Genomic DNA, 53,742 nt, shown 5'->3' with positions numbered 1-53,742 from the left:
CCAGCTCCCCTAGGGTCATCTCGCCGCGGACCACCATCCTCCCCCCCACCCACAAGACGGTGAGGAAGGCGAAGCCCATGAGGAAGCCCAGGAGGGCCTCCATGGGGCCTTCCACCCGGGCGAGGGCCAGGCTCTTTTCCACGTAAACCCGGTTGAGCTCCTGGAAGCGGGAGAGCATCCGGCCCTCCAGGGCGTACCCCTTCACCACCCGGATGCCGCTGAAGGCCTCCTGGGCCAGGGTGCTGATGCGGTCAAAGGCCTCCTGGGCCTCGCGGTAGCGGCGGTCCACCAGCCGGAGGAGGTAGAACATGAAGAGGGCGATCACCGGCAGGATCAGGGTGAGGTAGAAGGCCAGGCGGGGGTCCACGGCGTACATGGAGCCGAAGGCCAGGAGGACGAGAAAGGAGAGGCGGCTTCCCATCATGATCCCCGGGCCCACCATCTCCCGCACCGCGGAGAGGTCGGTGTTCAGGCGGTTCATGAGGTCCCCCACCCGGGTCTTCTGGTAGAAGCTCCGGTCCAGGCGGAGGAGGTGGTGGAAGAGGTCCCGCCTTAGGTCGTACTCCACCTGGCGGCTCGCCACCACCGCCAGGCGGCGCATGGCGTAGGAGAGGAGGGCCGAGATGGCGGCGGCGAGGAGAAGGTAGAGGGCGTACCGCCCGTAAGGCCCCCCGTGGCCCACGGCGTCCACGCTCAGGCGGAGGAAGTAGGGCCCCAGGACGAAGAAGAAGATGGAGGCCAGGCCCGCCAAGACCCCCAGGAGGTAGCGGCCTCGGTAGGGGTAGAGGTAGGGGAGGAGGCGGAAGAGGAGGGCTGACCGCTCGGTCATGCCCTTAAGTCTACCCCAGAGGGCTTCGGGCTCAAGGAAGGAGGCCACAGAAGGCCTTAGCCTTCCATCTCCCGCTTGAGGGCCTTTAGCTCCCCTTCCCAGTCCTCCCCCAGGGTGAGGAGGCGGTGGGGCTTGGTGAGCCTCCGGGCCGCCTTCCGGAGGAGGCCCGGGATGGGGGGGCAGGCGTAGGAGACCACCAGGAGAAGGGCCTTCACCCGGCCCAGGCGGTGGAGGTAGTGCACCATGCCCAAAAGCTCCCGGTCCGTGGGGAGGTCCACGGGAAGAAGCCTCGCCCCTTCCTCCCGGAGGCGCTCGGGGGGCTGGTCGGGGAAGTAGGGGAAGAGGTCCACCCGGGCCAAGGCCTCCGCCACCCCTTGGCGGAAGCCCTCGTCCTCCAGGAGGTAGGGCTGGGCCACCACCCCCACGTTCCCCGGGGGGGTCTTGAGGGGCGGAGGGGGCTTGAGGAGGCTCTTGGTCCGGTCCAGGGCCCGGCCCACCAGCATGGGGTTTTGGGTGAGGATCTGGCCGATCTCCCCCGCCCGGCCCAAGGCCTTTTCGGAAAGCTCCGCGGGCACCTTGAGCACCGGGGGAAGCCCGGGGAAGTAGCGGAGGAGGGCGGCCTCGAGGTCCAGAAGCCAGGGGCACTGCCCCCCACCCCGCTCCGACTCCACCCCCCCTTGGAGGTCGGGGAGGAGGAGGTAGTCCACCCCCCGTTCCTTCAAGGCCTCCACCTGGGCCAGAAGCCCCTGCACGGGCAGGCAGTAGGGCAGGCGGGGATCGGGGTCCGCGGGGGCCCGCACCACCTCCACCCCCAAGGCGCCGAGGTAAGCCTCCCAGAAGGCCAGGTACCGGCGGGAAAGGAAGCCCTGAAGGACGCCCACGCGCATAGGGTCTATCCTACGCCCAGGGCCCGGAGAAAGGAAAGGAGCACCCGCCGCCCCTCGTGGAGGCTTTGGGGGAGGACCCACTCCTCCTCGGTGTGGGCCCCGCCTCCCCGGTAGACCCCCAGGGCCAGGGCGGGGATGCCCCGCTCCACGGCGGCGCTGGCGTCGGTGGAGCCCGCCTGGAAGAGGGGGGTTTCCCCGATGGTCCGCAAGGCCTCCCTCGCCGCCCGCCTCAGGTCCTCCGTGGCCGTGGCCCCGGCGGGCCTTTCCCCCAGGACCTCGAGGCCCCACTCCACCCGGTGCCCCCGGGCCACCTCCTGGAGCACCGCCTTGGCCTGGGCGAAGCGCCGGGCGAGCTCCTCCTTGGCCTCGGCCCGGATCTCCAGGAGGGCCGAGGCCTCCTTGGGCAGGGCGTTCACCGCCTGCCCCCCCTGGAGGGCGCTGGCGTTCAGGCTTAGGCCCTTCTCCCCCCCAAAGAGCCCGTGGAGGCGGTGAAGCGCCTCCGCCAGGGCGAAGACGGGGTTGGGCCTTCCCCGGTCCCCCCAGGCGTGCCCCCCGGGGCCCAGGAAGCGGACCCGGAAGCGCACCGAGCCCAGGGCCCGGTCCACCACCCCCGGGAGGTAGCCGTCCACGGCCACCACCAGCTTAGGGCGGAGGGCCGCCACCAGGGCCCGGGCCCCCTTGAGGTTCCCAAGGCCCTCCTCCCCCACGGTGAAGCCCCGCACCACCCCGGGAAGCTCGGGGAGGGAGAGGAGGACCGCCACCCCGGCGGTGTTGTCCCCGATCCCGGGGGCGTAAAGCCTCTCCCCCGCCCGCCGGGGAGGGGCCGGGGGGAGGACGGTGTCCAGGTGGGCGAGGAGGAGCACCTCCCCTTCCCCGGCCCAGACGTTCCCCAGGCCGTCCCGGCGGGCCTGGGGCAGGTGGCTTGCCACGTAGGCCCCCCTGGCCTCCTCGCCTCCCAAGGGGGCGAGCTCCAGGAGGTGGCGCACCGGGTCCACTACTCTTCCGGCTCGGGCTGGGCCAGACCCTCGCGGATGGCGTAGAGGGCGGCCTGGGTGCGGTTGTTCAGGTGGAGCTTCTGGAAGATCTCGGAGAGGCGGTTGCGCACCGTCTTCTCCGAGAGGCCGAGCTCGGCGGCGATCTCCAGGTTGGTGTAGCCCTGGGCCACCAGCTTCAGGATCTGCACCTCGCGCTCGGAGAGCTCGGCGTGCAAAGGGGCCTGCCCCTCCTTCTTGGCCCGGAAGTCCTGGATGATGTGCCCGGCGAGCTCGGCGTCCAAAAGCACCTCCCCCGCGTGCACCCGGCGGATGGCCTCAATGAGCTCCCGGGCGTCGGTGTCCTTGAGGAGGTAGCCCCGGGCCCCCGCCTTCACCGCCTCAAAGACGTAGGCGTCCTGGCGGTACATGGTGAGGATGATGACCCTGGCCTGGGGCCATTCCTTGAGGATGGCCTGGGTGGCCTGCACCCCGTCCAGGCCCGGCATCTGGATGTCCATGAGGATCACGTCGGGCTTGACCTCGAGGGCGTGGCGCATGGCCTCCCAGCCGTCCTTGGCCTCCCCCACCACCCGGAAGTCCCCCTCGGCCTCCAGCAGGCTTTTGAGCCCCTGACGGAAGAGGGCGTGGTCGTCGGCCAGAAGAACCCGGATCACCCTTCCATCATAGCGCCAAAGGGGCTAGGGTAGAGGCGTGCTCACCTTCCGCGTGGAGAAACTGGTGCCCGGGGGGTACGGCCTGGCCCGCACCCCGGAAGGGGTGGTTCTGGTGAAGGGGGCCCTTCCTGGGGAGGTGGTGCGGGGGGAGCCCAAGCGGAAAAAGGGCGCCCTCTTCCTGGAGGCCCCGGAGATCCTCGAGCCCCACCCCGAACGCTACCCCAAGCCCCTCCCCCCCTCGGCCGACCTCCCCCTCGTCTACGAGGCCCAGCTCCCCCTCAAGGAGGCCCTGGTGAAGGACGCCTTGGAGCGGATCGCCAGGCTGGAGGCCCCCTTGGCCCCCATCCGGCCTTCCCCTAAGGCCCTCGCCTACCGCACCGCCGCCCAGTATGCCCGCCACCCCCTGGGAGGGCTCGCCTACCGCCTGCCGGAAAGCCACGAGCTCTACCCCCTGGAGGAAGACCCCCTGGTGGCCGAGCCCCTGGCCTGGGCCCTGGGGGTGCTCAGGCTTTGGCCCCTCCCCACGGAGGAGGTGGCCCTTAGGGGAAGCCTCCTAGAGGGCAAGGTCCTCCTGGGGCTCATCGGGGGAAGCCCGGAAGCCCTCAAGCGGCCCGCCAAGGCCCTTGTGCGGGAGGGCTTCGCCGGGGTGGTCTGGGCCGAGCCCTCCCCCAAGGGGCGCTTCCGGGGCCGGGTCACGCCCCTCGCCGGGGAGCGCACCCTCCTCGAGGCCTTCGGACCCCTCACCGCCACGGTGAGCGTGGAGAGCTTCGCCCAGGTGAACCCCCCGGCCATGGGGCTTCTCCTGAAGGAGGCAAGGGGGCTGGTCCTCGGGGGGAAGAGGGCCCTGGAGCTCTACGCGGGCTCCGGCCTCCTCTCCCTCCTCCTCTCCCCCCGCTACCAGGAGGTGGTGGCGGTGGAGATCAGCAAGGAGGCGGTGCGCCGCGGGGAGATGGACCGGAAGCGGCTTGGGGTGGAAAACCTCCGCTTCCACCGGGGGGACGTCCGGGAGGCGGCGGGGCTTGGGGCCTTTGACCTCGTGGTGGTGGACCCGCCCCGGGCGGGGCTTTCCCCCGAGGTGCGGGCCTACCTCAAGGAGACCCGCCCCCGGGAGGTCCTCTACGTGGCCTGCGACCCCTCCACCTGGGCCCGGGACGTGGGGGAGCTCGCCCGGGAGGGCTACCGCCTCGCCTTCGCCCGGCCCTACGACTTCTTCCCCTTCACCCACCACGTGGAGGTCCTCTCCCTCCTCCGCCTAGGGGAGGGGTAGGCCAACGAAGAAGGGACCCGGGTCCACGGGCACCCCGAAGAGGCGCACCTCCAGGTGCAGGTGGGGCCCCGTGGAAAGCCCCGTGCTCCCCGAAAGCCCCAGCACCTGCCCGGCCCGCACCCTATCCCCTGGGCGCACCTTCCGCGCCTCCAGGTGCCAGTACCCCGTGCAAAGCCCCGCCCCGTGGGCCACCACCACCGCCTCGCCCCGCACCTTGAGCCTCTCCGAGAGGACCACCACCCCGTCCGCCACCGCCCTCACCGGGGTACCGGGGGAGACGGCGTAGTCCAGGCCCTCGTGGTAGGAGGTGAAGAGGCCCCCATAGCGCCTCCGCACGCCGAAGGGGCTGGTGGTCCGCCCCGAGAGGGGGGGCCGGAAGGCGAGGCCGAGGGGCATGGGGCCCTCCCGGGGGCAGGCCGCCACCACCTTCTCCCGCTCGGCCTTCAGGGCGGGGTCCTGGAGGAGGGCCTTGAGGCCCGGGGAAAGGGCCAGGGCCTCCTGGCCGTACCCCCCGGGGGCGACGGGAAGGGAGAGGGGGACCTCCTCCCCCTCCAGGAGAAGGCGCAAGGGGGAGGCCTTGGGCTCCGCCAGGGCGGGCACCGGGAGGAGGCCCCAAAGGACACCCCCCTGGGAAAAGAGGGGCGCCCTTACCCCCAGGAACTCGGCGTACCCTTCCCGGTAGCCCTCCACCCTGAGGCCGAAGGCCTTTCCCTGGACGGGAGGGGCCACGAGGGCCTTCCCCCGGGGCAGGGGGAACTCCAGGAAGGGGCGGACCCAAAGCCTCTGCCCCACCCGGATGCGGTTCGGGTCCTTAAGCCCGTTGGTCCGGGCGAGGACCTCCACCGTGGTGCCATAGCGCTTGGCGATGGCGAAGAGGGTCTCCCCCGGGGCCACCACGTGGACCTGGGCCCAGGCGAGGGCCAGGAAGAGCACCAACCCCCAAAGGCGTCCCATGGGCTTATCCTAGGGGGAAAGGAGCCCCTATGGTCCTCATCCTGAACGGACCCAACCTGAACCTCCTGGGCAGGCGGGAGCCCGAGGTCTACGGCCGCACCACCCTGGAGGAGCTCGAGGCCCTCTGCGAGGCCTGGGGGGCGGAGCTCGGCCTTGGCGTGGCCTTCCGCCAGACGAACTACGAGGGCCAGCTCATTGAGTGGGTGCAGCAGGCCCACCAGGAGGGGTTTTTGGCCATCGTCCTGAACCCCGGGGCCCTCACCCACTACTCCTACGCCCTCCTGGACGCCATCCGCGCCCAGCCCCTCCCCGTGGTGGAGGTCCACCTCACGAACCTCCACGCCCGGGAGCCCTTCCGCCAGCACTCCGTCACCGCCTCGGCCTGCCGGGGCGTGGTCTCCGGTTTCGGGCCCCTCTCCTACAAGCTGGCCCTGGTCTACCTGGCGGAGGTCCTCGAGGTGGGGGGTTAGGCGTGGAACTCCACCGCAAACGCCCCACGGAAAGAGGAAGCCCTGAGTGGTTCCCGGGGGAGGTCCTACTGGAAACCCTCCTTTCCGCAAAGGAGGGGGAAAGCCTCCTCCTCGTACGCTTCGCCCCTAAGGCCCCCACCGCCTGGCACACCCACCCCAAGGGCTGGAGGGAATGGGCCTGAGGAGGCCTACCTCGAGGCCGCCCGGGAGGCTTTAGAAAGATCGGGGATTTTCTAAGGTTTAGCCCCGAAGAAAGCCCGCGTGCTATAATGGGAAGTGGCGTCTAAACGCCTTCTAGGAGCGCTATGGCCCAGGTACTGCCTGTAGAGATCACCGAGGAACTCAAGCAGAGCTTCATCAACTACGCCATGTCCGTCATCGTGGACCGGGCCCTGCCCGACGTGCGGGACGGGCTCAAGCCGGTCCAGCGGCGGATCCTCTTCGGGGCCTACCAGGAGGGGGTGCTCCCGAACCGCAAGCACGTGAAGAGCGCCAAGATCGTGGGCGAGGTCATGGGCAAGTACCACCCCCACGGGGACGCCGCCATCTACGAGGCCCTGGTGCGCATGGCCCAGCCCTGGAACCTGCGCTACCCCCTCATGGACGGCCAGGGGAACTTCGGCTCCATAGACGGCGACCCCCCGGCGGCCCAGCGCTACACCGAGGCGAGGCTCTCCCCCATCGGGGCGGAGATGCTTTTGGACATAGACAAGGAGACGGTGGACTTCCGCCCCAACTACGACGGCTCCCTCAAGGAGCCCGAGGTCCTGCCCTCGGCCATTCCCAACCTCCTGGTGAACGGGGCGAGCGGCATCGCCGTGGGCATGGCCACGAGCCTCCCACCCCACAACCTCAAGGAGGTGGTGGACGCCCTGGTGGCCATGATTGAGAACCCGGGGATCACCCTGGAAGAGGTCATGCGCCACCTCCCCGGCCCCGACTTCCCCACCGGGGGGAGGCTTTCCCAAAGGGGCATCAAGGAGGCCTACGCCACGGGGCGGGGAAGCCTCAAGGTGCGGGCCAAGGTGCGGGTGGAGGAGAAGGGCCAGCGCCCCATGCTGGTGGTCACGGAGATCCCCTACCAGGTGAACAAGGCGAGCCTCATCGCCCAGATCGCCGCCCTGGTCAAGGCCAAGAAGCTGGAGGACATCGTGGCCCTCCGGGACGAGTCCGACCGCCAGGGCCTGAGGATCGCCATTGAGCTCAAACGGGGGGCCAACCCCCAGGTGGTCCTGAACCAGCTCTACAAGCACACCGCCCTCCAGACCTCCTTCACGGTGAACCTCCTGGCCATCGTGAACGGGGAGCCCAAGGTCCTCTCCCTCCTGGAGCTCATGCGCCACTACCTGGACCACCGCAAGGAGGTCCTAAGGCGCAAGAGCCTCTTTGAGCTAAGGAAAGCGGAGGAAAGGGCCCACATCCTGGAAGGGCTCCTCATCGCCCTGGACCACATTGACGAAGTCATCGCCTTGATCCGGGCCTCCGAGGACGCGGCCCAGGCCCGGGCCGGCCTCCAGGAGCGCTTTGGCCTAAGCGAGGCCCAGGCCCAGGCCATCCTGGACATGCGCCTCCAGCGCCTGGTGGCCCTGGAGCGGGAGAAGCTTTTGGAGGAGTACCGGGAGCTCATGGAGGAGATCGCCCGCCTGAAGGCGATCCTCGAGGACGAGTCCCGCCTCCTCGCCGAGGTCAAGGCCGACCTCCTCCGAGTCAAGGAGAAGTACGGGGACGAACGGCGCACCCTCATCACCGAGTTTGAGGAGACCTTCAACCCCGAGGACCTCATTGAGGACGAGCCCATGGTCATCACCCTCACCGCCCAAGGGTTCCTGAAGCGCCTCCCCCTGGAGAGCTACCGGGCCCAGGGCCGGGGGGGGAAGGGGCTTCTGGCGGGCAGGACCAAGGAGGAGGACGAGGCCACCCAGGTCTTCGTGGCCGACGCCCACGACGACCTCCTCCTCTTCACCAACCGGGGCCGGGTCTACCGCCTCAAGGTCTACGAGCTCCCCGAGATGGGCCGCCAGGCCCGGGGCGTCCACGTGAAAAGCCTCCTTCCCCTAAGCGAGGACGAGGAGGTGGCGGCCCTCCTCTCCGTGCGGGGCCTGGACCAGGAAGGGTACCTGGTCTTCGCCACGGAGCGGGGGCTCATTAAGCGCACCGCCCTCAAGGAGTACCAAAACCTGGGCCAGGCGGGCCTCATCGCCATAAGGCTCCAGGAGGGGGACCGCCTGGTGGGGGTCGCCCTCTCCGACCTCGAGGACGAGGCCATCCTGGCCACCCACGAGGGCCAGGCCATTCGCTTCCCCCTGGAGGAGGTGCGGGCCACGGGCCGGGACAGCCAGGGGGTGACCGGCATCCGCTTCAAGAAGCCCCAGGACCGGGTGGTCTCCCTGGTGACGGTGAAGCCCGGGGAGATGGTGGACCTCCTCTCCGTGAGCACCCGGGGCTACGGCAAGCGCACCCCCCTCGCCGAGTACCCCTTGCAGGGCCGGGGCGGGATGGGGGTCATCACCTACGCCGCCTCCCCCAAGGTGGGCCGCCTCGCCGCCCTCCTCAAGGTGCGGGGCACGGAGGACCTCCTGGTGCTCTCCAAGAGGGGCCTCGCCATCCGCACCCCCGTGGCCGAGATCCGGCAGTACTCCCGGGCCACCGCCGGGGTCAAGGTGATGAACCTCCCCGAGGAGGACGAGGTGGCGAGCGCCTTCGTGGTGGAGGAGGAGAAGTGATGGAAGAGGTGGTGCTCATCACGGTGCCGAGCGAGGAGGTGGCGAGGAGCATCGCCAAGGCCCTGGTGGAGGAGCGCCTCGCCGCCTGCGTGAACATCGTCCCCGGCCTCACCTCCATCTACCGCTGGCAGGGGGAGGTGGTGGAGGACCGGGAGCTTCTCCTCCTCGTCAAGACCACCACCCACGCCTTCCCCAGGCTCAAGGAGCGCGTGCTCGCCCTCCACCCCTACACCGTGCCCGAGATCATCGCCCTGCCCATCGCCGAGGGGCACGGCCCCTACCTGGACTGGCTCCGGGAGAACACGGGATGACCCCGGACATGCTGGACTTCCTCCGGGCCCTGCACCAAGAGGGGGCCCGGTTCCTGGTCATCGGCGGGTACGCCCTGGCCTTCTTTGGGCGGCCCCGCTTCACCAAGGACCTGGACCTCTGGGTGGACGCGGAGGAAGCCCCCGGGGTCCTCGCCGCCATCCGCCGCTTCTTCGGAGGGGATGACCTGGGCCTCACCGTGGAGGACCTGGCAAGCCCCGGCGTGGTCCAGCTGGGCTACGCCCCCAACCGCGTTGACCTGGTGATCCTGGAGACGCCCCCCTTTGACGAGGCCTTCGCCCGGGCCCTGAAGCACGAGGTGGAAGGGGTCCAAGTCTACGTGGTCCACCCCGAGGACTTTAAGGCCCTCAAGCGGGCCTTCGGGCGGCCCGTGGACCTCAGGGACTTGGAGGAGCTGGAATGAGGGAGATCCGGCCCGTGGCCCGCAGGTTCCCCCTGGACGCCCCCCCCGACGACCGGGCGGAGTGGCGGGAGGTGCCCCTGGAGGAAAGGCTTCGCGCCGTGTGGGAGATGGCCCTTTTCTGGGCGCGGCTTAGGCTCGCCGAGGCGGAAGGGCGGGGGGAGAGGGCGGAGATCGCCACCCACCGCCTCCTCCCCGTGGCGAAGAAGCGCCCCCTGGCCTCTTCCGGGAAGGGGAAAGGGTAGCCGGGGCCAGATTTTTGCAACCTTAAGGTTTACAAAATCCCCCGGGGCGTGCTAGCCTGGGGGCAAGGAGGGCATGCCATGACCCAGGCTCGCGAAACGGTGACCTTCAAGCCCGGCGAGGTGATCCTCTACCCCGGGGTGCCGGGGCCCAGGGAACGGGCCTACCGGGTCCTAAAGGGCCTGGTGCGCCTCGAGGCGGTGGACGAAGAAGGCAACGCCCTCACCCTGCGCCTCGTCCGCCCCGGGGGCTTCTTCGGGGAGGAGGCCCTCTTCGGCCTGGAGCGGGGCTACTTCGCCGAGGCGGTGACGGAGGTGGTCCTGGAGGCTTTGCCCCAGGAGCCCTCCCCAGAGGTCTTCAAGGAGCTGGCCCAGCACCTGGCCCAGGCTCTGGCGGGGTCCTACCGCCGCATTGAGCGCCTGGCCACCCAAAGGCTCAAGAACCGCATGGCCGCGGCCCTCCTGGAGCTCGCGGAAACCCCCCTGGCCCAGGAGGAGGAGGGCGGGATCGTCCTCCACGCCACCCACGACGAGCTGGCCGCCGCCGTGGGGAGCGTGCGGGAAACCGTCACCAAGGTCATCGGGGAGCTCGCCCGGGAGGGGTACATCCGCTCGGGCTACGGCAAGATCCTCCTCAAGGACCTTAAAGGCCTCAAGGAGCTGGCCCAGGCCCGGGGGGAGGGCCGCTAAACGCACCCCTCGAGGCCACCCCGTGCCGGGCCCCCGCACGGGGTGGGGCAAGGGGGTCTTCCCGTAAACTGAAGGCCATGCGGCTCCGGCCACGCCTCCTCACCGGCCTCATCACCCTCCTGCCCCTTCTGGTCACCCTCTACTTCCTGGGCTGGGTCTACACCTACTCCGGAAGCTACATCCAAGCCTTTCTCCGCCTCCTGAACCTGGAGGTCCCCCAGGCCCTCGCGCCCTTCCTCCCCTTCGTGGGCCTCCTCCTGGCGGTGGCCCTCATCTACCTGGTGGGCACCCTGGCCGAGAACTACCTGGGCAGGAGGCTCCTCGCCTCCCTGGAGCGCTCCTTGCTCCTCTTCCCCATCGTGCGGGACATCTACAAGGCGGTGCAGCAGATCGCCCACACCCTCTTCGGCCACCAGGAGGTGAAGTTCAGCCGGGCGGCGGTGATTGAGTACCCCAGGCGTGGGCTTTACACCCTCTGCTTCGTGGTCCAGCCCGTGGGAAACCGCCTTCCCCCCCTGCCCGAGGGGTACACCGCCGTCCTCGTGCCCACGAGCCCCGTGCCCGCAAGCGGCATGGTGGTCCTGGTGCCCTCGGAGGAGGTCATCCCCCTGGACATCAGCGTGGAGGAGGCCTTGAAGTACGTGGTCTCCGCGGGCTTCCTCCTCCCGGAAAAAGGCCAAGGCGCCTTAACCTCCCTCCCACGAAAGGCCGAAAGGCCCTCCTAAAATGAGGGAAAGATGCGGCGCTTTCTTTCCCTCGCCCTCCTCCTCGCCCTGGCCCTGGCCGCCCTGCCCCCCCTCCTGGGGCCAAGCCTGCCCCCGGGCACGGAGCTCAGGCTCCTCTCCCCCGACCTCAAGACCCTCTACGGGGCCTGGCGGGTGGAGGGGAAACGGCTCCTCGCCCTTTCCCCCCCGGTGGCGCCCAAGGCGGGGCAGGAGGTCCAGCTCCTCGTGGCCCTGCCCGGGGAGAAGCCCCGGGCCTTCCCCGGGGTGGCCGAGCGGGGGGACGTGCTCCTGCCTTGGGAGAAGGAGCGGCTGAGCCTCCTCAGGCTCCTCAAGGAGGTCTACGGGCTCAACCCTCCGGAAAGGCTTTGGCCATGAAGCGCATCCTGCTCATAGAGGACGACCCCGAGGTGGCCCGGCTGGTGGAGCTGGAGCTGAAGGAGGCGGGCTTCCAGGTGGACTGGGCGGGAAGCGGCATGGAGGGCCTGGTGAAGCACCGGGAGAAGAAGCCCGACCTCGTGGTCCTGGACCTGGGCCTTCCGGACCTGGACGGGGCCGAGGTGGCCCGGAGGATCCGCGCCACCGACGACACCCCCATCCTGGTCCTCACGGCCCAAGACGCCGTGGACCGCAAGGTCTCCCTCCTCTCCGAGGGGGCGGACGACTACCTGGTGAAGCCCTTCCACCCCGCGGAGCTTTTGGCCCGCATCCAGGTGCAGCTTAGGCATAAGGAGGGGAGCGAGGTCCTCAGCGTGGGGAAGCTGGAGCTTTACCCTAAGCGGCGCCAGGTCTTCTTCGCCGAGCAGGAGGTGCGGCTTTCCCCCAAGGAGTTTGAGCTCCTCCAGCTCCTCATGAGCCGCCCGGGCCGGGTCTTCCCCCGGGAGGAGATTGAGGAGAGGATCTGGGGCAGGCCCCTGGGCCGGGAGTCCAACGTGCTGGACGTGCACGTGGCCAACCTCCGGGCCAAGCTGCGGGAGGCGGGGGCCTACGGCTACCTGCGCACGGTGCGGGGCCTGGGGTACGCGGTGCGCCCCGGCAAGCGGGAGGAAGAGGCCTAGGGCCCATGCCTCCCCTCTCCTTCCGCCTGAGGCTTTTCCTCTCCTTCGCCCTCCTCTGGCTCCTCTTCCTGGTGGGGGCCCTGTACCTGGCAGGCCGGGGGGTGGCGGGGGCCTTGCGGGGCCACCTCGAGGCCACCCTCCTCGAGGACGCTAAGAAGGCGGCGGAGGCCTACCGCAAGGGCCAGGCGGGCACCCTCCTCCCCACGGGAGGGGTCTACCTCCACCTCTATGCCGAAGACGGGGAGGCTTTGGTCCTCACCCGGGCCGACCACCGCCTACCGGAGGCGGCCTTGCGGGAGGCCAAGGAGACCCCCAAGGTGCTCTGGCAAAAAGGCTTCGCCGCCGCCCTGGTGCGCACCCCCCTGGGCCTCCTCGCCCTCACCCAGGACACCGCCCCCATTGACCTGGCCCTGGCCGCCCTGAGGCGGGCCCTCCTGGAGGCCTTCTTCCTCCTCTTCCCCTTGGGGACGGGGCTCGTCTACCTCACCGCCCGCCTGGCGGCGCGGCCCCTGGAGGAGGCGGCCAAGGCCGTCGCCGCCCGGAGCCCCGAGCGCCTGGACCCCATCCCCCTCACCCTCCCCCAGGACGAGTTCGGGCGCATGGTGGAGGCGGTGAACGCCCTCCTCCAGGCCCTCAAGGAGGCCAAGGAGCGGGAGAGGGCCTTCCTGGCGGAGGTGAGCCACGAGCTCAGGACCCCCCTCACGGTGCTCCTCGGCCACCTGGACCGCCTGCGGCGGAACCCCCAAGACCTCGAGGCCCTCGCCGCCGCCCAGAGGACCGCGGAGAGGATGCGCCGCCTGGTGGAGGACCTCCTGGCCCTGGCCCAGGGGGAGGCGGGCTTCCGCTTCAGCCCCCATATCGTGGACCTAGAGGCCCTGGGAAAAGAGGCCGCCCGGGAGTACGGGGTGGCCTTCCAGGGGGAGGCCTTGGAGGCGCTTGGGGACCCCGACCGCCTCTTGCAGATGCTGAGGAACCTCATCGCCAACGGGGTGCGGGCCGCAGGGAAGGAGGGGGTGCGGGTGAACCTCCGGCGGGAGGGAAACCACGCCCTCCTGGAGGTGGAGGACTCGGGGCCCGGCATCCCCCAAGACCTCCTCCCCCACCTCTTCCAGCGCTTCGCCCGGGGGCCCGGGGGGGGCACGGGGCTTGGGCTGGCCATCGCCCAGGCCATCGCCAAGGCCCACGGCGGGGAGATCCAGGTGGAAAGCCGCCCCGGGCGCACGGTCTTCAGGGTGCGGCTGCCCCTTCTGGAAGAGGAGGCCTAGCCCTCGAGGGCCAGGTACGCCCGAAGCAGCGCCCGGAAGAGGCGGCCGTGGTTTGGGACCTTGAGGTGCAGAAGCTCGTGCACGATCACCTCCCGGCGGAAGGCCGCGGGCTGGCGCAAAAGAGCGGCGCTAAAGGTGAGGCGCCCCCGGGAAGAGCAGCTCGCCCACTTGCGCCTCATGGGGCGGACGTGGATCTCCCGGATGCGGTCCTCCACCCCCATCCGGCGGGCCCAGGCCCAGACCTCGGCCACTAGGACGTCCCTAGCCACGGCTTCCCCTAAGGGGGCAAGGACGCCGGCGGCCTCCCTCATTCCGCCACCCTCCGAAGCAGGGCCAGAAGCTCGTTGACCCAACCCACCACCTCCCCCGCCGAGGCCTTCCCCAGGACCTTGTAAAGCTCCCGGCGCAGCTCGCGCTCCTGGGCGCCGCTATGCGCCCAGTGGGGGAAGGTCCGAAAGGGGGCCTCCACCTTGGCCGCCAGGTCCCGGGCCTCCTCAGGCGAAAGCCCCTTCTGCACCCGGAGCCACCAGGCCACGGCGAAGGCCTCCTTGGAGAGGGGGCTTTCCCGGCGCTCCTCCTCCGCCTCCTTAAGCTGGCGCACCAGCTCCTCCAGCTCGGCCAGGGCCTGCTGGCTGGAAAGCTGCCGCTCCTCAAACCGTCGGCGGATGGCCTCGGCCCGCTCGCCGATGGGAACGAGGTGCGGCTCCTCCTTGCCCTTGGCCTCCACCAGGCGGTAAAGCGCCGTCAGGAGGTTGAAGACCTTGACCGTGTCCGGCTTCTCCGCCCCCACCAGGGCCCAAAGGGTCTGCGCGTTGATCTCGTAGGTGGCCTCGGGCTCCCGCACCGCCCCGCCCGCCGTGTGCTTTTGCACGATCTCGGCGGTCTTGCGCAAAAAGGACTTGTCCACGGGCACATGGGGCTCGTAGGCGCTCCGCAACAGGCGGTACATCTCCAGGAGGCGCTGGTAATCCTCGAGGAACGGCCGCAAGAAGGGGTCGGGGGAAAGGATCTCGTACACCTCTTCCAGCTCGCGGATGTAGGCGTAAAAGGCCTCGCGCCGCCCTTTTTCCCGGAAGTGCTCCAAAACCGCCTCCACGGCCTTGTCCCCGCTTCTTTCGGCCAGCACCGGCAGAAACTCCTTCCGCGCCTTGGCCATCAGGTCCTCAAAACGCCTTTTGAGGACGTCTAGGTCTTCCACCACCCCTTCCACGTCCTGGGAGTCAAAGGCCAAGGCGCGCTCCAGGTGGTCAAAGATGCCCACGAAGTCCACGATGAGGCCGCTCGTCTTGCGGCGGCCCTCCTGGTCTTCGTAGGGGCGGTTCACCCGGGCGATGGCCTGCAGGAGGACGTGGTCGCGCATGGGCTTGTCCAGGTACATGGCGTAGAGGATGGGGGCGTCGTAGCCCGTGAGGAGCTTTTCCGTGACGATGAGGATCTTTGGGTTCTCGTCGGGCTTGCGGAAGGCCTTGCGCACCTGGGCCTCCTCCTCGTCGCTCAGGTGGTAGCGGCGCACGTGGGGCGGGTCGTTGTAGCCCCGGCTGATGACCACCTGGCTCATCTCCGGGGGAAGATGGCGGTCCAGGGCCTCCTTGTAGAGGCCGCAGGCTTCCCGGTCCACGGCCACCAGGAAGGCCTTGTAGCCCATGGGTTGCACGTACTTCTGGAAGTGCTCGGCCACGAAGGCGGCGATGCGCTGGACCCGCTCGGGGCTTTTGAGCATGTTCTTGAGGGTGACGGCCCGGTCCAGAACCCGGTTGATCTCCTCCACGTCGGCTACCCCCTCCAGCTCGGCCACGGCCCAGAACTCCCGCTCCATGGCCTCCCGGTCCACCAAAAGCTCGTTTGGGGCCATCTGGTAGTGGAGGGGCACGGTGGTGCCGTCCTCAATGGACTCCCGGATGGAGTACTTGTCCAGGTAGCCGCCGGGGTCGCCCCCGCCGAAGACCTTAAAGGTTCCCTTGCCGTGGGCGCTTTTATCAATGGGCGTTCCGGTGAAGCCGATGAAGGTGGCGTTGGGCAAGGCCCCCATCAGGTAGTTGCCCAGGTCGCCCCCCGTGGAGCGGTGGGCCTCGTCTATGAGGACGAAGATGTTTTCCCGGGTGTTGAGGCCTGCGTCCGCCTGGTCAAACTTGTGGATCATGGAGACGATCAGGCCCCGGGCGTCCTGCCTGAGAAGCCTCCGCAGGTCCTCTTTGCTTTGGGCCACGCGCACGCGGCTTAGGCCCACGGCCTCGAGGTTCTGGAAAAGCTGCTGCTGGAGCTCGTTGCGGTCCACGATCATGAGCACCGTGGGGTTCTGAAAACGGGGGTCCTCCAGGAGCTTCTTGGCCACGGTGATCATGGTGTAGGTCTTGCCCGAGCCCTGGGTGTGCCAGACGAGCCCCCGGCGCTTTTGCGGGTCCTGGGCGCGGGCCAAAACCTTGTCCACGGCCCGCATCTGGTGGGGCCTCAGCACCGCCTTGGAAAGCTCGCCGTCCTTGCGCACGAAGAGGATGTAATCGGTGAGGAGCCGCAGAACCCGCCGCGGCGCCACAAAGGCCTTGACCAGGGTCTCGTAGTCCCCCGCCTGCTCGTCCCGCCAGTTGAAGAGCATCTTGCGGGAGAGGTTCCAGGTGGGCCCGTAGAAGAACCGCACCAGGTGGGTGAGGGCGTGGAGCTGGGCCTGGGCCATGAGCTCGGGGGCCTCCTCGTGGTAGCGGCGAATCTGGTCCAGGGCCTCGGCGATGCCCTCTTCCCGGGTGGCCGCCTTGGTCTCCACCACGATCACCGGGAGGCCGTTCACCAGAAGGACCACGTCGGCGCGGATGCGGAAGCGGCCGTTGGAAAACTCAAACTCGTCGGTGACGTGGAAGGCGTTTTTCTCCGGGTGCTCCGGGTCCAAAAGCTTTAGGTTGCGTTCGCGCCTTTCCGCCTCCACGAAGACCGTCTTGAGGCCCTTGAGGTACTCCCAGGCCTCGAGGTTCCCCTCAATGTTGGGGCGCACGCCGAGAAGCCGGGCCATGACCTCCTCGGCCTTGGCCACCGAGTCCACCACCCCGGGGTTGAGGCGCTGCAACTGCTCCACCAGCACCCGCCGCAAAAAGGGCGAGCCCTCCCCACCCCTTAGGCGCAAGGCCTCCTCCCGGGGCAGGTAGGTCCAGCCCGCTTCCACCGCGTAGCGGATAAAGGGGTTTTGCACGCTCCCGCGCTCGCCGCCCAGGGACATGGCTCATCCTCCTTCCGCGAGTAGCGACCAGATGCTCCGCGCCAGCGGGTCATGTCCGGTGCGGTCAGGGTTGTACCTGTCCAGATGCCAGCGCAAAGGGTTTTCCAGAATATAGCGGCGAATGGCGTCCAAGGCACGCTCATTGCGAACGATGTGCTCGTAATAATTACGTTGCCAGACGGGTGCGCCAGGGGTGCCGCGCAGGGCGTTGATGCGCCGGGCGACCATGGATTTGAACGAACGAACGATGGCCCCCAAAGACCCCGGCGCCACGTTGTTGGGCGTGACCCCACCGGGCATGGTGCGCATGGTGGGCATGGTGCGCATGGTGGGCATGGTGCGCATGGTGGGCATGGTGCGCATGGTAGGGGCGCAGCGCCGCTGCGCCCCTACCACCCCGATCACCCCGACATCGGCCACACCCGTTTCCGTAATCCGCAGGATGCCGTGCACGTGGTTGGGCATGACCACAAATTCGTCCGCGTACAATTCCACGTACGGCCTCACCTGGGCGGTGCGAAACCATTCTTCCCACACAACCCGCCCAAACGCGTTCAGCCGCATTTCCCCGTCCTTCACCACGCCGAAAAGGTGCGCCCGTTCGTGGGTGACGATGGTGACGAAATACGCCCCCGGTTGGGTGTAATCGTACCCCTTCAGGCGAATGGAACGGCGATGGTGGCGCGTAGGGTCGTAGGGGGTCATGGCGTCCCTCCGGAGAGAGGTTCGGCAAACCGGGCCACGAACTCCGCCGGAAGCCGCCGCTTGGCGGTCATGAGGTCGTGCAGCAGCGTTTTAAAGAGCACCTCCAGCGCCGCCTTGCGCCCCTTCTCGGCGCGGATTTTCTCGTCCACCGCCTGCAGAATGCGGGTGATTTCGCGCTGCTCGGGGAGGGGTGGGAGGGGGATTTTTTCTTCAAGCACATCCCTATCGGTAACTGCTGGATAGCTGGAACCCCGCTGGTGTTCGGTTATGCGCGCAACAAATGGCTCATAGGAAACAGCATAAAAAAGGAAATCGTTATCAATTTGATGCTTACGAGGGCGGAGGACACAAAAGGCTGTAGAGCAAACTTGCTTATCAAACTCGGAAGTGATTTTTGCAATTCGCTTCAAATATGGGCGAACGGTCGCAAATATAACATCTCCAATCTCAACTTCCTTGCGTGCCCGGCTTGGTGCTTCTTTTCCATAGATGACCTGATAACCTACAATTGCCAATTGTTCATTACTCACTGACGATACATCAATGTATTTGAAGCGCTGATCAGGTGTCTTTCGCAGATCGATTTGCCGTGTTTTGTGCACCACCTCCCCCAACCGCACCACCCGCCAGTGCGCCGGGAGGGGGCCGATTTCGGTCTCCCGCACGGGCACGCGGTCGGCCTGGCCCGGGGGCACGGGGCCGTAGGTGAAAAGGTGGCGCATCAGGCTCTTCTTCAGCTCCCGCGCGGCGGCGATGACCCCCTCCGTGGCCTCCTTCGCCCGCTGCACCGCCCGCAAGACGTGGGCGATGGCCCGCTGTTCGGGAAGGGGCGGGAGGGGAATGGGAAACGCAGCCAGGCGTGTGCGAGATAGGTTAGGAATTGTGGTTTTGTTGCCCGTACCACCATACAGCCCAAGCAAAGTTAACGCAGCCTGAAACCAATACATGTAAAAATGCGGCTCAACGTTCTCAGCCTTTCGGCGCAATCGGTGGAGATGATTTTGGTAATAAATTTCCGAAGACTGGCATTCCCAAATAGCAGTGCGTCCTATTTCACCCCCTTCACACACCAGCAAATCGCCCTGCTGAAGGGCATATTTCTCTTCCTCCTCAGGTGTGAAGTCCATGTAATCAAGTGTGCTCAAGTCAATGTGCCCCCAGAGCACATTAGCTGTTCGTAAGAAGGGCCGAGGTCGGATGCCCTTATCCTTTTTCCTGGACAGGGCCTTTCCTTGTTGGATGTCAAACACCTTCCCCAGCCGCACCACCCGCCACTCCTCAGGCAGGGGGCCGAGCTCGGTCATGCGGTAGCCCTCGGGAAGCGCTTCGGAAAGCGTCAGGGCCTCGCTCATGCTCGGGGGGCCTCCAACCCCAAAGCGCGCAAGACCTCGGCCAGGGCCCGGTCGGCCTGGGCCCGCTCCTCCTCGGCCTCGCACAGGCGCACCACGGCCTCCTCCAGGGGTAGCACCTCCTCCTGGTGGTTGCCGGCCACGTAGCGGCTTGGGGAAAGGTTGTAGTCGTTGCGGGCGGCTTCTTCGTTGGTGATGACCGCCGAAAGCCCCTCCTCGGCCCGCCAGTCGCGGTAGAGGCGGGCGATGGTCTCCACGTGCTCCTCGGTCAGGTAGTTCTTGGGGCGGCCCTTGGCGAAAAGCCTAGAGGCGTTCACGAGCAGGATTTGCCCCGGGTGGCGCTTGCGGCGATTGACCACCAGGATGATGCCCGGGGCGGTGGTGTTGTAGAAGAGGTTTTCCGGGAGGAGCACCACCGCCTCAATGAGGTCCGCCTCCACGAAGGCCTTGCGGATGTCCCGCTCGCGGCTTGCGCCCTGGGCGCCGCTTCCCCGGCTCACGGCCCCCGTGTCCAGCACCACCGCCATGCGGCCGGTGTCGTTCAGGGAGGCCAGCATGTGCTGGAGCCAGCCCCAATCGGCGCTGGAGGAGGGAGGGACGCCGAAGCGGAAGCGGTCGTAGGGGTCGTTCTCGTAGACCTCGGCGGGGAAGCTCTGGTTCCACATGGGATTGGCGGTCACCAGGTCAAAGCGCAGAAGCCGCCCGGCGGCGTCGCGGAAGGCGGGGTTGCGCATGGTGTCCCCCAGGCGGATGTCGGCCTCCATGTCGTGGATGACGGCGTTCATGCGGGCCATGGCGAAGGTGGCAGGGTTGATCTCCTGGCCGAAAAGCCGCAAGGGGGCGTACTGGGAGGGCAGGCGCAGGTGGCCGTTCTCCCGCACCCCGTGGGTCTCCAGAAGGCGCAGGTGGCACTTGATGAGAAGCCCCCCGGAGCCGCAGGCGGGGTCGTAGACGGTCATGCCGGGCTCGGGCTCCAGAAGACGCGCCATCAGCACCGCCACCTCGCGGGGGGTGTAGAACTCGCCCGCGCTCTGCCCTTGGCCCTCGGCGAACTTGCGGAGGAGGTACTCGTAGGCCCGGCCCAGGATGTCGGGCTCCACGTCCTCGAGGCCAAGCCGATGGCGCGAAAGAACGTCCACCAGCCTGGCCAGGTACTCGTCGGGCACGATGCGCTGCCCGGCGGCGGTGGCGTTGAAGTCCACCATGTCAATCACGCCCTGCAGGCGGGGGTTTTCCCGGGCCACCGCCCGCACCGCCTCCGTCAGGTACTGGCCGAGGCCCGTGGCCCGTTGGCGGACGGCGGGCCAGCGGGCCTCCGGAGGGATGTAAAAGCGCACCACCCCCTTCCCCTGGCGGATGACCCCCTCCGCCCGCTCCGCCTCCACGATGGCCTCGGCGGCGGCCGGGCTTCCGTACTCCTCGGCAAGCCGGGATAGCTCGTCTTCAAAGACGTCGGAAAGCCGCTTGAGGAAGATGAGGGGCAGGATGTAGTCCTTGTACTTGGGCGCGTCCACGGGGCCACGGATGGCGCAGGCGGCGTCCCAAAGCCAGGCCTCCAGGGTCTGAATGTCCAGGCGTTCTCCCATCCTCACCCCGCTTGCGCTTTCGGGGGAAAACCCCCTCTGTTCGCTAGCCTCCATGATAGCAGGCGGCCTGGGGTATGCTGGGCACAAATGCGCGTGGCCCTCTTCATCACCTGCCTGGCGGACCAGTTCTACGCCGAGGCCGGGGTGGCGGCGGTGAGGCTCCTAAGGGCCCTCGGGGTGGAGGTGGACTTCCCCGAGGGCCAGACCTGCTGCGGCCAGCCCGCCTTCAACGCCGGGCACTGGGACGAGGCGAGGCCCCTCGCCAAAAGGACCCTGGAGGTCTTTGAGGAGGCGGAGTACGTGGTCCTGCCCTCGGGAAGCTGCGCCAGCATGGTGAAGAACCACTACCCCGAGCTCCTTCCCGGAAACCGGGAGGCTTTGGCCATGGCGGAGAAGACCTACGAGCTCTCCCAGTTCCTGGTGCGGGTCCTCGGGGTGGAAAAGCTCGGAGAGGGGCTTAAAGGGAGGAAGGTGGCCTACCACCACGGCTGCCACGCCTTAAGGGAACTCGGGGTGCGGGAGGAGCCCCTTCTCCTCCTGCAAAACGCCGGGGCCGAGGTCCTCCCCTGGGAGGCCTGGGAGGAGTGCTGCGGCTTCGGGGGGCTTTTCTCGGTGAAGCTCCCCGAGGTCTCCTTGGCCATGGCGGACCGGAAGCTCGCCACCTTGCCCGAGGCCGAGGTCCTCACCTCCACGGACGCAGGCTGCCTCCTCCACCTCTCGGGGCGCATGGGCAAGAAGGGCTTGGGGCTCAGGGTGGCGCCCCTCGCCACCCTGCTTTGGGAGGCGTATGCGGGCTAAGGCGAAGCTCTACCCCAAGGAGGCGGCAAGGCTTTTAAGGGAAAAGCCCGGGGTGCGGGAGGCGGTCACCGGGGCCACCCTCCACTTTGAAAGGAACCGCCTCAAGGCCTACGCCGAGGTCCCCATTGAGGAGTGGCGGGAAAGGGCCAAGGCGGTGAAGGACCACGTCCTCACCCACCTGGACCACTACCTGGAGCTCGCGGAAAGGCGCCTTCGGGAAAACGGGGTGCAGGTGCACTGGGCCGAAACCCCGGAGGACGCCCACCGGGTGCTCAGGGAGGTGGTGCATAGGCGCGGGGTGAAGCGGGCGGTGAAGGCCAAGAGCATGCTCACCGAGGAGCTCGGGGTGAACCCCCTCCTGGAGTCCCTAGGGGTGGAGGTCTACGAGACGGACCTCGGGGAGTACCTGATCCAGCTTTTAGGCGAGCCCCCGAGCCACATCGTGGGCCCCGCCATCCACCTCTCCCTGGGAGAAATCCAAAAGCTCTTCCACGCCCGCTTCGGCACCCCCCTGGACGCCTCCCCGGAGGCCCTGGCCCAGGTGGCCCGAAGGGTGCTGAGGGAAGCCTTCCTTTCCGCCGAGCTCGGCCTAAGCGGGGCGAACTTCCTGGTGGCGGAGACGGGCACCCTGGCCCTGATGGAGAACGAGGGGAACATAAGGCTTTCCACCTCCTTGCCCAAGGTGCACGTGGCCTTCGTGGGGATAGAGAAGCTCCTTCCCCGTTTTGCCGACCTCGCCCTCTTCCTCCCCTTAACCGCCCGGGCGGCCACGGGGCAGCGCCTTGCCACCTTCGTCTCCCTCATCCAGGGCCCCGCCAGGGAGGGGGAGGAAGGCCCCGAGGAGGTCCACGTGGTCCTGGTGGACCACGGGCGCACCGCCCTCCTCCATGACCTCGAGGCCTGGGAGACCCTGAGGTGCCTCCGCTGCGGGGCCTGCCTCAACGCCTGCCCCGTCTACCGCCAGACCGGGGGGCACCCCTACGGCTACGTCTACTCCGGCCCCATCGGGGCGGTCCTGGACCCAGGGCTCCTCACCCTGGAGGAGGCCTACCCCCTCCCCTACGCCTCCACCCTCTGCGGGGCCTGTTATGAAGCCTGCCCGGTGAAGATCCCCATCCCCAGGCTCCTCCTCACCTGGCGGCACCGGGCGGCGGAAGAGGGCCTCACCCCCTCGTGGGAACACGGGGCCATGCGGGCCTTCCGCAAGGTCATGGAAAGCCCCGCCCTCTACCGCCTCTTCTCCAAGGGCTTAAGGGGCCTTCCCCTCCCCCAGGACCTCCTCCCCCTCCTCAAGGCCTGGACGGAGGGAAGGGGCCCCTTAAGGCCAAGCCCCAAGCCCTTCCACGAGCTCTGGAAGGAGGTGGCGGATGGACGCTAGAACCCGCATCCTGGCCCGGGTGCGGCGGGCCCTGAGGGAGCGCCCCAAGGCCCTCCTCCCCGAGCACCCCCACCTCCTTCCCAAAGAGGACCCCTTGGCCCTCTTCTTAGATCGTCTCCGGGAAAACGGGGCCGAGGGGCACCTCCTGGACGAGGAAGGGGCCAGGGCCCTCCTCCAAGGGTTCCCCGGGGCGGCCTTCGGCCGGGGGGTGCCCGAGGCCTTCCGCCTCCTCCCCGAGCTTCCCCCGGAGGAGGCCCCCTTGGGGGTCTCCTGGGCCCTCTTCGCCGTGGCGGAGACGGGAAGCGTGGCCCTCTCGGGCGAGGACGGACGCAAGGCCCAGCTCCTCCCCCCCACCCACCTGGTCCTGGTGGAGGCGAAGAGGGTCTACGGGACCCTTCTGGAGGCCCTCCAGGACCTAAACGGGCTTCCCAGCGCCCTCGGCCTCCACTCCGGCCCCTCCAAGAGCGCGGACATCGGCCAGGTGATGGTGAAGGGGGTCCACGGCCCCGGGCGGCTCATCGTGGCGGTCCTACTCTAGCCGGTAGACCTCAGGGGGGGAAAGCCTGCGGAGGTTGAGGCGAAGCCCCCCCTCGTCCCGCACGAAAATCGGCCACCAGACGAAGCTCGCCCGCCCGGCGATGGCCTCCTTCGGCACGGGGCCGAAGGTGCGGGAGTCCTCCGAACCCCCTAAGGTGCGGTTATCCCCCATGACGAAGTAGTAGCCCTCCTTGAGCTTGATGCGGCCCACCTCGCAGGCCTCCTCGAGGCGGCTTCGCTCCAGCACCTCCTTGGAAGGGGGCAGGAGCATCTCCCTTAGGGGCCTCAGGTAGGCGGGCAAAAGCTCCACGGGAAAGTCCCCCTGCTGGGTGATGATCCGGGTCATGCGCCCGTCCTTGTAGCAGACCCCGGGGAAGGAGTCGGGCCAGGGGGCGAGGTGCTGGGTGATGTGGGTCTCCGGGAGGGGCACGCCGTTCACGTGCACCACGCCCCGCTCCACGTAGACCTCATCCCCCGGCACCGCCACGATGCGCTTGATGAAGAAGGCCCGGAAGGAAAACCCCAAGACGGGAAAGCGGGCCGTGGCGTAGGGGGTGCCCTCGGGGGGCTTGAGGATAGCGATCTCCCCCCGGCGCCACTCCTTGAGGCCAAAGCGTACCAGCCAGGTCTCCCACTTGGGCACCAGGACCCTTTCCCCGTTCCTCAAGGTGGGGAACATGCTCTGCCCCACCACCCCCACGGTGGTGAAGACGAAGGTGGTGACCAAGAAGGCCACCAAAAGGGCCTCCCCCACCTGGCGAAACCACTCCTTGAACAGGTATTCCCAAAAGGCCTTCATACCCCTCCCACTTTAGCAAGGGCCGCCCGCGCCGCCTGGCGGCCCGCCTCCACGATCTCCTCGAGGCGGCGGAAGTCCTCTATGCCCACCCCGGAGAGCCCAGGCCGCACGTACACCTCGGGGGCGTAAAGGGTGAGGCGCACCGCGGTGAGCTGGGCCTGCATCAGGTCCACCGCCCGCCGGGCCAGGGCGAGAAGCCCCCTTGGCGAAGCCTCCACGCCCCTTTCCGGGGTCACGTCCACGGCGTAGACCTCCTGGGCCCCAAGGAGCCGGGCCGCGTCCACGGGGAGGTTATCCAGGACCCCCCCGTCAAAGAAAAGCCGCCCCTCCCGCTCCACCGGGGCGAGGAGGCCCGGGTAGGCGGCGGAGGCCAGCACGGCGCTCGGCAGGTCCCCTTGGGTGAGGAAGGCGAGCTTCCCGGAGACCACGTCCACGGCGGTCACCGCGAGGGGCCGCTTGAGCTCGGCGAAGGTGGCGGGCAGGTGCTCGGCCAGGAAGTCCTTGAGCTTGCGCCGGGAGAAGATCCCCTCCCGGGGAGAGAGGCCCAAAAGGCCGAGCCAAGGGGTCTTGCGGGCGAGGTCCAGGATCTCCCCGGGGGCCTTCCCCGCGGCGAAAAGGGCCCCCACGATGGCCCCCATGCTGGTCCCCGCCACCACCTGGAAGTCCAGGCCCGCATCGAGGAAGACCTCCAAGGCCCCGATGTGGGCGAGGCCCCTCGCCCCGCCGCCGGAAAGCGCCAACCCGCGCACGGGAAAATCCTACCGGCTCCCGGGTGAAAGGGATGAGGGGGCCGGTATAGTGAGGGGGGTGAGCCTGGCGGGGAAGACCCTCCTTGAGCGCTACCGGGTGGTGCGCCCTTTGGGCCAGGGGGCCTTGGCCACGGTCTACCTGGCCTTTGACCCCTTCGGCACCCCCTACGCCCTCAAGCTCTTCCCCAAGGGGGCCGAGGCCCGGCGGGACCGGGAGCTTTGGGTGGGGAAAAGGCTTTCCCACCCCAACCTGAACCCGGTGCTGGAGGCTTTGGACCTGGAGGAAGGCCCCGCCCTCCTCCTGGCCTACGCCCCCGGGGAGGAGATGGGCCGCTGGATGCTCCGCCGCCCGGAGCGCCCCCAGGCCCTTTTCGTCTTCCGCCAGCTCCTTTCCGCCCTGGCCCACATGCACGAAAAGGGCCTGGTCCACCGGGACGTGAAGCCGGAAAACCTCATCGTGGCGGGGACCCTCGAGGCCCGCCTCGTGGACTTTGACCTCTCGGGGCCCGCCCTGGAGGCCTTCAAAAAGCCCCTCCGGGTGGGCACCCTCCCCTACCTGGCCCCCGAGCAGGTGCTGGGGCAAAGCCCAGGCCCGGAGGCCGATGTCTACGCCGCGGGGGTCATCCTCTACTGGGTCCTCTCCGGGGAGCACCCCTTCGTGGGGGCGCCGGAGGAGGTCCTCCTGGGCCACCTGCGGGAAGCGGTCCCCCCCTTGCCGGGCCTCGGCCAGGCGGAGCGGGCCTACCTGGAAAGGCTTCTGGCCAAGCGGCCGGAGGAACGCTTCCCCACGGCGAAGGAGGCCCTTAAGGCCTTCCCCTTCTAGCGGGCATAGGCCCCGTTGGCGAGGAAGGCCAGGATGCCTGCAAGAAGCCCCTGGGCCACCTTCTCCCGGTAGGCCGCCTCCGCCAGGCGCCTTCCCTCCGCCGGGTGGTCCCCGAAGCCGATCTCCACCAGGACCGCGGGCACCTTGGCGTAGCGGAGGACGAAGAGGTCCCCGGGAAAGCTTCCCCGGTAGGGGCTTCCCGTGGCCTGGGAGAGCTTCCGGCCCAGGGTCTCCGCCAGGCGCTGGCTGTAGCGCTGGTTGGCCTGGGCCACGATGTCCGTGAGGATGCGCTCCGCCACGCCCTTGGCCTCCTCCGTGAGGCGCTTGCCCACCTCCCCGCCGCCGTTTTCCCAGATCACCTGGGCGAGGACCCTGGGGTCTTGGCTGCGGCCGAAGTAAAAGGCCTCCACCCCCTGGGCGGTGCGGGTGGGGGAGGCGTTCACGTGGATGGAGATGAAAAGGTTCACCCGGGAGCTGTCCGCCATGGCCGCCCGCCGGGAGAGGTCCTCCCGTTTGTCGGGGGAGAGGTGGGCGTCCTTGTCCCGGGTGAGGCGGACCTCAATCCCCTCCCCCTCAAGGAGGCGCTTCAGGCGGAGGGCCACGTCCAGGACCACCTCCTTCTCCACCACGTAGCCCACCATCCCGGGGTCCACCCCCCCGTGCCCCGGGTCCAGGAGGACCACGGGCTTCGGGGGCTTGGGGGGCCGGCTTTGGGGGGGCGAGGGGGAGGAAGGGGGCGGAGGGGGCTTGGCCCCTTTGGGGCTCAGGTCCAGCACCAGGCGCTCGGGGTCGGGGTAGCGCTGGGCCTTCACCTCCACGGGGACCTTAAGGCGCACCAGGACCCGGGTCCCCCCCTTCTCGGGCACCACCTGCACCGAGGCCACCTCGGGGGAGTTCACCAGGAGGTCCTTGGCAGGAAGGGCGAGGCCCGGGAAGAAGAGAGCGAGGAGGCCTTCCCCTTCCTCGAGGCGGTAGGCCGCCCCGGGGGAGGGCAGGTCAAAGACCAGGCGGGTGAAGCCCTCGTGGACCCCCACCCGGGGGGAGGCCAGGGCCAGGCTCCACAGGCATAGGAGGCTCCAAAGCCAGCGCACCTAAGCCCCATTCTAGCGGCCCAGGTGAGGGCTTGGTAAAATCCGGCTCATGACGAAGAAGGTCGTGGTCCACCAGATCGTGGGGCATCGCTTCCTGGGCGTGAACGAAAAGGGGGACAAGGTGATGATTGACGGGGACGAGCCCTCCACCGGGCCCCGCCCCATGGAGCTCCTCCTCATGGCCCTCGGGGCCTGCACCGCCTACGACGTGGTGGACATCATGCGCAAGAAGAAGCAGCCCCTCGCCCGCTACCGGGTGGAGGTGGAGGGGGTGCGGGCCGAGACCCACCCCAAGCGCTACACCCACATCACCGTCACCCACATCGCCTCGGGGCCGGGGGTGACCCTCGAGGCCCTGGAAAGGGCCGTCCACCTCTCCCACACCAAGTACTGCTCCGTCTCCGCCAACCTCAACGCCGAGATCACCACCCGGGTCGTCCTGGAACCCTGGGAGGGGGAAGGCTAGATGCTCCTCGCGGTGGACATCGGCAACACCTCCACCGCCCTCGGCCTCTTCTCGGGGGAGCGCCTGGTGGCCCACTTCCGCATCCACACCGACCGGATGCGGATGGAAAGCGAGTACCGGGTGATCCTGAACAACCTCTTCGCCCTGGAAGGCCTCCCGCCTCCTAAGGCCGCCCTCCTCTCCAGCGTGGTCCCCCCGGTGGAGCGGGAGATGAAGCGGGCCATTGAAAGGCTCTTCGGGGTGGAGGCCCGGGTGGTGGAGGCGGCGGACACGGGCCTCGAGGTCCTCATAGACAACCCCAAGGAGGCCGGGGCCGACCGCCTGGTGAACGCCGTGGGGGCCCTGGCCTACCCTAGCCCCACGGGGCGCTACATCGTGGTGGACTTCGGCACCGCCACCACCTTTGACCTGGTGGAGGCGCCTAACCGCTACCTGGGCGGAGCCATCACCATCGGCCCCCAGACCGCGGCGGACGCCCTGGCCCAACGGACCGCCAAGCTTCCCCGCATAGACCTCACCCCGCCCAAGGGCGTGGTGGGCAAGAACACCCTCGAGGCCCTCCGCTCGGGCCTCGTCCTGGGGTACGCCGCCCTGGTGGAGGGGATGGTGCGCCGCTTCAAGGAGGAGGCCGGGGAGGCCCTGGTCATCGCCACTGGGGGCTTCGCCGAGACCTTAAAGCCCATCTGCCCCTCCTTTGACGTGGTGGACGAGGACCTCACCCTCAAGGGGCTTCTTCGCATCCACCTGGGGCGAGGGTGAACCAGTAGACCCACCGCCCCTCCTCCTCCAAGAGGGCGTACCGCCACCCCTCCACCCGGTAGCACCCCAGGTCGCGCCAGCGCCCCGGGGCCTCCCTGAGGAAAACCCGCAAGGGGGTGCCCTCCCGGTGCGCCAGGAGGAGCCTGAGGTTCCCCCCCACGGGCTCCTGGTGGCCCCGCCTCCCCTCCCCCATGTAGAGGATGCGCCCCTCTGGAAGGAAGAGGTTCCGGTACCCCGACTCCCCCCGGTCCACCAGGAGGCTTTGCCGCCCGATCCCCTTCCGGGTCCGGTGGTAGGCGAAGACCTCGCTCCAGGTCAAGCTTGACACCCGCCCTTCCCCCGGCTATCATCCTAGTTGCCCGGTCGGACGCCCCCGACCCGGCCTAAACCCAAGGCCCCGTGGTGTAGTTGGTTAACACACCCGCCTGTCACGTGGGAGATCGCGGGTTCGAGTCCCGTCGGGGCCGCCACGCCGAGGTAGCTCAGTTGGTAGAGCATGCGACTGAAAATCGCAGTGTCGGCGGTTCGATTCCGCCCCTCGGCACCAAGCCTGAAGGCTAAACTGCCCCCCACGCTTCCGTGGGGGGAAGTCCTTTTTACAGCCTAGAACCAGGCCTTCGGTTGCTTTCTGAAGGAAGCTCCCGTAAGGTCCGGGGCAAAAAGGTGACAGCAGAAGGGGTATACTGAAGGCGTGCTCCGAACCCTAGGGGGGCTGTTCTTGGAGAGCACCCCGTTCAGAAAGAAGAGGCCTCTTTTGCTCCTCGCCTATCTGGCCCTCGAGGGCCCCAAGGGACGCCGCCACCTGCAAGAACTCTTTTGGCCCCAAGCCCAAGACGCCGCCAACAGCCTCTCTGTGGCCCTCTCCCAGCTCAAGGGGGCGGGCGTGGAGGTTCAAGGAAAAGAGGTGCTGAGCACCGAGGTGGAGTGCGATGCCGTGCTTTTGAAGCGGGCCCTGGGGAAGGGGCACCTGGAGGAGGCCCGGGCCCTCTACCGGGGGCGGTTTTTGGAAGGGGCCGACGACGGGCTAGGAGAGGAGCTGGAAGAGTGGGTCTGGTCCACCCGGGAGGCCCTGGCGGAAGCCCTGCTGCGGGCTTACCGCAAGGAGGCAGAAAAGCACCAGGCCTTGGGTCTTGTGGAAGAAGGAGAAGCGCTTTGGCGATCCGCCCTCGCCCTCCCTGGGGTGGCCGAGGCGGCCAGCGAGGAACCCCCTCTAGGGGCGGAGCTTCTCCCAGAGAAGGTGCGCAAGGCCTTCTACGCCGTGGTTTGGACCGGTCCTGCCCAGGCAGCGGAGCTTTTGGGCGTGGAACCCTCCGATCTTGAGCTCCTTTGGCAAAAGGGCCTTCTGAACGCCCAGGGGCAACCCACCCTGAAGCCCCCCTTGACCCTCGAGGCCCGCAAGGTGGCCCTGGAGCTGGCGCGAAAGCTCCCGCTCCCCGAGGCGGTGGCCCTGTACCGGGCGGCCCTGCCCCTTTGGGAGCCCGAGGACCAATCAAGAGGGCGCAAGGCCTTGTTGGGCCAAGCCCGCCTCCAGATGGAGGACCAGCCGCAGGAAGCCCTGGAGTGGCTGGAAGCCTTGAGCCCCGACCCCGAGGTGCTTCTCCTGCGAGCCCGGGGCCTGGAACGGCTCGGGCGCTACCGGGAGGCCCGCGATCTCCTAGAGCAAGTGCCCGACAGCCCGGAAGCCAGCGCCTTAAGAGGCATCTTGTGCTTCCGCATGGGAGAGCGGGAAGAGGCCAGGCGGTACGCGGAAAAGGCCCTCTCAGGGGAAGCCTACAGCCAAGGGGAGGGATGGAACCTCCTGGGCCTTCTCCTCATGGGCGAAGGCCGCTTCCTGGAAGCCGCCGAGGCCTTTAGCCGCGCAGCGGTGCGCTTCCTGGTGGCTGGGGAAAGGACCCGCCACCTTGGGGCCCTGGGCAACCGGGCCGTGGCCTTGGCGGAACTGGGGAAGGGGGAGGAGGCGCTCCAAGAGGTCATGCGGGAAGCGGAAAGCTACCCTTTGCTCCAAGCCCGCCTCCTCTTGAACCTCGGGGTGGCCAAGGAGCGAAAAGGCCTCTTGGCGGAGGCGGAATCCCTTTACCAGGAAGCTTTGGGCCTGGCGCAAGGGATGGGGAACCTGGAGGCCGCGGGCCGGGCCCTCAACAACCTAGGGGCCCTTTACCACCGGCAAGGGCTGCGGGCGCTGGCGGAGGAAGCCTACCAAAAGGCCCTGGACCTGGCCCAAGCCGCTAGGGAACACCTTCTCTTGGCCACCGTCTTGGCCAACCGGGCGGAGCTTCTCGGAGACCGGGCCTCTTTAGAGGAGGCCGTCCGGGTGCTGGAGGAGGCGGGACACCACTTTCTGGCCGCCCGGTACCGCGCCCGGCTCCAAGGCTAACCCTGTTTTCGCAACATGGGACACCCCGGCTAGGAGGGAGGCTTTTGGAGGCTTCCGCCCTGGCTAAAGCCAGAGGAGGATACTTGGCGTTCAGGGTCCGTTCACCCCTTCCGGACTAACCTGTTCCCATGCCCCTTAGCCTGTGGGATCTTGACGGCTACTCCTTCCCCGCGGAGGTGCAAGTATGAAAAAGCTTCTTTGGCTCGCCCTTGGCTTGCTAGCGGCGTGTGGCCCTGGGCCCGCCAGCGTGGGGCTATCCCCCCAACGGGCCCTGGTGGGGGAAGAGGTCACCGCCACCCTAAGGGGGGTGGGCCCGGAGGGGACCCGGGTGGAGGTGGAAGGCGTTCGGGCGGAGGTGGTGCGGGTCCAGGGAAGTGCCCTGGTCTTCCGGGTCCCCCCCGTGCCGGGCGGGCCTCGGAAGGTGCGCTTCTTCACCTCCCGCGGGATGCTGGAGTCCAACCTGGGGGTCCTGGGCCAGGTGGACCTAAGCCGTGTTCTCCTCCGCCTGCCCCTCGGCCAAAGGCCCACGCTTCCCCCGGGCTTCACCCTTCTCGCCCTCGAGGACCTCTCGGGGTGCGGCTTCGCCCTGGCGGAGCTGGGATTCGGCGGCGAGGCCTTGGGCCGCGCCCTGGAAGAGCTGGAAGCCCTAGACCCCTCCTACAAGGCCGATCCGGAAAGCCTCTGGAGCTTTGACAGCTGGGGAGGGGAGGCCATAGGCGCCCAGGCCGCCCGGGAACGGGGGCACTCCGGTAGGGGGGTCCAGGTGGCCGTGCTGGACACGGGGGTGGACGCCGCCCTTCCCCAGCTTCCCGGCTACGACTTCGTGGAAAACGACCCCATACCCCAAGACGCCTTTCCCGGCGGCCACGGCACCGGGGTCGCGGGCCTGGTGAAGGAGGTGGCTCCGGAGGCCGGGATCGTCCCGGTGCGGGTCTGCGACGAGAACGGGGTCTGCCGGGCGAGCCGGGTGGTGCGGGGGGTGTGCTGGGTGGTGCAACACCGCCAGGGGCCCACCGTGCTCAACCTGAGCCTGGGGGGCGACACCCCGGTGGAGGCCTTGAAGCTCGCCCTGCAAGCCGCCCTGGGCCAGGGCATCCCCGTGGCCGCCGCCGCGGGCAACCAGGGAAACCAGGGAAGCCCGGCCCACTACCCCGCCGCCTTTGACCTCCCGGGGCTGGTGGCGGTGGGCGCCTTAGACCGAAGCCTAAGCCCCGCCCCTTACAGCACCCGCGGGGCCTATGTGGACCTGGCCGCCCCGGGCACCGCCTTGGAGTGCGTGACCCCGGGGGGCGGGCAGGGCCAGTGCACCGGCACCTCCTTCGCCGCCCCCCTGGTGGCCGGGGCCATGGCCCTTTGGCTTTCCGCCCAGCCGGGCCTCACCCCCGCCCAGCTCCAGGGAAACCTAGAGCAGTACGCGAGGCCCCTGCCCTTTGCCCCCCAGGAGGTGGGTAAGGGGATGGTGGACCTTTCCCAGAAGCCCTGAGGGCCCCTCCCTTCTTCCACCCCCGCCCGGTGCGGGGGTGTTCCGGTTCAGGGGGCGTTCAGGGAGAATTAATCCCCCCTTTGCTACCCTGCCGCTCGAGGTCCCCGAAGAAGACCTCAAAGGAGGACGAAGATGCGCAAGCCCTGGCTTTTGGGAACCCTCGGCCTTCTGGTGGCCCTGCTGGCGGGCTGCGGCGGGCAGACCGGGTCCACTCCTCTAGAGGGAATGCCCCAGGCCGAGGACAACCTCCGCATGGCGGTGCTGCCCTTGGCCGAGGAAAGTGAGGCACTTTTTAGCGATCTGATGCCTGCTAGCCTGACTCCCCAAGCCGAGCTTACCCGGGCCATCACCGTGGTCCAGGATACCGAGGGCCTCAGCCTGATCGTCTCGCCCAAGGGGTGGCACCCCTCACAAGACCCAAGTAGCCTTACCAACCGCCCGTTGGCCATAACCATCCGGTGTACCAGCGACGGTCACTGCCGGGTCTGGCTGGGAGGGCTCAGTGGCGACGAGCAGCAGGGGTACCGGATGACCTGGTACGGGGGCAAGGACGGAAACGGGCGGCGGCTTTCCCGTTCGGTCACCGCAGATGTAGGGTGGGGTGGCCCATACATACAACCCCCACCGGATGGGTTCTTGTATAGCTGGAAACGGGTGAATGGGATGATCTTCATTTGGGATTTACTAATGCTTAACAGCCCGCCATTTTACCTCACCCACATCACCGCCGCTTTCCCCTCCGACCTGGACGGAGAAGCCTTGAACGGCACCCTGGACACCACTCCTTTCGCGGAGCGCCTTCGTCAGGCCTGTTGCGCCCTGCCCAAGCCCTTTGAAGTGGAATGGCCCCCGGCCATCCTGCTCCGGGAGGACGTGGCCGTAGCCTTCCTGCCCTACCAGAACCCCAAACTCCGAGAAGCCCGCTCCATTGAAGAGTTGGTGGGGGAGCCCCTAGGCATCGCCTACTGGCGCCAGGCAGATAGTGGGGCCAAGCTGACCAAGGCCGACGCCGCCCGGATCATGGAAGTCAAGCTCGTACGGGAGGAACCGGACTGGGTTCTGGTGGCCACTAACCTCAGCAACCCCGCAGACGTGGTCCGCTTCCGCGTGGGAGAGGTGGGATGGTGTGACGGTTGCTTCGGGCAGGATCCCCCTCCAGGGCGGCCCATCCCCCGTTACCTGGGCATAGAGGACCGGCTCCAGGCCCCTCCGGTGCTGCACTTGCAGGTGGGGCCTTTGGAGCTGCGAGGCATTGAAAAGAAGATCCGCTGAGGTGCCCCATGGTTCGCTATACCCTCTGGCTCATTCCGGCTCTAGCCCTTTTCCTGGCCTCCTGCAGCGGCCCCAATCTGGTCTGCACCACGCCCACCTGCCCGGTGGCCCACTGGCCCCTGAACGAGGCTCCCGGGGCCACCCAGGTCCAGGACGTGGTGGCCAGCCCCGTCTTCAACACCGGGACGCCCAAGCCCGGGCCTGTGGCAGCCTGGCCCGGCTTCTCCGGGCCCAGCACGGTTAATGGGCAATCCGGCGGGGCCTTCTACTTCCCGGGCAACGGGGCCACCTGGGTGGAGGTGCCCTCCACCCCCGACCTCAACCTCTCCTACGGGAGCCTCTACCTGGAGGCCTACGTGGCCCCGGTGCAGTGTGGGGCCGGGGCCTACTACCCCGTCCTGGACAAGTGGGACCAAGTGGGCGCGAACGGGTACACCCTCTACCTGGAGGGCGTGGGCCCGGGGCAGGTGCGGGCGGCCTTGAGGCTCGGCGGGGGGACCTTTGCCTCCACCCAGACCTTCCCGGCCAACTTCCAGCCTCCCTCCACGGGCACCTGGACCAAGGTGGCGGTCAAGGTGGACGGGACGAGCGGCGCCTTCTACATAAACGGGAACCTCGCGGGCACCTTCACCGCCCCCTCCGGGAGCACCAGCAACGCCCTATCCCTCTGGATCGGGGCCCTGCACACCGCCCCCACGGGCCTTTACCACTGCGAGATCGCCCTGGACGAGCTGAAGGTGGGGAAGGTGAACCCCAACTTCAGCACCCAGTGAGGAGGAAAGCACGATGCGCCCTTGGCCTTTTCTGCCCCTTCTCGCCCTCCTCGCCGCGTGCGGGGGCAGCGGCATCCAGACCCTGAACGTGACCCTGGTGGACGGAATCGGAGAACCCCTTCAGCCCCTGGCCGCAGCCTGGCGGATGGGCCCTCCCCCCTCCTCTTCGGGCATGCCCTGGAACGCCCTGCCCACGGGCCAGTCCAGCTGGTCCCTCCCCATCCCCGCGGGGGCCCGCTTCCAGGTGGCCTTCCGCTGCCCCAGCGTCGGCGGTGCCGATTTCTACGTGAGCCTGGACCTGATGCGGAGCGAGCTGGGAAGCAACCTGATGGTGCGCTGCCCCGTAGCCCACGCCAGCCCCACCACAACGGTGAGTGGGAGCGTCTCCCAGGCTCTCACCCCGGGGACCGCCTTCTCGGCCTGGGGGACGGCGGGCTTCGCAGGAGGGAGCTTCGCCGGGCTCACCGCACCCACAGGGCCAGGGCGGGAGGTAGCGGTCTTCGGGGATAGCGGGGGCACCCCCTACTTCGGCCGCACGGGCCCCGTCAGCATCCCGCCCACCGCGGTTTCCGTCCCCGTAAGCCCCACGAACACCCTCAGCCTCACCACCCCGGCGGGCTTCTCCTCCTACGCCGGCCTCGTTCTCTCCACCTTCGTCCCGGTGGACCTGGTGAACTGGACGGGAACGGGAAGCCCCCAGCCCGTGGCCCGGCCCAGTTCCCTATTCGGCGGGGACCTCTTCCAGTTCTGGACCTGTAACGGCTCTAGCTGCGCCATCCTGCGCAAGGACGCGAGCGACCCCTCGGTGGCTCCGTCAGCCTCCCTCAACCTTTCCGTGCCTCCCTTAAGCCTCTCCGGCACCCAGAGCCACACCGCAAGCGCCCTGCCCACCTTCAGCAACATCGCCTCGGGAGGGTTTAGCCCAGGCCTCAGCTTCCTGGGCTACGCCCTCTTCCTGGGGGAACCTGGGGTGCGCTACTGGCGGCACTTCCTGAGCGCCGGGGCCCTGGGAAGCGCCACGGGCTACTACGTGGACGTGGAGCAGGCCCCGGGCTTCGCTGGCGTGGTGCCCACGCCGGGAAGCAGCGTCCAGCTCCGGGCCACCGCCTTCGCCGGGGACCAGCCCCTAAGCGCCCTCCTCGCCGCCCGGCCCATCCCAACGGAGACCTTCGCCGCGCACAGCCTCTTCCTGGACCGGATGTGGCCCGTGCACCTCGAGGCTGCCCTCCTCCAGAGCACCTTTACCTGGTAGCGGGGGATTAACGACCAAGCCCTCGGGGCTTACCCGAGGGCTTGGGGGTTTTAGGGGTGGTGGGCGGCGTAGGACTTGAACCTACGACCTCTCGCGTGTGAGGCAAGCCCAGAACCCCCGTCATCTTCCGTTTTTCCCCTTCCAGACGCGGTTTTCTCCAATAGCACTCCCTGGAATTTACTCCGATAACCGGCCATTTCCGGGGTGATAGACCGGCTGATAAACCGGCTGGCCGTAGAGTCGTTCTAGGAAACATTGAGGAGGCCGGGCGGCCTCGAGGTGGCCCCTCTCCGGGGGCTCCACGGCCACCCTATGCCCCTCTGTACCCGTAAAACCCCGCACAAGGGCGTATCATGGAGGCATGGACCATTCCGAGGCTTGGCGTAGGTGGAACGCCTGGCGCTATGTTCTCCGCGCCGTGGAGCAAATAGCGCCGGAAGCCTTGGAGGACCTGGCCAGGCTGGTGCCCTTATACCGCGAAGCCGCCCCTCACATGGACCGCCCCGGCTGGTACATCTACGACTGGGAATCCCTGGAGGAGGCCATAGAAACTCTGGAGGGCATACCCGGCTATGAAGAAGACTTCTTAGCGAAACTCAGGGACTTACGGGAAGCGCTTCTCACTTGGGGCCATAAGTGGAGCTTGCTACACCCTGAGCCCCTGGGGTGGGCCACGGAAAACCTTCGGTTGTGGGCCAAGGTCCCCGACTTTGCGGGCAAACCGATGGTCTACACCGGCCCAATGGTGGACATTCCACCGCTACCCCCCTTCCGCCCACCGGAGTTTTCGCCCCCGGTATACGGGGCTGAGAAATCCTCCTGGCCCGAGATAGAGAAGGGCCTTCGCCAAGCCTTTGAGTCCTGGCTGGGCGAGTGCCGGGCCCTCTATGAGGAATGGGCCCTTCCCCACCGTGAACTGCAAAAGCATGCCCGGTGGTGGGTAGCCCACCGGGTGAAGGGGTGGAGCCTTCGCACCCTGACCAAGAGGGCGCGGCTGGAAGGACTGGTGGACAGGGAGGGGCGCGTCCTTCTTGAGGAAGCCGCCCCGAGCGCGATTGCCAAGGCCATTGCAAACCTGGATAGGACGCTGGGACTGGTGCCGGACTGAGCTTGTGCCATCCGGCACTTATGTTCACCTGAGCCACCCCGTTTTTAGGTGAACAACCTTTCCGCCACCCTGGGGGCATGAACGCTCCTGGAAGGGCAAGACTGCTCACGGTGGCGGAACTTAGGGAGGCCCTGGGACCTGACAAGGTGGGGCGGGATTTGGCCTATGCGATTGCCCGCCGGTACGGGGTGCGACTTGGCAAGAGGCTCCTCGTGCCCTCCCGTGTGGTGGAGGCCATTCTGGAGGGGCGGCTGGAGGAGCTTGAAACCCCCGGGATGGGGCCCCGGGGGCGGTAGGGGGTGGCGTGGATGGTGCGTCTGAGCCCATCTTACCGCGCCGCCAAGGACTACGCCGCCCAAGGCTACAGCGTTTTACCTTTGGCCCCCGGGGAGAAGAGGCCCCACCCCCGGCTGGTGCCCCACGGCCTCAAGGAGGCCTCCCGGGACCCGGCCACCCTCGAGGCCTGGTGGCGGTCCTGCCCCGAGGCCGGGGTGGGGCTCTTGGCCCCGGAGGGGGTCTTGGTCCTGGACTTTGACGACCCCACGGCCTGGGGGGGGTTGAGGCAGGAGCACCCCGCCCTCGAGGCCGCCCCAAGGCAAAGGACTCCCAAGGGAGGGGTACACCTTTTCCTCCGGCTTCCCGAGGGAGTGAAGCTTTCCGCCAGCGTGCGGGTTTTGGAGGGGGTAGACCTCCGGGGCATGGGTCGGGCTTATGTGGTGGCCGCGCCTACCGGGCTCAAGGACGGGAGGGGCTACGAGTGGGAGGTGCCCCTGGTGAGGCCGGAGGGGCTTCCCCCGGTGCCCCGGGGCCTCCTCTTGAAGCTCCTCCCCCCGCCGCCTCCTCCTCCCAGGAGCGTGTGGACTCCCGAGGGGGGGACGAGCCCCAAGCGCCTGCAGGCCCTTCTCCAGGCCTACGCCGCCCAAGTGGCCCGCACCCCGGAGGGGCAGAGGCACAACACCCTCATCCGCTACGCCGTGGCCGCGGGGGGGCTAATCCCCCATGGACTCTCCCCGGAGGAGGCGGAAGAGGCCCTGGTAGCCGCCGCTATGCGGGCCGGGCTACCTGAGCGGGAGGCCCGGGATGCGGCGCGGTGGGGGCTGAGGGTAGGAGAGGCGAGGCCGCTCATCCTAGAGGACCCTCACCCCCTCCCCCCTCGGATGCGCTGGGCCTTGAACCGCCGGGCCCGGGCGAAGGGGGTGGCCCATGAGTGAGGCCATCCGCGCCATCTTGGAGGGCTTGGCCCCTGAGAACTGGGGCCGGGTCAGGCAGTCCCTCTTTGAGGCCATCGTGGAGGCGGGCCTGGACGCCGTGGAGGCGGAAGCCGTCTTGCGGGAGGCCGCCAAGCGGGTGGGGGCCACCCTGCAGGCGGTGCGGCTGGCCTGGCAGGACTTCTTGGGCCCCAAGAAGGAGGACGCCACCGCCGCCAAGGACGCCGTAGACCTGGCCCTGAAGGCCGGCCCTAAGCTCTGGCACACCCCCAGCAAGGAGGCCTGGGCCACCCTGCCCCGGGAGGGGCACGTGGAGCATCATCCCCTGCGGGGCAAGGAGTTTCGCACCTGGCTCGCCGGGCTCTACTACGCGGAAAGGGGCAAGCCTCTCTACGCCCAGGCCCTCCAAGACGCCCTGGCCGTCCTGGAGGCGAAGGCCCTCTTTGAGGGGGAGGAGCACGAGGTGCACACACGCCTGGCCGGGTGGGAGGGCAAGGTGTACCTGGACCTGGCCCGGCCCGATTGGAGCGTGGTGGAGGTAGACCCCTCGGGGTGGCGCATCATCCCGGCCCACGAGGCCCCGGTGCGTTTTCGCCGGGGACGGCACCAGAAGCCCCTCCCCCTCCCTGAGCGTGGCGGCAGTCTAGCCCCCCTCCTGGAACTCCTGCCCCTGAGGGAGCGCCGGGACGTGGCCCTGGTCCTGGGGTGGTTGGTGGGGGCCCTCTCCCCTCAAGGCCCGTACCCCATTCTGGTCCTGGCCGGGGAGAAGGGGGCGGGGAAGAGCACCGCCGCGAGGGTGCTCAAGGCCCTGGTGGACCCCCAGGAGGCCGCCCTACGGGCTGAGCCCAAGGACGTGGAGGCGCTGATGGTGGGCGCCAAGGGGTCCTGGGTACTGGCCTTTGACAACCTTTCCAAGATACCCACCTGGCTTTCGGACGCCCTATGCCGCCTTTCCACCGGGGGCGGGCTGGGCAAGAGGGAGCTTTACTCGGACTCGGAAGAGCACGTCCTGGAGGCGCAACGGCCCGTCATCCTCACGGGGATAGGTTTCGGCATCCTCCGGGACGACTTGGCCGACCGGGTGGCGATGGTCAACCTGGTGCGGCTGGAGGACGGGGAGCGCCGCCCCGAACGGGAGATTTGGGAGGCCTTTGCCCGGGCCCACCCCCAGGCCCTGGGGGCCCTCCTGGACGCCGTGGTCCTGGCCCTGAGGCGCTGGGAGGTGGCGCGGAAGGCCCTGCCCTCCTTGCCCCGCCTAGCCGATTGGGCCATCTGGGCTGAGGCCGCCGCCCCCGCCCTGGGCCTTGAGGCCGGGGAGGTGGTGGCGGCCTTCTACGCGGTGCAGGCCGGGCTCAACCAGGACCTTCTGGACAACGACCCCGTGGCCCAGGCCCTCCTCCTCTTCACCGCCGACTGGCCGGAGGGGCACCGGGCCGTGTTTTCCGCATCGGAACTCTTGGCCGCCCTGGAGGAGGCGATGGGCCTCAAGGACGCCCGGGTCAAGCCCGAAGGGTGGCCCCGCACCCCCGCCGGGCTGGGCAAACATCTTCCCCGCGTCCAGGCCGCCCTCCGGGGGGTGGGGCTGAAGGTGGAGGGGGTGCGGGACGCCCGGGTCAAGCGCCTCCTCTGGGTTTTAGAAAGGAGTAGCGGCACATCCCCCGCAACTCCCGCAACCCCCGTAACCCGGCTCCAGGACGACACTCCTGAGCGCGGGGGATGGAAGGGGCAACCCCCGCAACCCCCCGCACAACCCCCGCAATCCCCCGCAACCCCCGCACAACCCCCGCGCGTACTAAACGGCTCCAGGACGCCGTTTGCGGGAGATGCGGGGGATGCGGGAGATGATTCCCTCCTTCTTTCTAACCCCGGGGACGGGGGGACGTGGGAGGGCGAGGAGGGGGGTGAGTGGCTATGACCCTTGCCCTCCTCCACACCCTGCACGAGAACCCCTCCCTTGCCTTCCACCGCGTGGGAGAGGGGCTGAAGGTCATCCCCGCCGTCCCCCCTGAGGCCCGCCCCGCCCTGGCCCACTTCAAGACCGCCCTCCTCCAGGCCCTGGAGGACGGGGAGCGGGTGGAGGCCCGGGCCCTCCTCTCCCCCTGGAGGGTCCTCCCCCTTCTGGGCCACGCCCTGGGAGTGGAGGCCCCCCTGGTGCTGACCATCTACGCGAGGGAAGGTGATGAGCCCCGCCGCTACCTGGTGCCCCCGGGGGACCTGACCCCCTATTCGGCCTGGGCTAGCAAAAACTCTCCCCCGCCCTGGAGGCTCCACCTTTTCCCCACCACGGGGGGCTGGGCCCTGGACGTGCGGGGAGGCTGGGAGGTGGCCGTGGAAGCCCTGGCCGGGAGGACGCGCTACCTGCTCCTCCTTCCCGGCCCCGAGGCCCGGGCCTGGCTTGAGGCCGCCGGGAAGGGACTGGTCCGCCCTGAGGAGCTGAGCGTGTGGAGGCGAGGCGAAACGCCCTTCACGGCCAAGGGGTGGGACGAGGCCCTGGCCCGCCTGGAGGAGGTGGCCCATGCGGGCGGTTGACGCGGTGGCCAGGTACCTATGGGAACAAGGGGAAGAGCTGGACATCTACACGGACCCCGAGGAGCCCCCCGGCCACCTGGTGGTGCGGGAGGGGGACTATACCCGCGTCTTCTCGCCGGAGGAGGTGGTGGCCCTGGCCATCACCCTCTTGGCCATGGGGCTCATGGATGAGCGGGGCCGCCCTCTAAGGCGGGGGGATTTCGGTAGGGAGGTTAGACCTAGCGTTGTGGAGGTGAGCGCGTGAGCGAGCTCATGACCTTACTCCGGGAGGCCATAGGGGCAGGAAGGCGCGGCCCCCTCCCAGGGCAAGGCCGCGGCCCGGGGGAGCCCTGGGAGGGGCTGGTGGAGGAAACGCCCCAAGTGTGGGCGGTGTGGATTGCCGAGTATTGGCGAAGCAAAACACGCCGCCCCCTCCCCGAGGTGCCCCCTATCTGGTTGACCTACGCGGGGCAGGAAGTGCGGCTGGTGGGGGTGGAACGCCGCTTTGGGTATGAGTGGATGTTCCTGTGCCCGAGGTGCGGGGGAATGCGCCGGGTGCTCTTCCTGACTCGCCGGGGGCTCCTCTGCCGTAGGTGCGGGCGGCTGGGGTACCTCTCCCAGGCCAGGAGGAAGGAGCGGGCCCTGGAGCTGGGACTCCCCCTCTGGGGGAGGCGTATGCTGGGGGGTCTTTCCAAGGCCCTGGCCCAGGACCTAGCTCAGGACGTGCGGAAGGAGCTGGAAGACCTTTTCGCCAAGCTGAGCGTGGAGGTGAAGGATGAGGAAGACCAAGGAGCCCCCTTGGGTTGACCGCTACCTGAAGGCCAAGGCCAAGTGGGAAGAGGCCGAAGCGTGGCGGGAGCGGCTGGGCAGTCTAGCCCCTAGGGCTCTGGAAGTCCTGGAGGCGGTCCTGGATGAGGCAACGGGTCTTGACCCCGAGCGCCGGGCCAAGCTGGCCGTCCTGGTCCTCCGGTTAGCCATGAGCGCGTGGCCCGAGGAGGAGCCCAGCGCCACGCACTTCGCCCTGAAGGCGTCCCTGGAGGCATCACAGATTGGGGATGGGCGCTCTGAAACCTGAGGAAGGTGCGGCCCCTCCCGAGGTCCCCCCGGTGGAAGTGCGGCCAGAGGACCCCAGCCCCTTCCACGCGGTGGCGCGGTGGGTAGCCGCCATGTGGCCGTGGTGCCGGTTTGTGGGGATTACCCGCCACCGGTGGCCATACCTTGGGGGGATGGTCCTCCGGGAGGGCCATGACCTCGGGGCGTATGGGGTGGTCTGGACAGACACCCCGCGGACCATATGGGCGTGGGAACCTCGGGGTGGGGAGTAATACCCTCCCCTTCCCCGAGGGCCACCCTGGACGAGAACATCGTCCGCCACGAACTCACCGAGCTGGAGCGGGCGCGGCGCATGGCGGCGCGTGGGGGGCACCCCGGCCCGTATAACCGGGGTCCTTTTCCAGGGGGGGGACTCCCCTGCTATTGCGCGAAACCAATCTTTCGCGAATAAGGAGCACCCCATCTTCCGGTGCTAAGATGAAGGCATGCCGCGAGGGCAGAACCTGGACCGGGCAAGGCAACCCCGGGAGGAGCGGGCCCGGCTCCTCGGGGTGAAGCTTCTGGGGCCGGGAGAGGCGGCTCAAAGCTTCTGGGTGCGGGGGGAGAAGCCCGTGGTAGAGGCTTTCCGCCGCCTTCCCGCTGAGGAGCGCGGGAAGGTGGTCAAGGCGGGCCTCGAGGCCCTGGGCTACCTGAGGGGGGAGGAGCGCCGTGAACCTTAGGCGGCTGTGGTCCTGGCTTCGCTTCGCCAAGATGCTAGCCCGGGGCCGGGCCGGCAAGAGGTGGGCCATCCGCCGGGTGAAGTGGCTTTGGCGTGGCCGCAAGAGGAGGAGGTGGTGGTAAGTGAAGAGGCGGGGTAAGGGAGGCGGAAGCGTCTTCTACCACGAGGGCAAGGGGAAGTGGGTGGCCCAGCTCACCTGGGTAGACCCCGCCACGGGCCGGAAGGTCAAGCGGGAGAAGCATTGCGAAACCCGCAAGGAGGCCGAAAGGGCCCTGGCGGATATGGTGGCCGCCCAGGCCAAGGGGCTCCTCACCGACCCTTCCAGGCTCACCACGCGGGACTTCGCCCTGGAGTACCTGAAGCGCCTGGAGCGGGAGGGGCTTAGGCCGAACTCCATCCGCCTGGCCTTGGACGAGCTGGCCCACGCCCTCCCCTCCCTCAAGGACCCCAAGGCCCACGACCCCCTGGGCCGCATGCGGCTCCAGGAGGTGAAGCCGGTCCATGTGCGGGCCGCCGTGGACCGGGTGGTGGAAGCAGGCTACGCCCCCCGCACCGTGGGCCGGGTGCTCATGCGGCTCAAGGCCCTCTTCCGGGAGGCCCTACGGCTGGAACTGGTGGCCAGAAACCCCGCCGAAGCCGTGAAGGTGCGCCTGCCCAAGGGGGAGAAGGCGGCCAGGGCCCTGGAGCCCCACGAGGTGGCCCGGCTTCTGGAGGCCGCCGAAGCCTCCCGGTCCAAGGACATGGCCCTGCTCCTCCGGCTCATGCTGGAAACCGGGCTCCGCCGGGGCGAGGCCCTGGCCCTGCAATGGCGGGACATAGACCTGGAGGCCGGGGAGCTTACCGTGGGACGGGCTTGGGTAAAGGTGGCCGGAAGGGGAGCCTTCTCCGAGCCCAAGACCCCCACGGCCAAGCGCAAGGTGCCCTTGCCCCGTGGCCTCCTCCTTCGCCTGAAGGCCCGGAGGGAGGAGCTTCTGGCAAGGCTCACCCCGGAGGAGGTGGACGGGCTCTTCCTGGTGGGCGGGGTAAAGCCCGTGGATCCGGACGCGTTCAACCACTACCTGCGCCGCCTGGCGGAAAGGGCGGGCCTGGGCCGGGTGAGGGTGCACGACCTCAGGCACACCTGGGCCACCCTGGCCCTCTCCCGGGGCGTGCCCCTGGAGGTGGTGAGTGAGCGGCTGGGCCACGCCAGCCCCACCATCACCCTGAATGTGTACCGCCACCTTCTGGAGGAGGAGCGCCGGGGGTGGGTGCTGGACCTGGAAGAACTTCTCTACCCCGCCCCCCGCGCCCAAGCCTGAACGGATAGACCGGCTGATAAACCGGCTAAAGGGTTTCCCCCCACGCTACCGTGGGGGGAAGCTTTGCGTCCTGGAGCTGGTGGGCGGCGTAGGACTTGAACCTACGACCTCTCGCGTGTGAGGCGAGCGCTCTTCCGCTGAGCTAGCCGCCCTAGCCTCTAGAAGGCTAGCACGGGACCCTTAGGCCTGTCAAGCAAAGCTTTCTGACCGAAACCTGACAGAACCCCATCTAGACTAGAAGCGTGGCCACGGTGCTCCTGGTGGAGGACGAACCCGCGGTGCGCTTGGGGGTGCGCCTGGCCTTGGAACGGGCGGGACACAGGGTCCTCGAGGCCTCCCGGGCCCAGGAGGCCTGGGACCTCCTCAAGGAGGCCGAGGCGGTGGTCCTGGACTGGATGCTCCCCGACGAGCCGGGCACCCGGCTCCTGGAAAGGATGCGCCAGGGCCCCTACCCAACCCTCCCCGTCCTCATGCTCACCGCCCGGGCCGAGGTGCGGGACCGGGTGGAGGGGCTTTCCCGCGGGGCGGACGACTACCTGGTGAAGCCCTTCGCCACCGAGGAGCTTCTGGCCCGCCTCGAGGCCCTCCTGCGCCGGGCGGGCAAGCGGAAGGTCCTCAAGAGGGGGCCCCTCCTTCTGGACCTGGAGCGCCTGGAGGCGAGCCTGGAAGGGCGGCCCCTCCCCCTCACCCGGCGGGAGTTTGAGCTTTTGGCCTTCCTGGCCCAGCGCCCGGGCCGGGTCTACACCCGGGAGGAGCTTCTGGAGGCCGTGTGGGGCCAGGACTTCCTGGGCACCCCCAGGACCGTGGACCAGCACATCCTCCAGCTACGGGAAAAGCTCGGGGAAGACCCCAAGGCCCCCCGCTTCCTGGAAACGGTGCGGGGGGTGGGGTACCGGTTTAGGGAGGCGGAAGAAGGGTGAAGCCCCACGAGGCCCTGGCCGAAGCCTGGGAGGAGGCCCTGGAGGGCCTGGTCCTCCACGAGAACCGCCAGGTGGTCTACCTCAACCCCAAGGCCGCCCAGCTCCTCGGGGTGAACCGGGAGCGGGTGGTGGGCCGCCCCCTCCTCCTGGCCCTGAGGGACCACCGCCTCGAGGCCCTGGCCCTCCACGGCGGGGAGAGGCTTTTGGAGGTGCGGGGCCTGTGGCTTCGGGCCAAAGCCCTTCCGGGAAGGCTCTACCTCCTGGACGAAAGCGAGGCCAAGAGGCGCCTCCGGGCCCTGGAGGAGGCCACCCAGACCCTAGCCCACGAGCTCCGCACCCCCCTTTCCGGCATGGGCCCCCTCCTGGAGGTCCTCACCCCCAAGACCCCCCAGGAAAAGGAGGTCCTCGCCCTCCTCAAGGCCGAGGTGGCCCGCCTCGCCCAACTGGTGGAAGCCCTCTCCCCCATCCGGCCCGGCCCCCGGCGCCCCGTGGCCCTGGCGGAGCTCTGGCCGAGGCTGGAGGGCCTGCTTCGGGAAAGGCTTAGGGGGCGGAAGGTGGAGGTGGCCCTTCCCCACACCTTCCTCACCGACCCGGAAAGCCTTTTGCAAATCCTCCTCAACCTCCTGGATAACGCCCTCAAGTACGGCCAAGACCCCATCCGCCTCGTCTCCCGGGAGGAAGGGGGCAAGGGCTTGGTGGAAGTGTGGGACGCGGGGCCTCCCCTTCCCGACTATGAGGCCCTCTTCCTCCCGGGAAAGCGGGGAAGCGTGGAGGTGAAGGGGCAGGGGCTAGGCCTCTACCTGGTCCGCCGCCTGGCCCAGGCCCTGGGGGGCGAGGCCTACGCCAGGCGGGAAGGCGAGGCCAACGTCTTCGGGGTCCGCCTTCCCCTAGACTGAGGAAAGGAGGCGAGATGCGCGAAGCCTTGGACAAAGCCTTGAACGAGCTCGTGGAGGAGAGCCTCAGGATGCTCTCCCTGGTGCGCCAGATGACCCAGGAGGCCACCCAGGCCCTGGTGGAGGGCAACCGGGCCCTGGCCGAGGGGGTAATCGCCCGGGACAAAGAGGTGGACGCCCTGGAGCTCAAGGTGGAGAACCAGGCCATCACCCTCATCGCCCGCCACCAGCCCGTGGCCACGGACCTCCGCCTCATCTTCACCGTCATCAAGGCCCTCACCGACCTGGAAAGGGCCGGGGACTACGCCATGCACGTGGCCGAAGACGCCCTCCTCCTCTCCCAGGAGCCCCCCCTCAAGCGCTACGTCACCCTCCCCGAGATGGGCCGCAGGCTCTTGGAGATGATGGACACCCTGAGCAAGGCCGTGGCCGAGCGGGACCCCGAGCTCGCCCGCGCCGTCATCCGCATGGACGACGGGGTGGACGGGCTCTACGAGGAGGTGAGCCGGGAGCTCGTCACCTACATGATGGAAGACCCCCGCACCATCACCAAGGCCCTCACCCTGATGCGGGTGGCCCGAAGCTACGAACGGCTTGGGGACCACCTGGAGAACATCGCCGAAAGGGTCATCTACTGGCTCACCGGGGAGGTGTACAAGACCCCGGAGGACGTCTACTAATGGGACGGGCCAAGCCCACCCCCGAAGAGAAAGCGGCCCTAAAAGCGCGCCTTCAAGAGCGCGAGAGGATCCAAGGAGAGGACGCGGTCCTGGCTCAGGTGAGGGCGTGGCCCGAGCCCGACCGCTCGCTCTTCCTGGAGCTCCACGCCTTGGTCCGGACCGAAGCCCCAGGGCTCACGCCGAGGCTCTGGTACGGGATGCCTGCCTACGCCGAGAAGGGCCGGGTCCTTTGCTTCTTCCAACCCGCCCACAAGTTCCATACCCGCTACGCCACCTTGGGTTTCACCGACCAAGCCCGCCTAGATGAGGGGGTCCTCTGGCCCGTGGCCTTTGCCCTCACCCGGATCACCCCAGAGGAGGCGGAAAAGATACGGGCCCTCCTGCGCCGGGCCTTGGGCGGGGGGTAAAGGCCCGAAAAGACCCTTTGCGCTCTATTCCGCCTCCACCTCCTCCGCCCCCTGGCGGCGGCCCGCCTTCCACTCCAGGCCGGCCCAGATGAAGTCCAGGAGGTCCCCGTCCAGCACGTTCTGGGGGTCAAAGCGCATGAGGCCCGTGCGGTGGTCCTTCACGTACTGCTTGTCCAGGACGTAGCTGCGGATCTGGCTTCCCCACTCAATGGGGCGGACCTCCCCGCGGAGCTTCTGGAGCTCCTCCTGCTTCTTCTTCCACTCCAGCTCAAAGAGTCTGGAGCGGAGGACCTTCATGGCCAGCTCCTTGTTCTTGATCTGGCTCCTCGTGGTCTGGCAGGTGACGGTGATCCCCGTGGGCAGGTGGACGATGCGCACCGCCGAGTCCGTGGTGTTCACCCCCTGGCCCCCGTGCCCTTGGGAGCGGAAGACGTCTATGCGCAGGTCCTCGGGCCGGATCACCACCTCCACGGTGTCGTCCACCTCGGGCATGACCTCCACCCCGGCGAAGGAGGTGTGGCGGCGGCCCGAGGCGTCAAAGGGGGAAGGGCGCACCAGGCGGTGCACCCCCGCCTCCGGGGAAAGGAGCCCGTAGGCGTTCTCCCCCTTGATGAGGATCTGGGCGTAGTCAATGCCCGCCTCGGGCCCCGGGGTGAGGTCCACCACCTCCACCTGGAAGCCTTGGCGCTCGGCGAAGCGGGTGTACATGCGGAGGAGCATCTCCGCCCAGTCGCAGGCCTCCGTCCCCCCGGCCCCAGGCTGGATGGTGAGGATGGCGTTCTTCTCGGCGTGGGGGAAGTTGAGGAGGGTCTGATGGTAGAGCTCCTCAAGTTTCTTGGCCGCCTCTTCCAGCTCGGGCCTAAGCTCCTCCCGCTCCGGGGCGGGAAGCTCCTCCCAAAGCTCCATAAGCCCTTGGAGGTCGCTCTCCAGGGAGCGGAAGGTGTCCACCGTGCGCCGGAGGCGGGCGGCCTCCTGGCTCACCTGGCGGGCCGTTTCGGGGTCGTTCCAGAGGGAGGGGTCCTCGAGGCGCCCCTCCAGCTCCTTTAGACGGGCTTCCTTTTGGGGGATGTCAAAGATACCCCCTGAGGCCTTCCAAGCGTTGGGCGAGGCGTTCCAGGTCCATACCTCCACCAGGGTAGCAGATTGCCAAAGGGTCTGCAAGGCAGGTTGATATGGCGGAACTCAATTCCTGTAAAGCACCCGACAGGGAGCCCAACTCAGTCGGCGGCCACGGCCAGGGGGCTTTCCTGGAGGAAGACCCTGGCCCCCAGGGCCTGGAGCCTTTCCGGGAGGTGCTCGTAGCCCCGCTCCAGGAAGTAGACGCCCTCAATCTCCGAAACCCCTTCGGCGCTCAGGGCCGCCACCACCAAAGCCCCCCCGGCCCGGATGTCCAGGGCCTTGACCTGGGCCCCGTGCAGGCGCCTGCCGTGGATGAGGAGGGTGCGGTCCTTCAGGTAAAGCTCCGCCCCCATGCGGGCCAGCTCCCCCACGTGGGTGAAGCGGTCGGGGTAGACCCGGTCGGACACGGCGCTCTGCCCGGAGACCGTGGCCAGGTAGGCGGTGACGATGGGCTGGAGGTCCGTGGGAAAGCCCGGGTACTCCCGGGCCTCCACCTGGAAGGGAATGGGGTCGGGGGTGGCGGTGAAGCGCACCCAGTCGGCCCCCACCTCGAGGCGGTGCCCTGAGCTCTGAAGCTTGTCCAGGAGGGCGTCCAGGTGGTCGGGGCGGACCTCGGTGAGGGTGAGGCTTCCCCGGGTGGCCGCCGCCGCCAGGAGGTAGGTGCCCGCCTCTATGCGGTCGGGGATGACGCGGTAGGTGCCCCCACCCAGGCGCTTGGCCCCCCGCACGTGGAGCACCGCCCCGCCCAGGCCCCGCACCTCCACCCCCAGCATCTCCAAGAAGCGCCCCAGGTCCTCAACCTCCGGCTCCATGGCCGCCTGGACCAAGGTGGCCTCCCCTCCCAGGGCCACGGCCAGCATGGCCTGCTCCGTGCCGCCCACGGTGGGCAGGTCAAAGACCACCCGCCCCGATAGGGGCCGGGTCCTCCGGGCGTAGAACTCCCCCCCCTCCTCCACCACCTCGGCCCCCAGGGCCTTCAGGGCCTTCACGTGCTGGTCCACGGGCCTGGCGCCGAAGGCGCACCCCCCGGGCAGGGAGATCCTGGCCTCCCCCACCCGGGCGAGGAGCGCCCCCCAGACGATGAAGCTCGCCCGCATCTGGCCCACGAGCTCAAAGGGGGCGTGGGTACTCTTGATCTCGGGGGTGTGAAGGTGCAAGGCCCGGCCCTCCCAGGCGTACCGGGTGCCCAGGTGGGCGAGGAGTTCCAGCATCACCTCCACGTCCCGGAGCTTGGGCACCTCCAGGAGGGTGATGGGCTCAGGGGTGAGGAGGCTTGCCGCCAGGATGGGGAGGGCGGCGTTCTTGGCGGGGTAGACCCGCACCTCCCCGGAAAGGGGCACCCCCCCTTCCACCCGCAGAACCCTCCGGCCTCCCTTGCCCTGTTCGGGGTGCATCATACACACCTTACTCAAGGGCAGCATAAGGCGCAAAAAGCGCATTGTCAAGCAGATGGGCCTCCTGCTACACTAGGGCCCAAGGAGCGGTATGCCGAAGAGGGAGAAGAAGCGGTTGCAGGTGGTCATCTCCGAGGAGCAGGACGCCCTCCTCACCCGGGCCGCCTACGCCCTCTCCAGCCCCGAGCGCCTGGTCTCCAAGTCGGAGGTGGTGCGCCTGGCCATCGCCAAGATCGTCCAGGAGCTGGAGGAGGGCAAGGAGGAGCTGGCCGAACTCCTGAAGCGCCTGGAGCCGGAAGAATAGAATGGCCCCCGTGGTCCTGGGCGGACGGTACCGCCTCGAGGCCCCCCTGGGCTCCGGGGGCATGGCCGAGGTCTGGCGGGCGGTGGACGAGCGCCTGGGGCGCAAGGTGGCGGTGAAGCTCCTCCACCCCCGGGCCCTTCCCCCGGAGCGGGAGCGGTTTTTGCTGGAGGTGCGGGCCCTCTCCCGCCTCTTCCACCCCGGCATCGTCCAGGTTCTGGACCTGGGGGAGGAGGAGGGCAGGCCCTACTTCGTCATGGAGCTGGTGGAGGGGGGAAGCTTTGACCGCCTGGGCCCCTTTGAGGAGGGGCTCGAGGGGGAGCGCATCCTGGAAGCGGCCCAGAAGGTCATGGAGGCCCTGGCCCACCTCCACACCCAGGGCATCCTCCACCGGGACCTCACCCCCAAGAACATCCTCCTCACCCGGGAGGGCCACCCCAAGGTGATGGACTTCGGCCTGGCCTACCTCCTGCAGGAAAGCCGCCACCTCACCCGCACGGGCTACACCCTGGGCACCCCCACCTACATGGCCCCCGAGCAGGCCAAGGGCCTCCCCTTGACCCCCAAGGCCGACCTCTACAGCTTCGGGGCGGTGCTCTACCGGACCCTCACCGGCAAGCCCCCCTTTGAGGGGGAAAACGACCAGGCGGTCCTCTTCCAGCACGTCTACGAGGAGCCCAAGCCCCCAGAGGCCCTGAACCCGGCCGTGCCCCGGGCCGTGGGGGAGGCGGTCTTGGCCCTCCTCGCCAAGCATCCCGAGGAGCGCCCCTCCCACCCTGCCCTCTTCCAGGGGGTCTTGGAGGACTTCCGGGCCCTCCGCCTGGCCACCCCGAGGGCCGGGGCCAGCCGCTCGGGCCACTACCCCTTAGGCCCCGAGCCCAGGCGCCTGGCCCTCAAGGGCCGGCTGGACCTGGGGGGGGAGGCGGCCTGGCCGGGGGAGATGGTCTACGCCGGGGGGCGGGTGTACCTCGGGGTGGGGAAAAGCCTGGCGGAGGTGGACCTCCTCACGGGGGAGGTGCGCCACCAAAGCCTCCCCGAGGAGGCTTCCTCTCCTCCCGTGGTGCGGGGCGGGGTGTACGTGGGAAGCTGGGACGGCAAGGTGCGCCGCTTCCGGGGCCGGGCCCTGGAGTGGACCGCGGAAACCCGGGCCGAGGTCACCGCGAGCCCCCTGGTCCTGGGGGAGCGGGTCTACGTGGCCAGCCGGGACGGCACCCTCTACGCCTACGAGAAGGACCGGCCCCTCTTCCGCTTCCACGCCGGGGGGCACCTCTCCGCAAGCCCCACCTTCTACCGGGGCCTGCTCTTCGTGGGCTCCGAGGACGGGTGGCTTTACGCCCTGGACCCGGCCACGGGGGCCCTGCGCTACAAGGTGCGCACCGGCCCCATCCACGCCCCGGCGGCCGCCCAGGGGGGGGTGCTCTTCATCCCCACCTGGCGGGGAGAGGTCTACGCCTTTGACCCCTTGACCCGGGAGACCCTCTGGAACGTGGAGCTGGAGGAGGAGCTTTGGGGCGGGCTCGCCCTGGACGAGGCCCGGGTGTACGTGGCCGCCTGGGACGGGGTCCTGCGGGCCCTGGACCGGGCCACGGGGGAGGAGGCGTGGAGCCTCGAGGTGGGCAAGGTCACCGCCGGGCTGAGCTACGCCGCGGGGCACCTCTTCCTGGCCACGGAGGAGGGGCGCTTCCTGGCCGTGGACCAGAAGGGCCAGGTGGTCTTTGAGGCCACGGGCCTGGGCGCGGTCCAGGTGCCCCCCCTTCCCCTGCCCCAGGAGGTGCTGGTGGTCAACGTCCTCGGGCAGCTCTACCGCTTTGGCGTAGGATGAGGCCATGGAAGCCGTCCAGACCCACCTCGCCCCTCAGGCCATCGGCCCCTACTCCCAGGCGGTGCGGGCCGGAGGGTTCCTCTTCGTCTCCGGCCAGATCCCCCTCACCCCCGAAGGCCTCCTGGTGGAGGGGGACATCCGTGCCCAGACGGAGCGGGTGATGGAGAACCTGAAGGCCGTCCTGGAGGCCGCCGGGTCGGGCCTCCACCGGGTGGTGCAGACCACCTGTTTCCTCGCCGACATGGAGGACTTCCCCGGCTTCAACGAGGTCTACGCCCGCTACTTCTCCCCCCCTTACCCCGCCCGGGCCACGGTGGCCGTGAAGGCCCTGCCCCGGGGGGTGCGGGTGGAGGTGGCCTGCGTGGCCCTGGCGGAATAGGGGCCCTGCCCGAGGGCGTAGAATGGCGGCATGGCGGAGGCGTGGACCAGCCAGGCCGAGGAACTGGAGCGCCGCTTCCAAAAAGGGGACACCCGGGCCCTGGCCCGGGCCCTGACCCTGGTGGAATCGGGCCACCCCGTGGGCCAGGCCCTCCTCAAGCGGGTGCGCGGCCAAGGCCGGGCCAAGGTGGTGGGGATCACGGGAAGCCCGGGGGCCGGGAAGAGCGCCCTCACCGACCGCCTGATCCTGGAGGCCAGGAGGCGGGGGGAGCGGGTGGGGGTCTTGGCCGTGGACCCCTCCAGCCCCTTCACGGGAGGGGCCATCCTGGGGGACCGGATCCGCATGATGCGCCACCACCAAGACCCCGGGGTCTACATCCGCTCCCTGGCCTCCCGGGGGGCCTTGGGAGGCCTGGCCGGGGCTGCGGTGGCCGCCTTGAACCTCCTGGAAGCCTTTGGCTTTGACCGCATCTTCGTGGAAACCGTGGGCGTGGGGCAGAGCGAGGTGGACATCGCCCGGGTGGCCGACACCACCCTCCTCGTCCTCACCCCCGCGGCCGGGGACGCGGTGCAGGCCTTCAAGGCGGGGGTCATGGAGATCGCCGACCTCTTCGCCGTGAACAAGTTTGACCTGCCCGGGGGGGAAAGGCTCATCCAGGAGCTGAAGAGCGCCCTGGAACTCTCCCCGCCCCGCCCCGGGGGGTGGCGCCCCCCCATCTTCCCCACGGTGGCGGCCACCGGGGAAGGCGTGGAGGCCCTTTTTGAGGGCCTCGAGGCCCACCACCGCCACCTCTTGGAGCACGGCCTCCTGGAGGCCCACCGCCTGGAGCGGGCCCGCTTTGAGGTGGAAAGCGTCATCCAGGAGTGGGGGCGCCGCAAAACCCAAGGCGCCGGGGAGCTGGTGGCCGCGGTGGCCCGGGGGGAGGTCTCCCCCGAGGAGGCGGCCCTACGCCTTCTTGGCCCGGAAGCGGAGGAGCGCCTTGCGTAGCATCTCCCGCTCGTTGGGGTAGGAGAGGCGCTCCAAGGCCTCGGAAACGGGCAGAAAGTAGGCGTCTTCCACCTCGGAAAGCTGGGGCCTGGGCTCGCCCCCGCGGTAGGCCATGAGGAAGTAGTGCACCTCCTTGCTCACGGTCACAGGCTCCTCCCCCTCCTTCACCGTGAAGTAGTAGCGCACTTTGCCCAAAGGGGCGAGCACCGCCGCCTCCACCCCCGTCTCCTCCCGGACCTCCCGCACCGCGGTCTCGGGGTAGCGCTCCCCCGGCTCCACCTGCCCCTTGGGCAGGGTGACCACCCGCCCCCCCTTCAGGGAAACCACCAGCACCTCGGGGGGGTCCTTCCGCAAAACCACGCCCCCCGCGGAGACCACCCGCCTCCTGGCCCTTTGCGCCTGCCGCTTCCTGCGCACCTTCGCCTCGCCTCCGGGCAAAAAAAAGGGGCGCCCGAAGGCGCCCCCAAGGGATCCGGAAAAGGGGAGAGCGCAAGGCCCTTTAGCTCCTTAGAAAGGAGGTGATCCAGCCGCACCTTCCGGTACAGCTACCTTGTTACGACTTCGCCCCAGTCACGGGCCCTACCCTCGGCGCCTGCCCTAAGGCTCCCGGCGACTTCGGGTAGAACCCGCTCCCATGGCGTGACGGGCGGTGTGTACAAGGCCCGGGAACGTATTCACCGCGGCATGGCTGATCCGCGATTACTAGCGATTCCGGCTTCATGGGGTCGGGTTGCAGACCCCAATCCGAACTACGCCCACCTTTTTGCGATTCGCTCCCCGTCACCAGGTCGCATCGCTCTGTAGTGGGCATTGTAGCACGTGTGTCGCCCAGGCCGTAAGGGCCATGCTGACCAGACGTCGTCCCCGCCTTCCTCCCGCTTTCGCAGGCAGTCCCGTTAGAGTGCCCGGCTAAACCGCTGGCAACTAACGGCAGGGGTTGCGCTCGTTGCGGGACTTAACCCAACATCTCACGACACGAGCTGACGACGGCCATGCAGCACCTGTGCTAGGGCTCCCCTCGCAGGGCACCCCAGGCTTTCACCTAGGTCCCCTAGCATGTCAAGGCCTGGTAAGGTTCTTCGCGTTGCTTCGAATTAAACCACATGCTCCACCGCTTGTGCGGGCCCCCGTCAATTCCTTTGAGTTTCAGCCTTGCGGCCGTACTCCCCAGGCGGCGCGCTTAACGCGTTGGCTTCGGCCCCCAGCAAACCCAGAGACCTAGCGCGCATCGTTTAGGGCGTGGACTACCCGGGTATCTAATCCGGTTTGCTCCCCACGCTTTCGCGCCTCAGCGTCACAAGTGGACCAGGTGGCTGCCTTCGCCATCGGCGTTCCTCCCGGTATCTGCGCATTTCACCGCTACTCCGGGAATTCCACCACCCTCTCCCACCGTCTAGCCTGAGCGTATCCCACGCTCCCCCACGGTTGAGCCGTGGTCTTTCACATGGGACGCCCCAGGCCGCCTACACGCCCTTTACGCCCAGTAAATCCGGGTAACGCTCGCGCCCTCCGTATTACCGCGGCTGCTGGCACGGAGTTGGCCGGCGCTATTACCCCGGTACCGTCAGCCCCCTCATCAGGGATTTCGTCCCGGGTTCAGGAGTTTACACCCCGAAGGGCTTCCTCCTCCAAGCGGCGTCGCTCCGTCAGGCTTGCGCCCATTGCGGAAGATTCCTAACTGCTGCCTCCCGTAGGAGTGGGGCCCGTGTCTCAGTGCCCCTGTGGCCGGCCATCCTCTCAGACCGGCTACCCGTCGTCGCCTTGGTGGGCCTTTACCCCACCAACTAGCTGATGGGACGCGGGCCCATCCGGAAGCGGGTATGACCCCTTTGAACACACCCCAAAGAGCGCGTCCACATGGGGGATTAGCCCGGGTTTCCCCGGGTTGTCCCCCTCTTCCGGGTAGGTCACCCACGCGTTACTCACCCGTCCGCCGCTGACCGTGAGAATCCCCACGGCCCGCACGACTTGCATGTCTTAGGCACGCCGCCAGCGTTCACCCTGAGCCAGGATCAAACTCTCCAAAGAAAAACGCCTAAAAGGCGTTGGGTGCTTGCGTTTGG

59 protein-coding genes, 3 tRNA genes and 1 rRNA gene (1 of these 63 only partly in view) are annotated in these 53,742 nt (G+C 68.5%); 44 read left to right on the top strand and 19 right to left on the bottom strand.

All coding sequences use genetic code 11. The features are described 5' to 3' along the window. The 4 genes in view from BLP62_RS04955 to BLP62_RS04940 are tightly spaced (at most 56 nt apart) and all read right to left on the bottom strand, a layout consistent with a single transcriptional unit that may run on beyond the window. On the bottom strand, nt 1-829 hold the beginning of the coding sequence (locus BLP62_RS04955) for an ABC transporter ATP-binding protein (protein WP_093006465.1). The gene continues 911 nt to the left of window position 1, outside the view; only the first 829 of its 1,740 coding nucleotides appear in the window; its start codon is at nt 827-829; its stop codon lies off the left edge, out of view. 56 nt (nt 830-885) lie between these two features. Beyond that, on the bottom strand, nt 886-1,716 hold the full coding sequence (locus BLP62_RS04950) for a hypothetical protein (RefSeq protein ID WP_093006463.1): 831 nt from the start codon (nt 1,714-1,716) through the stop codon (nt 886-888). A 5-nt stretch (nt 1,717-1,721) separates the two neighbouring features. Beyond that, nucleotides 1,722-2,711 carry a M20/M25/M40 family metallo-hydrolase gene (locus BLP62_RS04945; RefSeq protein ID WP_093006461.1) on the bottom strand — a complete coding sequence of 330 codons (990 nt, stop codon included), beginning with the start codon at nt 2,709-2,711 and terminating at the stop codon, nt 1,722-1,724. Next, a complete protein-coding gene (locus BLP62_RS04940; protein WP_093006459.1) occupies nt 2,711-3,364 on the bottom strand; it encodes a response regulator in 654 nt (217 codons plus the stop codon). The genes BLP62_RS04945 and BLP62_RS04940 overlap by 1 nt, the downstream gene beginning before the upstream one ends. A gap of 37 nt (nt 3,365-3,401) precedes the next feature. On the opposite strand from BLP62_RS04940, the gene BLP62_RS04935 reads away from it, so the two are divergent. Continuing rightward, on the top strand, nt 3,402-4,631 hold the full coding sequence (locus tag BLP62_RS04935) for a class I SAM-dependent RNA methyltransferase (RefSeq protein ID WP_093006457.1): 1,230 nt from the start codon (nt 3,402-3,404) through the stop codon (nt 4,629-4,631). Here BLP62_RS04935 and BLP62_RS14340 read toward each other — a convergent pair. Next, on the bottom strand, nt 4,617-5,585 hold the full coding sequence (locus BLP62_RS14340; RefSeq protein WP_093006455.1) for a LysM peptidoglycan-binding domain-containing M23 family metallopeptidase: 969 nt from the start codon (nt 5,583-5,585) through the stop codon (nt 4,617-4,619). The genes BLP62_RS04935 and BLP62_RS14340 overlap by 15 nt on opposite strands. A 29-nt stretch (nt 5,586-5,614) precedes the next feature. On the opposite strand from BLP62_RS14340, the gene aroQ reads away from it, so the two are divergent. The 11 genes from aroQ to BLP62_RS04875 all read left to right on the top strand — a co-directional run bounded on the left by aroQ (nt 5,615) and on the right by BLP62_RS04875 (nt 13,485). Continuing rightward, nucleotides 5,615-6,055: a type II 3-dehydroquinate dehydratase gene (gene aroQ, locus BLP62_RS04925; RefSeq protein ID WP_093006453.1), complete on the top strand. Its 441-nt coding sequence runs from the start codon at nt 5,615-5,617 to the stop codon at nt 6,053-6,055. A gap of 2 nt (nt 6,056-6,057) precedes the next feature. Further along, the gene (locus tag BLP62_RS04920; RefSeq protein ID WP_093006451.1) at nt 6,058-6,237 is read left to right on the top strand and encodes a cupin domain-containing protein; all 180 of its coding nucleotides are present in this window, start codon (nt 6,058-6,060) and stop codon (nt 6,235-6,237) included. Nucleotides 6,238-6,360: 123 nt separating this feature from the next. Beyond that, nucleotides 6,361-8,778, top strand: a complete 2,418-nt coding sequence (gene gyrA, locus BLP62_RS04915; protein WP_093006449.1) for a DNA gyrase subunit A — start codon at nt 6,361-6,363, stop codon at nt 8,776-8,778. Beyond that, the gene (cutA, locus tag BLP62_RS04910) at nt 8,778-9,089 is read left to right on the top strand and encodes a divalent-cation tolerance protein CutA (protein ID WP_093006447.1); all 312 of its coding nucleotides are present in this window, start codon (nt 8,778-8,780) and stop codon (nt 9,087-9,089) included. The genes gyrA and cutA overlap by 1 nt, the downstream gene beginning before the upstream one ends. Then, a complete protein-coding gene (locus BLP62_RS04905) occupies nt 9,086-9,511 on the top strand; it encodes a nucleotidyl transferase AbiEii/AbiGii toxin family protein (protein WP_093006445.1) in 426 nt (141 codons plus the stop codon). The genes cutA and BLP62_RS04905 overlap by 4 nt, the downstream gene beginning before the upstream one ends. Continuing rightward, entirely contained in the window at nt 9,508-9,753 is a 246-nt protein-coding gene (locus tag BLP62_RS04900) for a hypothetical protein (protein WP_093006443.1), read from the top strand. Before BLP62_RS04905 ends, BLP62_RS04900 begins: the two co-directional genes overlap by 4 nt. 78 nt (nt 9,754-9,831) lie before the next feature. Continuing rightward, the gene (locus BLP62_RS04895) at nt 9,832-10,440 is read left to right on the top strand and encodes a helix-turn-helix domain-containing protein (RefSeq protein ID WP_093006441.1); all 609 of its coding nucleotides are present in this window, start codon (nt 9,832-9,834) and stop codon (nt 10,438-10,440) included. A gap of 77 nt (nt 10,441-10,517) precedes the next feature. Next, the gene (locus BLP62_RS04890) at nt 10,518-11,165 is read left to right on the top strand and encodes a DUF502 domain-containing protein (protein ID WP_093006439.1); all 648 of its coding nucleotides are present in this window, start codon (nt 10,518-10,520) and stop codon (nt 11,163-11,165) included. Between the two features lie 12 nt (nt 11,166-11,177). Beyond that, complete coding sequence (locus tag BLP62_RS04885) at nt 11,178-11,540, top strand: hypothetical protein (protein ID WP_093006437.1); 363 nt, start codon at nt 11,178-11,180, stop codon at nt 11,538-11,540. Continuing rightward, nucleotides 11,537-12,220 carry a response regulator transcription factor gene (locus BLP62_RS04880; protein WP_093006435.1) on the top strand — a complete coding sequence of 228 codons (684 nt, stop codon included), beginning with the start codon at nt 11,537-11,539 and terminating at the stop codon, nt 12,218-12,220. Before BLP62_RS04885 ends, BLP62_RS04880 begins: the two co-directional genes overlap by 4 nt. 5 nt (nt 12,221-12,225) lie before the next feature. Then, entirely contained in the window at nt 12,226-13,485 is a 1,260-nt protein-coding gene (locus BLP62_RS04875; protein ID WP_093006433.1) for a HAMP domain-containing sensor histidine kinase, read from the top strand. On the opposite strand, the gene BLP62_RS04870 is transcribed toward BLP62_RS04875, so the two are convergent. From BLP62_RS04870 to BLP62_RS04850, 5 genes are read right to left on the bottom strand one after another with little or no spacing between them, the layout of a single operon-like run. After that, on the bottom strand, nt 13,482-13,754 hold the full coding sequence (locus BLP62_RS04870) for a M48 metallopeptidase family protein (RefSeq protein WP_241374142.1): 273 nt from the start codon (nt 13,752-13,754) through the stop codon (nt 13,482-13,484). The two genes, BLP62_RS04875 and BLP62_RS04870, sit on opposite strands and share 4 nt — an antisense overlap. A 38-nt stretch (nt 13,755-13,792) precedes the next feature. Continuing rightward, nucleotides 13,793-16,690, bottom strand: a complete 2,898-nt coding sequence (locus BLP62_RS04865) for a type I restriction endonuclease subunit R (protein WP_093006428.1) — start codon at nt 16,688-16,690, stop codon at nt 13,793-13,795. Between the two features lie 3 nt (nt 16,691-16,693). Next, entirely contained in the window at nt 16,694-17,395 is a 702-nt protein-coding gene (locus BLP62_RS04860) for a transposase (RefSeq protein WP_093006426.1), read from the bottom strand. After that, nucleotides 17,392-18,747 (bottom strand): restriction endonuclease subunit S, encoded by a 1,356-nt coding sequence (locus tag BLP62_RS04855; protein WP_093006424.1) that lies wholly within the window; start codon nt 18,745-18,747, stop codon nt 17,392-17,394. Before BLP62_RS04855 ends, BLP62_RS04860 begins: the two co-directional genes overlap by 4 nt. Continuing rightward, nucleotides 18,744-20,330: a type I restriction-modification system subunit M gene (locus BLP62_RS04850; RefSeq protein ID WP_093006422.1), complete on the bottom strand. Its 1,587-nt coding sequence runs from the start codon at nt 20,328-20,330 to the stop codon at nt 18,744-18,746. The genes BLP62_RS04855 and BLP62_RS04850 overlap by 4 nt, the downstream gene beginning before the upstream one ends. 87 nt (nt 20,331-20,417) lie before the next feature. Between BLP62_RS04850 and BLP62_RS04845 the strand changes: the two genes are divergently transcribed. From BLP62_RS04845 to BLP62_RS04835, 3 genes are read left to right on the top strand one after another with little or no spacing between them, the layout of a single operon-like run. Then, nucleotides 20,418-21,128, top strand: coding sequence for a (Fe-S)-binding protein (locus tag BLP62_RS04845; RefSeq protein WP_093006420.1), 711 nt, complete (start codon nt 20,418-20,420; stop codon nt 21,126-21,128). After that, entirely contained in the window at nt 21,118-22,506 is a 1,389-nt protein-coding gene (locus tag BLP62_RS04840; protein WP_093006405.1) for a LutB/LldF family L-lactate oxidation iron-sulfur protein, read from the top strand. The genes BLP62_RS04845 and BLP62_RS04840 overlap by 11 nt, the downstream gene beginning before the upstream one ends. Continuing rightward, nucleotides 22,496-23,044, top strand: a complete 549-nt coding sequence (locus tag BLP62_RS04835; protein ID WP_093006403.1) for a LutC/YkgG family protein — start codon at nt 22,496-22,498, stop codon at nt 23,042-23,044. The genes BLP62_RS04840 and BLP62_RS04835 overlap by 11 nt, the downstream gene beginning before the upstream one ends. On the opposite strand, the gene lepB is transcribed toward BLP62_RS04835, so the two are convergent. Together lepB and BLP62_RS04825 are read right to left on the bottom strand one after the other, a co-directional pair. Further along, nucleotides 23,036-23,842, bottom strand: coding sequence for a signal peptidase I (gene lepB, locus BLP62_RS04830; RefSeq protein WP_093006401.1), 807 nt, complete (start codon nt 23,840-23,842; stop codon nt 23,036-23,038). The two genes, BLP62_RS04835 and lepB, sit on opposite strands and share 9 nt — an antisense overlap. Next, nucleotides 23,839-24,591: a patatin-like phospholipase family protein gene (locus tag BLP62_RS04825; RefSeq protein WP_093006399.1), complete on the bottom strand. Its 753-nt coding sequence runs from the start codon at nt 24,589-24,591 to the stop codon at nt 23,839-23,841. The genes lepB and BLP62_RS04825 overlap by 4 nt, the downstream gene beginning before the upstream one ends. Before the next feature lie 49 nt (nt 24,592-24,640). On the opposite strand from BLP62_RS04825, the gene BLP62_RS04820 reads away from it, so the two are divergent. Next, the gene (locus BLP62_RS04820) at nt 24,641-25,414 is read left to right on the top strand and encodes a serine/threonine-protein kinase (RefSeq protein ID WP_093006397.1); all 774 of its coding nucleotides are present in this window, start codon (nt 24,641-24,643) and stop codon (nt 25,412-25,414) included. On the opposite strand, the gene BLP62_RS04815 is transcribed toward BLP62_RS04820, so the two are convergent. Next, nucleotides 25,411-26,505: an N-acetylmuramoyl-L-alanine amidase gene (locus BLP62_RS04815; RefSeq protein ID WP_093006395.1), complete on the bottom strand. Its 1,095-nt coding sequence runs from the start codon at nt 26,503-26,505 to the stop codon at nt 25,411-25,413. The genes BLP62_RS04820 and BLP62_RS04815 overlap by 4 nt on opposite strands. A 49-nt stretch (nt 26,506-26,554) precedes the next feature. On the opposite strand from BLP62_RS04815, the gene BLP62_RS04810 reads away from it, so the two are divergent. Next, complete coding sequence (locus tag BLP62_RS04810; RefSeq protein WP_093006393.1) at nt 26,555-26,971, top strand: OsmC family protein; 417 nt, start codon at nt 26,555-26,557, stop codon at nt 26,969-26,971. Next, entirely contained in the window at nt 26,972-27,730 is a 759-nt protein-coding gene (locus BLP62_RS04805) for a type III pantothenate kinase (RefSeq protein ID WP_093006391.1), read from the top strand. It abuts the gene before it with no gap. Here BLP62_RS04805 and BLP62_RS04800 read toward each other — a convergent pair. Continuing rightward, on the bottom strand, nt 27,693-28,058 hold the full coding sequence (locus BLP62_RS04800; RefSeq protein WP_093006389.1) for an SRA domain-containing endonuclease: 366 nt from the start codon (nt 28,056-28,058) through the stop codon (nt 27,693-27,695). The two genes, BLP62_RS04805 and BLP62_RS04800, sit on opposite strands and share 38 nt — an antisense overlap. A 65-nt stretch (nt 28,059-28,123) precedes the next feature. On the opposite strand from BLP62_RS04800, the gene BLP62_RS04795 reads away from it, so the two are divergent. The 18 genes from BLP62_RS04795 to BLP62_RS04710 all read left to right on the top strand — a co-directional run bounded on the left by BLP62_RS04795 (nt 28,124) and on the right by BLP62_RS04710 (nt 42,777). Further along, nucleotides 28,124-28,200 (top strand) — tRNA-Asp (locus BLP62_RS04795). A gap of 1 nt (nt 28,201) precedes the next feature. Continuing rightward, nucleotides 28,202-28,277, top strand: a tRNA-Phe gene (locus BLP62_RS04790). Between the two features lie 144 nt (nt 28,278-28,421). Then, the gene (locus tag BLP62_RS04785; RefSeq protein WP_093006387.1) at nt 28,422-30,104 is read left to right on the top strand and encodes a tetratricopeptide repeat protein; all 1,683 of its coding nucleotides are present in this window, start codon (nt 28,422-28,424) and stop codon (nt 30,102-30,104) included. 184 nt (nt 30,105-30,288) lie between these two features. After that, nucleotides 30,289-31,587, top strand: coding sequence for a S8 family peptidase (locus BLP62_RS04780; RefSeq protein ID WP_093006385.1), 1,299 nt, complete (start codon nt 30,289-30,291; stop codon nt 31,585-31,587). A gap of 132 nt (nt 31,588-31,719) precedes the next feature. Continuing rightward, nucleotides 31,720-32,859, top strand: a complete 1,140-nt coding sequence (locus BLP62_RS04775) for a hypothetical protein (protein ID WP_093006383.1) — start codon at nt 31,720-31,722, stop codon at nt 32,857-32,859. 8 nt (nt 32,860-32,867) lie between these two features. Then, nucleotides 32,868-33,632 carry a LamG-like jellyroll fold domain-containing protein gene (locus tag BLP62_RS04770; RefSeq protein ID WP_093006381.1) on the top strand — a complete coding sequence of 255 codons (765 nt, stop codon included), beginning with the start codon at nt 32,868-32,870 and terminating at the stop codon, nt 33,630-33,632. A 13-nt stretch (nt 33,633-33,645) separates the two neighbouring features. Continuing rightward, nucleotides 33,646-34,884, top strand: a complete 1,239-nt coding sequence (locus BLP62_RS04765; RefSeq protein WP_093006379.1) for an ArsR family transcriptional regulator — start codon at nt 33,646-33,648, stop codon at nt 34,882-34,884. A gap of 361 nt (nt 34,885-35,245) precedes the next feature. After that, nucleotides 35,246-35,992, top strand: a complete 747-nt coding sequence (locus BLP62_RS04755; RefSeq protein WP_093006377.1) for a hypothetical protein — start codon at nt 35,246-35,248, stop codon at nt 35,990-35,992. 110 nt (nt 35,993-36,102) lie between these two features. Then, nucleotides 36,103-36,288, top strand: a complete 186-nt coding sequence (locus BLP62_RS04750) for a hypothetical protein (protein ID WP_241374143.1) — start codon at nt 36,103-36,105, stop codon at nt 36,286-36,288. Nucleotides 36,289-36,300: 12 nt separating this feature from the next. Then, a complete protein-coding gene (locus BLP62_RS04745) occupies nt 36,301-37,203 on the top strand; it encodes a bifunctional DNA primase/polymerase (RefSeq protein WP_093006373.1) in 903 nt (300 codons plus the stop codon). Then, nucleotides 37,196-39,115 (top strand): DNA primase, encoded by a 1,920-nt coding sequence (locus BLP62_RS14335; protein ID WP_093006371.1) that lies wholly within the window; start codon nt 37,196-37,198, stop codon nt 39,113-39,115. Before BLP62_RS04745 ends, BLP62_RS14335 begins: the two co-directional genes overlap by 8 nt. Next, nucleotides 39,112-39,729: a hypothetical protein gene (locus BLP62_RS04735; RefSeq protein ID WP_093006369.1), complete on the top strand. Its 618-nt coding sequence runs from the start codon at nt 39,112-39,114 to the stop codon at nt 39,727-39,729. The genes BLP62_RS14335 and BLP62_RS04735 overlap by 4 nt, the downstream gene beginning before the upstream one ends. Further along, entirely contained in the window at nt 39,716-39,973 is a 258-nt protein-coding gene (locus BLP62_RS13705; RefSeq protein ID WP_093006367.1) for a hypothetical protein, read from the top strand. The genes BLP62_RS04735 and BLP62_RS13705 overlap by 14 nt, the downstream gene beginning before the upstream one ends. Before the next feature lie 281 nt (nt 39,974-40,254). After that, nucleotides 40,255-40,515: a hypothetical protein gene (locus tag BLP62_RS13995; RefSeq protein ID WP_241374144.1), complete on the top strand. Its 261-nt coding sequence runs from the start codon at nt 40,255-40,257 to the stop codon at nt 40,513-40,515. After that, on the top strand, nt 40,484-40,783 hold the full coding sequence (locus BLP62_RS04720; RefSeq protein ID WP_093006365.1) for a hypothetical protein: 300 nt from the start codon (nt 40,484-40,486) through the stop codon (nt 40,781-40,783). Before BLP62_RS13995 ends, BLP62_RS04720 begins: the two co-directional genes overlap by 32 nt. A 463-nt stretch (nt 40,784-41,246) precedes the next feature. Beyond that, complete coding sequence (locus BLP62_RS04715; RefSeq protein WP_016328328.1) at nt 41,247-41,480, top strand: hypothetical protein; 234 nt, start codon at nt 41,247-41,249, stop codon at nt 41,478-41,480. After that, nucleotides 41,470-41,601 (top strand): hypothetical protein, encoded by a 132-nt coding sequence (locus BLP62_RS14330; protein WP_276330181.1) that lies wholly within the window; start codon nt 41,470-41,472, stop codon nt 41,599-41,601. Before BLP62_RS04715 ends, BLP62_RS14330 begins: the two co-directional genes overlap by 11 nt. Beyond that, complete coding sequence (locus BLP62_RS04710) at nt 41,602-42,777, top strand: site-specific integrase (RefSeq protein WP_093006363.1); 1,176 nt, start codon at nt 41,602-41,604, stop codon at nt 42,775-42,777. It abuts the gene before it with no gap. Between the two features lie 77 nt (nt 42,778-42,854). Here the strand turns inward: BLP62_RS04710 and BLP62_RS04705 are convergent. Then, nucleotides 42,855-42,929: transfer RNA gene (locus BLP62_RS04705), tRNA-Val, on the bottom strand. A gap of 90 nt (nt 42,930-43,019) precedes the next feature. On the opposite strand from BLP62_RS04705, the gene BLP62_RS04700 reads away from it, so the two are divergent. The 4 genes from BLP62_RS04700 to BLP62_RS04685 are packed head-to-tail and all read left to right on the top strand — an operon-like array spanning nt 43,020 to nt 45,677. Further along, a complete protein-coding gene (locus tag BLP62_RS04700) occupies nt 43,020-43,697 on the top strand; it encodes a response regulator transcription factor (RefSeq protein WP_093006360.1) in 678 nt (225 codons plus the stop codon). Further along, nucleotides 43,694-44,593: a sensor histidine kinase gene (locus BLP62_RS04695; RefSeq protein WP_093006358.1), complete on the top strand. Its 900-nt coding sequence runs from the start codon at nt 43,694-43,696 to the stop codon at nt 44,591-44,593. Before BLP62_RS04700 ends, BLP62_RS04695 begins: the two co-directional genes overlap by 4 nt. A gap of 14 nt (nt 44,594-44,607) precedes the next feature. Then, a complete protein-coding gene (gene phoU / locus BLP62_RS04690) occupies nt 44,608-45,270 on the top strand; it encodes a phosphate signaling complex protein PhoU (RefSeq protein WP_093006356.1) in 663 nt (220 codons plus the stop codon). Next, nucleotides 45,270-45,677 (top strand): iron chaperone, encoded by a 408-nt coding sequence (locus BLP62_RS04685; RefSeq protein WP_093006354.1) that lies wholly within the window; start codon nt 45,270-45,272, stop codon nt 45,675-45,677. The genes phoU and BLP62_RS04685 overlap by 1 nt, the downstream gene beginning before the upstream one ends. A gap of 24 nt (nt 45,678-45,701) precedes the next feature. Here the strand turns inward: BLP62_RS04685 and prfB are convergent. Then, nucleotides 45,702-46,800 (bottom strand): peptide chain release factor 2 gene (gene prfB, locus BLP62_RS04680; RefSeq protein ID WP_143004336.1). Its coding sequence is split into 2 segments (ribosomal slippage): nt 45,702-46,748 and nt 46,750-46,800, totalling 1,098 coding nucleotides; the frame shifts between segments, so codons are not numbered across the junction. A 94-nt stretch (nt 46,801-46,894) separates the two neighbouring features. After that, nucleotides 46,895-48,193, bottom strand: coding sequence for a UDP-N-acetylglucosamine 1-carboxyvinyltransferase (gene murA, locus BLP62_RS04675; RefSeq protein WP_176758141.1), 1,299 nt, complete (start codon nt 48,191-48,193; stop codon nt 46,895-46,897). An 88-nt stretch (nt 48,194-48,281) separates the two neighbouring features. Between murA and BLP62_RS04670 the strand changes: the two genes are divergently transcribed. Genes BLP62_RS04670 through meaB form a run of 4 tightly spaced genes read left to right on the top strand, consistent with a single transcriptional unit; the run spans nt 48,282 to nt 51,679 of the window. After that, nucleotides 48,282-48,494: a transcriptional regulator gene (locus BLP62_RS04670; RefSeq protein WP_093006350.1), complete on the top strand. Its 213-nt coding sequence runs from the start codon at nt 48,282-48,284 to the stop codon at nt 48,492-48,494. A gap of 1 nt (nt 48,495) precedes the next feature. Next, entirely contained in the window at nt 48,496-50,313 is a 1,818-nt protein-coding gene (locus BLP62_RS04665; RefSeq protein ID WP_093006348.1) for a protein kinase domain-containing protein, read from the top strand. 4 nt (nt 50,314-50,317) lie between these two features. After that, the gene (locus tag BLP62_RS04660; RefSeq protein WP_093006346.1) at nt 50,318-50,692 is read left to right on the top strand and encodes a RidA family protein; all 375 of its coding nucleotides are present in this window, start codon (nt 50,318-50,320) and stop codon (nt 50,690-50,692) included. A 30-nt stretch (nt 50,693-50,722) separates the two neighbouring features. Next, nucleotides 50,723-51,679: a methylmalonyl Co-A mutase-associated GTPase MeaB gene (meaB, locus tag BLP62_RS04655; RefSeq protein ID WP_093006344.1), complete on the top strand. Its 957-nt coding sequence runs from the start codon at nt 50,723-50,725 to the stop codon at nt 51,677-51,679. Here meaB and BLP62_RS04650 read toward each other — a convergent pair. Both BLP62_RS04650 and BLP62_RS04645 read right to left on the bottom strand, forming a co-directional pair. Continuing rightward, complete coding sequence (locus BLP62_RS04650) at nt 51,638-52,096, bottom strand: NUDIX hydrolase (protein ID WP_093006342.1); 459 nt, start codon at nt 52,094-52,096, stop codon at nt 51,638-51,640. The genes meaB and BLP62_RS04650 overlap by 42 nt on opposite strands. Nucleotides 52,097-52,190: 94 nt before the next feature. Further along, a 16S ribosomal RNA gene (locus tag BLP62_RS04645) occupies nt 52,191-53,707 on the bottom strand. Between the last annotated feature and the right edge of the window lie 35 nt (nt 53,708-53,742).

Source organism: Thermus arciformis, assembly GCF_900102145.1.
GTDB classification, from domain to species: domain Bacteria; phylum Deinococcota; class Deinococci; order Deinococcales; family Thermaceae; genus Thermus; species Thermus arciformis.
The sequence above is the reverse complement of the archived record's forward strand: the minus strand, read 5'-3'. Positions and strand labels throughout refer to the sequence as shown.

Coding starts and splice junctions, on each gene's coding strand:
- BLP62_RS04950 (WP_093006463.1), bottom strand. CDS start 1,716: ATGCGCGTGGGCGTCCTTCAGGGCTTCCTTTCCCGCCGGTACCTGGCC.
- BLP62_RS14340 (WP_093006455.1), bottom strand. CDS start 5,585: ATGGGACGCCTTTGGGGGTTGGTGCTCTTCCTGGCCCTCGCCTGGGCC.
- aroQ (WP_093006453.1), top strand. CDS start 5,615: ATGGTCCTCATCCTGAACGGACCCAACCTGAACCTCCTGGGCAGGCGG.
- gyrA (WP_093006449.1), top strand. CDS start 6,361: ATGGCCCAGGTACTGCCTGTAGAGATCACCGAGGAACTCAAGCAGAGC.
- cutA (WP_093006447.1), top strand. CDS start 8,778: ATGGAAGAGGTGGTGCTCATCACGGTGCCGAGCGAGGAGGTGGCGAGG.
- BLP62_RS04905 (WP_093006445.1), top strand. CDS start 9,086: ATGACCCCGGACATGCTGGACTTCCTCCGGGCCCTGCACCAAGAGGGG.
- BLP62_RS04900 (WP_093006443.1), top strand. CDS start 9,508: ATGAGGGAGATCCGGCCCGTGGCCCGCAGGTTCCCCCTGGACGCCCCC.
- BLP62_RS04895 (WP_093006441.1), top strand. CDS start 9,832: ATGACCCAGGCTCGCGAAACGGTGACCTTCAAGCCCGGCGAGGTGATC.
- BLP62_RS04890 (WP_093006439.1), top strand. CDS start 10,518: ATGCGGCTCCGGCCACGCCTCCTCACCGGCCTCATCACCCTCCTGCCC.
- BLP62_RS04885 (WP_093006437.1), top strand. CDS start 11,178: ATGCGGCGCTTTCTTTCCCTCGCCCTCCTCCTCGCCCTGGCCCTGGCC.
- BLP62_RS04880 (WP_093006435.1), top strand. CDS start 11,537: ATGAAGCGCATCCTGCTCATAGAGGACGACCCCGAGGTGGCCCGGCTG.
- BLP62_RS04875 (WP_093006433.1), top strand. CDS start 12,226: ATGCCTCCCCTCTCCTTCCGCCTGAGGCTTTTCCTCTCCTTCGCCCTC.
- BLP62_RS04865 (WP_093006428.1), bottom strand. CDS start 16,690: ATGTCCCTGGGCGGCGAGCGCGGGAGCGTGCAAAACCCCTTTATCCGC.
- BLP62_RS04860 (WP_093006426.1), bottom strand. CDS start 17,395: ATGACCCCCTACGACCCTACGCGCCACCATCGCCGTTCCATTCGCCTG.
- BLP62_RS04855 (WP_093006424.1), bottom strand. CDS start 18,747: ATGAGCGAGGCCCTGACGCTTTCCGAAGCGCTTCCCGAGGGCTACCGC.
- BLP62_RS04850 (WP_093006422.1), bottom strand. CDS start 20,330: ATGGGAGAACGCCTGGACATTCAGACCCTGGAGGCCTGGCTTTGGGAC.
- BLP62_RS04845 (WP_093006420.1), top strand. CDS start 20,418: ATGCGCGTGGCCCTCTTCATCACCTGCCTGGCGGACCAGTTCTACGCC.
- BLP62_RS04840 (WP_093006405.1), top strand. CDS start 21,118: ATGCGGGCTAAGGCGAAGCTCTACCCCAAGGAGGCGGCAAGGCTTTTA.
- BLP62_RS04835 (WP_093006403.1), top strand. CDS start 22,496: ATGGACGCTAGAACCCGCATCCTGGCCCGGGTGCGGCGGGCCCTGAGG.
- lepB (WP_093006401.1), bottom strand. CDS start 23,842: ATGAAGGCCTTTTGGGAATACCTGTTCAAGGAGTGGTTTCGCCAGGTG.
- BLP62_RS04810 (WP_093006393.1), top strand. CDS start 26,555: ATGACGAAGAAGGTCGTGGTCCACCAGATCGTGGGGCATCGCTTCCTG.
- BLP62_RS04805 (WP_093006391.1), top strand. CDS start 26,972: ATGCTCCTCGCGGTGGACATCGGCAACACCTCCACCGCCCTCGGCCTC.
- BLP62_RS04780 (WP_093006385.1), top strand. CDS start 30,289: ATGAAAAAGCTTCTTTGGCTCGCCCTTGGCTTGCTAGCGGCGTGTGGC.
- BLP62_RS04775 (WP_093006383.1), top strand. CDS start 31,720: ATGCGCAAGCCCTGGCTTTTGGGAACCCTCGGCCTTCTGGTGGCCCTG.
- BLP62_RS04770 (WP_093006381.1), top strand. CDS start 32,868: ATGGTTCGCTATACCCTCTGGCTCATTCCGGCTCTAGCCCTTTTCCTG.
- BLP62_RS04765 (WP_093006379.1), top strand. CDS start 33,646: ATGCGCCCTTGGCCTTTTCTGCCCCTTCTCGCCCTCCTCGCCGCGTGC.
- BLP62_RS04755 (WP_093006377.1), top strand. CDS start 35,246: ATGGACCATTCCGAGGCTTGGCGTAGGTGGAACGCCTGGCGCTATGTT.
- BLP62_RS04745 (WP_093006373.1), top strand. CDS start 36,301: ATGGTGCGTCTGAGCCCATCTTACCGCGCCGCCAAGGACTACGCCGCC.
- BLP62_RS14335 (WP_093006371.1), top strand. CDS start 37,196: ATGAGTGAGGCCATCCGCGCCATCTTGGAGGGCTTGGCCCCTGAGAAC.
- BLP62_RS04735 (WP_093006369.1), top strand. CDS start 39,112: ATGACCCTTGCCCTCCTCCACACCCTGCACGAGAACCCCTCCCTTGCC.
- BLP62_RS13705 (WP_093006367.1), top strand. CDS start 39,716: ATGCGGGCGGTTGACGCGGTGGCCAGGTACCTATGGGAACAAGGGGAA.
- BLP62_RS13995 (WP_241374144.1), top strand. CDS start 40,255: ATGCGCCGGGTGCTCTTCCTGACTCGCCGGGGGCTCCTCTGCCGTAGG.
- BLP62_RS04720 (WP_093006365.1), top strand. CDS start 40,484: ATGAGGAAGACCAAGGAGCCCCCTTGGGTTGACCGCTACCTGAAGGCC.
- BLP62_RS04715 (WP_016328328.1), top strand. CDS start 41,247: ATGCCGCGAGGGCAGAACCTGGACCGGGCAAGGCAACCCCGGGAGGAG.
- phoU (WP_093006356.1), top strand. CDS start 44,608: ATGCGCGAAGCCTTGGACAAAGCCTTGAACGAGCTCGTGGAGGAGAGC.
- BLP62_RS04685 (WP_093006354.1), top strand. CDS start 45,270: ATGGGACGGGCCAAGCCCACCCCCGAAGAGAAAGCGGCCCTAAAAGCG.
- murA (WP_176758141.1), bottom strand. CDS start 48,193: ATGATGCACCCCGAACAGGGCAAGGGAGGCCGGAGGGTTCTGCGGGTG.
- BLP62_RS04670 (WP_093006350.1), top strand. CDS start 48,282: ATGCCGAAGAGGGAGAAGAAGCGGTTGCAGGTGGTCATCTCCGAGGAG.
- BLP62_RS04665 (WP_093006348.1), top strand. CDS start 48,496: ATGGCCCCCGTGGTCCTGGGCGGACGGTACCGCCTCGAGGCCCCCCTG.
- BLP62_RS04660 (WP_093006346.1), top strand. CDS start 50,318: ATGGAAGCCGTCCAGACCCACCTCGCCCCTCAGGCCATCGGCCCCTAC.
- meaB (WP_093006344.1), top strand. CDS start 50,723: ATGGCGGAGGCGTGGACCAGCCAGGCCGAGGAACTGGAGCGCCGCTTC.